Raw genomic sequence first — 57,274 nt, 5'->3', positions numbered from 1 at the left:
GCGGGCTCGCCTATGGTGCGCTGGCAAGCGCTTTCTGGCCTGCTCATGCCAATCCCACGTGCGCGCAGCCCCGCCGACGGCCCGGACGAGGAACCGACGCGGGTCTGACGCGGAAAGGCAGTGTCCCGTGCCGCACAACGAGCCCCACAGACCGTCACACCCGTCATGGACCCGCAAGTCGTTCTTACGGGGAATGGCAGCCGTCGGCGCCGCCCCCCTGCTCCCCGCCGCCGTACTCCCCACCGCCACCGCCGAGGCCGCCCCCTCGGCGCGAGGGGACTTCCCGCTGCTCCGGAACGGCACCCCCGCGGACGTGTTCGTGGACGCGGCGGACGACCCCGCCGTGATCCGCGCGGCCGGTGACCTCGTGGCGGACGTGGAGCGGGTCGGCGGCGTCAGACCACGGCTGCTGCACTCCGTGCCCCGGCAGGCCGAACTCCTGGTCGTGGTGGGGACGATCGGCGCGAGCCCGGTGATCGACCGGCTCGTCCGGAACAGGCGCCTGGACGTCTCCCGGGTCCAGGGCCGCTGGGAGGCGTCCGTCACCCAGGTCGTGGACCGTCCGCTGCCCGGCGTGGACCGCGCCCTGGTCATCGCGGGCAGCGACCGGCGCGGCACGGTCTACGGCATCTACGACACCTCGGAACGCATCGGCGTCTCGCCCTGGTACTGGTGGGCCGACGTCCCGGTGGTCCGCCGCGACACGGTGACGGTCCCGGCGGGCCCCTTCGTACGCCACGAGCCCGCCGTCCGCTACCGCGGCATCTTCATCAACGACGAGCAGAACCTCACCACCTGGTCCCACCGCACCCAGGAGCCGGACAAGAACATCGGCCCCCGCACCTACGAGCGGGTCTTCGAGCTGCTGCTCCGCCTCAAGGCCAACTACCTCTGGCCCGCGATGCACCCGTACTCCGACTTCTTCAACAAGCACCGCGAGAACCCGGAACTGGCCGACCGCTACGGCATCGTGGTCGGCTCCAGCCACCCCGAGGCCATGCTGCGCAACGGCGTGCACGAGTGGGAGCCGTGGGCCGCGGACCACCGGAACCCCGACGGCACCCTGCCGCTCTACGACTACACGGTGAACCCGGCCGTCATCTCCGACTACTGGCGGGCGCGGGCCCGGCAGAACGCCGGCTACGAGAGCAGCTGGACGATCGGCATGCGCGGCCTGCACGACTCCGCGCTGGAGACGAAGTACGCCACCACGATCCCGGAGAAGGTCGCGGTGATGAACGACATCATCACCGACCAGCGCCGCATCCTGGCCGAGGAGGTGGGCGAGGCGGCCGAGCCGCAGATCTTCATCCCGTACAAGGAGGTCCTGGAGCTGTACAACGCGGGCGTCCAGGTCCCCGAGGACGTCACGCTGATCTGGCCGGACGACAACCACGGCAACATGCGCCAGCTCCCGAACGAGGCGGAGCGCCACCGCTCCGGCGGCAACGGCATCTACTACCACCTCTCCTACTGGGGCCGCCCCAGGAGCTATCTGTGGCTGGACACCACGCAGTTGAGCAAGGTGTGGCAGGAGCTGCGCCGGGTCCACGACCACCAGGCCGACCGGATGTGGATCTTCAACGTCGGTGACATCAAGTCGATCGAGACGGGGCTGTCCTTCTGCCTGGACATGGCGTGGGACGTGGACCGCTGGGGCCCGGACGACGTCGAGGACTTCCTGGTGGAATGGGCCGGGCGCCAGTTCGGCCGGCGCCACGGATCGGAGATCGCCGCCATCCGCACGGAGTACTACCGCCTGGCGGCGGAGCGGCGCCCGGAGTTCATCGACAAGGCGATCTTCTCGACGGTGCACCACGGCGACGAGGCGGGCCGCCGGCTGGCCGCCTACGAGCGGTTGCTGGACCGGGTGCGGAAGCTGGGCGCGAAGCTGCCCGAGCCCTACCGCGACGCCTTCTACGAGCTGGTCGAATACCCGGTGCACGGCGCTTACTTGATGAACCTGAAGTACTACTGGGCGGACCGCAACGCGCTCGCCGTCCGTCAGGGGCACGGCGCGGGCGCCAACCGCTTCGCGGACCTGGCCGAGGCCGCGCACGCCGAGGAGCAGGCGATCACCCGCCGCTACAACTCGGAGATCGCGGGCGGCAAATGGGACGGCATCGTCAACCCCTACCCCTCCCAGATCCCGAAGGCCCCGGGCCGTCCGGCCGTCACGCGGGTGCCCCGCCGGGAGACCTCGGGCCTGGGGCTGGCCGCGGAGGGCAACGAAACGGGAGCGGGCCGGCCGCTCTCCTTCTCCTCCTACACCCGCGACCGCCGCTTCGTGGACGTCTTCAACACCGGTTTCCTGCCACTGGAGTGGCAGGCCGAGCCGAGTCACCCGTGGATCCGGCTGAGCACGGCGGGCGGCGGACTCACCGACCAGACACGGGTATGGGTGGAGATCGACTGGCCGCGGACACCGGAGGGCACCCACCACCCCACGCTGACCTTCACCGGCGCCGGCGCGACCGCCGAGGTACCCCTGCGGGTGGTCAATGACGGCGAACGGGCCCGGCAACGCGCCCGCGGTTTCGTCGAGGCCCACGGCTACGTGTCGATCGACGCCGCGCACTTCGACCGTCAGGTGGCGCGGGGCGGGGCCCGGTGGCGGGTCGTACGCGGCCTGGGACGCCGTACGGCCGCCGTCGAGGCGGTCCCGACGACCGCACCGCCGATCACCGAGGACCTCCCCACCCGGTCACCGGAGCTGCGCTACCGGGTGCGCTTCACCAGCACCGGCACCTTCCCGGTGACCGTCTTCCGGCTGCCCTCCCTCGACGAGCGGGGCAAGCGCCGACTGGCGATCGCCCTCGACGACCAGCCGCCGACACTCCTGTCCGGCCAGGCGATCGCCACCGGCAACCGGGGGGACGCCTGGGCCCGCAACGTCGAGGAGGGCATCGAGAAGCTGACGGCCCGGGTGACCGTCGCGGAGCCCGGGGAGCATGTGCTGCGGGTGTTCATGACCGACGCCGCGATCGCCGTGGACCAGATCGTCATCGACACGGGCGGCCTGCCCGCGAGCTATCTCGCGCCGCCGGAGAGCTACCACCGCGTCTTCAATCCCGGCCCCGCCGTCGCACCGGGCGCGGAGGCACCGGACCAATAGGCCAGTCACCGGCAGGCGCTTGGCACGGCCATCATGTCCATGTCAGGCGTGTCATGACTGCCGCGTCCTTCAGAAGTGCTGACGGGAACACGGATTTCTGCGCGCACAGAAAATCAATAAGGGGGCACATGTAGCAACCGTGATTCGCTCGACGCCCCTCCGTGCATCCGTGCGCCCCTACGGAGAAAGGATTCGGCGAGCCGTCGGCAGATTCCACTGGGCAGGACATGAGGCGAGCATCAAGTCGGTGCGACCGCACCGAGATCCCGTGTGCCAACTGAGGCAGGTGGTATTCGATGAGCGGCTCCGTCCCCGGACCAGCCCGAGATTGGACAGTGGGCACTGCTCCAGGCATATTCCCATTCATCGGCCACGGTATCGACTTGGTCCGTCGGCCGCTGGCTTTTCTGAATTCTTTGCCCGGACACGGGGATCTGGTCGAGTTACGCCTGGGTCCGCAGCGTGCCTGGATGGCGTGTCACCCGGACTTGGTCTCACAGGTGCTCAGGGACCCGCGCACGTTCGACAAGGGCGGCCCCCTCTACGACAGATTGCGGATGCTGCTGGGGGACGGCGTCGGCACCTGCCGGCATCAGGATCACCGGCGCCAGCGCAGGCTGCTCCAGCCCGAGTTCCGCAAGGCCCGCGTCGCCGACCAGGTGCGCCTGATGGGCGACGAAGTCGAGTCGGTGTGCCGCGCATGGCGGGCCGGGCAACTGGTCGACATCAGCGCGGCCATGCTTGACCTGTCCACACGCGTGGTCAGCCGCGTCCTCTTCTCCGACTCGCTCGACACCGCGACGGCCGCCGAGATGCGCGGGTGCCTGGCCATCGTGGTCCGCGGCATGTTCGTCCGGACGGTGATGCCGGTCGACGCCCTGTTCCGCGTTCCCACGCCGGCGAACCGGCGTTACCGGCATGCTTCCGAGCGCCTGCGCGCGATCGTCGACGCGGCCATCGCCCAGCGCCGGCAAGGCACTCCCCGCGACGACCTGCTGGGGACCCTGCTGGCGGCCACGCGGGCCGACGGCGGGGGGACGGCGATCACCGATCAGGAAGTCCACGGCCAGGTGATGACGCTGATGTTCGCCGGCGCCGAGAGCACCGCCCTGTGCCTCTCCTCCGCCCTGGAGCTACTGGGGCGGCATCCCGAGGAGGAACGCCGCCTGCACTCCGAAGTCGACGCCGTGCTCGCTTCAGGCCAGCCGCCCGGCCCCGACGAGCTGCCACGCCTCGTCCACACCCGGTGCGTCCTCACCGAGACCCTCCGCCACCGCCCGCCCGGCTGGCTCTTCACCCGCGTCACCACGCGGGAGACGGAGCTCGCCGGGCACCGTCTCCCGCAGGGCGCCACCGTCATGTTCAGCCCGTACCTCCTGCACCACGACCCCGCCCTGTTCCCCGACCCCGATCGCTTCCTCCCCGACCGCTGGCTACCCGGGCAGGCCGTCGCGGTCCCGCCCGGAGCGATGATTCCCTTCGGTGCGGGCAGCCGGAAATGCATCGGAGAGACACTCGCGCTGACGGAGGCCACGGTGGCCGTCGCGTTCATCGCCCGTCACTGGCGGCTGCGTCATCTGCCCGGCTACACCGAACGACTGCGCCCCGCGGCCTCGTTGGGGCCGAGGGGACTGGTGATGATCAGCCAACCGCGAGCGAGGCGGCCGGTGGGCACACCGCCTCGGGCGGATTCCCGCGCACCCGGGCCAACTGTCGTGCCCGTCGTCCCCGACTCCGGAACGGCAGGTGGCAATGATGTCCGCGACGCATGAGGAAATCACGCTTGCCGCGCAAAGCGGAATTCCGGTCGTCGATCTGAGGGAACTGATCGACGCAAACCTCTACATGCCCTTCCCTTTCCAGCAAAATCCCCACGCGTCCGAAGCGGCGGCAGGCGTCGAGGAATGGCTGAGCACCTGGGGGCTGACCGATGACCCGGCGGTGGCGGCCATGATCTCCTATACGCGCCCCGCCGAACTCGCGGCCTACAACAGTCCGACCATGGATTCCGGGCTCCTCCAGATCATGGCCAACCAGATCGCCTACCAGTTCATCTTCGACGACCGCGCGGAGGACATCGGCCGGCACACGCCGGGCCGGCTGCTGCCCATGCTGTGCGAGAGCATCGCGATCCTGCGGGACGACGGGCCGCCCACCACCCCGCTCGGGGCCGCCCTGGCCGACCTCCATCGACAGGTGCAGCGGCGGTGCACACCCGCTCAGGCCGCACGATGGGCCTGGAACAGCCGTGAGTACGTGCACGGCCTGCTGTACGAAGCGGTGGCCCAGACCCACCCCGTCCCGGTGGGAAGCGGGCTGTGCCGGTCCGTACGCTCCCTCATCGCGGGCGTCGAGCCGTTCTACCCGCTGTGCGAGGCCGCGCAGCCGTGCGAACTGACCCCGGAGGAGATCCATCACCCCGTCATGCGACGCCTGAGCCGGCTGTCGGCCGACGCTGCGGTGTGGATTCCCGACCTCTTCTCCGCGGTGAAGGAACAGCGGGCGGGCGGCGTGATCAACCTGGCCCTCGCCTACCAGCGGACACACCGGTGCTCCCTGCCGGTGGCCGTCACGCTCGCCACACGGCACATCAACAACACGATCCGCGAGTTCGAGGAGCTCTACGGTGAGCTCAGGCCGGAGTTGACCCCGTCCGGCATCGGCTACGTGGAGGGCATGGCCGGCTGGATCCGCGGTTGCTACTTCTGGTCCCGGACCGTGCCGCGGTACGCGGACACGATGGCGGCACCCGCGGTGCTCTGATCCGCTGCCCGACCGGTCGTTTCCCCCAGAGAGGTCCCGAGAAGGGCGGAAACGCAGCAGATTACCCGAACGACTGAGACCCGAACCGCTTCCGCGGAAAGTTCACCCTCTCTGTCGACCTCCTGTTCCTACCCGGCCAAGGGGCGTGCACGAGGGCGTACGCTCGCCCCGTCCGGCGGGGAGCAACGACAGGAAGCGGTAGACCACATGGCCCATGGGCTGCGGCAACCGAGCATCGAAGACCGGCCTCTACTCGAACGCGACGAGGAACTCCAGGCCGTCGACCACGCGTTGGAGGGGCTCCGTGACACCGTCGACGGCCTGCCCCAGGTACCGCGCGGCGGGCTCCTCGCCTTCACCGGCGAGGCCGGGCTGGGCAAGACGACACTCATCGCGGCGGTGCGCGCCCGCGCCGCCGCCCTGGGGTTCACGGTGTTCTCCGGCAAGGGCGGCGAGAGCGAGCGGGGGATGGCGTTCCGCGTCGTGCGCCAGGCCATGCAGCCCATCCTGGCCAGGATGAGCGAGACGGAGCGTCGGGATTTCCTGGGCAGCTGGTACGACATCGTCGGCGCCGCGCTCGGTCTCGAGGCGACCGACCCCGCCCGGATGCCGGACCCGACCGGAGTGCGCGACGGCCTCGACTGGGTCATGACGCGCCTGACGATGCTGAACTCGCCTGTCGTTCTGCTCCTGGACGACCTGCACTGGGCCGATGCCGAATCCCTGGACTGGCTCGCCTCCTTCGCGCCCCGGGTCGCGAACCTCCCGCTGCTGATCGTCGTCGGCTACCGACCCGACGAACTTCCGTCCGACGCGACCTCTTTCCGTACGCTCGTCGAACACCACGAGCAGCGCCCGCACGTGCTGGCCCCGCTCGGCGAGGCCGGTGTGGCGCGGATCATCAGGGACGAAGTGGGTGAGGAAGCCGAGGACGAGTTCTGCGGCGCGTGCTGGACTGCCACCGGCGGAAGCCCCTTCGAGGCCGTCGAACTGGCCATCAGGCTCCGTGAACGGAAGGTGAAAGGCACCCAGGACGAAGTGCCCGAGATGCAGGACCTCGCCGCGGCGGTCAAGGGCCCCGGCCTGGTCGAGCGCCTCAAACGGCTCGGTCCGGGCACCATCCGCTTCGCGTGGGCCGGCGCTGTCCTGGGTGGGACCTTCTCACCGGAGGTCGCCGCCGACCTCGCGGTGCTCGGCAGCGAGGAGGCCGTCGAGGCGGCCGAGAAGCTGCGCGCCCGCCGCATCCTCGCGGACGCCGACGAGCCCCCGGGCAGCCTGGAGTTCGTCCACCCACAGATCGCCACGACCATCTACCGCGACATCCCTCCGGGCCTGCGGGTCGGCATGCACAACGCGGCCGCCCATGCCGCCCAGACGGTCGGGTCCGACCCCACCGTCGCCGCCCGGCACCTGCTGGAGGTTCCCTGCGACGGCCGGCCCGAGGCGGTCGCGTGCCTGCGCGCCGCCGCGCGTGAGTACCTCCGCGCCGGGGCCCCGGAGGCCGCCCGGCGCGTGCTGACCCGGGCGCTGCGGGAACCACCCCCTGCCGAGGACCGCGCCGCCCTTCTCCACGAGCTGGCCTGCTCGACCTTCCTGATCGAGCCCACGGCCACAGTCAGCCACCTCCGGCAGGCGCTGAGGGAGCCGGGACTCGACCCCGACCTGCGCGCCTCCATCGCCTACCGGCTGACCCAGGCGCTGGCCCACACCGACCGGCTGACCGAGGCCGCGACCGTGGCCGCCGACGAGGCGCGGCGCGCCACCAATGCGCGCGTCAAACTGCGCATGCAGGCCGATCACTTCGTATGGAGCGCGTTCCGCGCCGACGAGCCCGACTCCGCCGCCCGCTCACGCCGACTGGCGCGGCTGGCGGACAAGCTGCCCGGCCGGGGCCTGGAGGAGCGCTACATCCTCGGTCTGCGGGCATGGGACGCCCTCGTGCGCGGCGAGCCGCGGCGGACCGCCCTCGGGTATGCCGAGGAGGCCCTCCGCGGCGGGATGAGCTGGACCGACGAGAACCGCGGCTTCGAGGTGCCCGTCGCGGTCGCCCTGCTGTTCATGTACTGCGACCAGCCACGGCGGGCCGAGGAGCTCTTCGCCGAGGGAATGGCCGAGTGCGAGCACATGGGGTGGCGCGGCTCCCATCTGGCGCAGGGCCAGACGCTCCTGGGCTATATCCGCTACCGCCGGGGCTGCCTGCCCGAGGCGGAAGAACTCGTCCGGGCGGGGCTGCACACCGCCGAGCGCGTGGAAGGAGCGGTGCCCGCCCAGTGGTTCGCCATCGGCATTCTCATCCAGACCCTGCTGGCCCGGGGGCGGACCGGCGACGCGCGCCGGCTCGCCGACAGCTACCACTACGGCGACGTGGTGCCCAACGCCGTCATCTTCCCGGATCCCCGCACGGTGTACGCCGACCTGCTCCTGGCGGAGGGGCGACTCCCTCAGGCGGCGCGGCTGTTGTCCAAGGTCGGGGACTGGCTGGAGGCGCGGGACTGGCGCAACCCCGCGTGGTGCCCCTGGCAGCTCGGACTGGCCTCGGCACTCGCCCGCACCGCCCCTGACGAGGCGGTCGGCCATGCCGAGGACGCCGTCAAGCGGGCCCGGGACTTCGGCGCGGCGTCCGCGATCGGCCGGGCACTGCATGTCCAGGCGGAGGTGACGGGCGGGCAGGCGGCACTCGATCTGCACACGCAGGCCGTCGACCATCTGGAGCAGTCGCCCGCCGCGTACGAACTGGCCCGTGCCCTGGTGGGCCACGGCGCCGCGCTGGCCCGTAACGGCCATCTGCACGACGCCGCCGACCGGCTCTACCAGGGCCTGGAGGGCGCGGTGCACTGCGGTGCCGAGGGTCTGGCCGCCCGGGCCAGGCGGGAGCTCTCCGCCGCGGGACTACGCCCGCTGCCCCTGCGCTACCCGCAGACGGACATGCTGACGGCCCAGGAGTGCAAGGCCGCCGAGATGACGGCCCTGGGCCACCCGGCATCGGTGGTCGCGAAGGACCTGCGGCTCACCGAGCAGGGCGTACGGCAACTGCTGTCCTCCGTGTACCGAAAACTCGGCACGGACGCATCCGGCCTCCCCGACGCCCTGTCGAACCGCTCCCGACACGGGCGGTAGCGCCAGTTCCCCCACCGCTGCCTCGAGTTGTGCTGCGCCCGATGCCCCATCGACTCCCACAACCTCCGCAGCTGCTCGGTGAACAACGCCTCCATGCCGCGCAGCGAGTCGTGCGGCCGGGAAGTGATGATCAGCGGCAGGCCCTCCTCGCTGGCCCGGCGGAAGGCCAGCCGGATGATGGTGTCGCGTTCCTCCGTCAGGTCCTCGGCAGAAGCGTTCGAAGGCCGGCTCGCGGAAGTCGAGGTTCGCGTCGGCGGCGCGCAGCCGCAGCGGCACGGGCACCGCCCCGCGCTCCGCGAGCCGCTGCGTCAGCAGCACGGAGCAGAGCTGTCCCGCAGGTCCTCCATGAGCACGGCGCAGAGCTGGTCGCGGCCCACGACCCGGCCGAAGATGCCGCCCGCGCTCTCCACGAGTTCGTGGGGTTCCTGGCGAGCCTTGCGCAGGTAGGACCGCCGCCAGGTCCTGGTCCGGTCGTAGCCCTGCCGCATCAGCCGGCGTCGGTGCAGCGCGCGGCGCACGCCGAGCCCGTCGCGGAGCGTCCGCCCGAGCAGTCGCGGAAGTCCCCCTCCTTCGGGTCGCGGAGCGGCAGGACCCTGGGAAGCCTTCGGGGATCCGCCACCCGGCCGTACACCGTCGCACCGGATCACGCGGGACCGCACGCTCAACTTCCGTCCATGCCCAATCACTTGACGCTGAACCGTTTCACTGGTTCCCTCGAAAGGCTGCTCATGGGAGCGCTCCCAACCGCCCCACGTGAAAGGGAACCCCGTGCAGACCTCCCCCCACCCCTCCCCCAGACGCACCCTGCCCGCTCTCCTCACCGCCGTGCTGCTCGCCTGCCTGCTGTCCCTGGCGGGCGGCTCTCCCGCGCAGGCCGCGGCGGGGGACGGCTCGGTGTCCGATCCCAACATCACGTATGTCGGACGCTGGGACACCTCTTCCGGGACCGCGGCCGTGCCCAACTGGACCGGCGCCTACCTTCAGACCGGCTTCACCGGCACCACGGTGAAGGTCAAGGCCAGGAACGCGGTCAACTTCTACGCCAGCATCGACGGCGGCCCGGACGTCTTCCACGCCGGGGTGCGCGGCACGGTGAACCTCACTCCCCGGCCGCTCTCCCCCGGCACCCACACGCTGCGCCTGTCCTACCGCTCCGGTGACACCGTCTTCCAGGGTCTGGTCCTGGACTCCGGTGCGCGGACCGTCGCCGCCGGCGCCCCGCCCGGGCTGGTCGAGTTCGTCGGCGACTCCATCACCGCGGGAGCCCTCACCGACCGGCTGGCGCTGGACTCGTACGCCTGGAAGACCGGGGAGCGGCTGGGCATGCGGCACACCCAGATCGCCCGGTCCGGGTACTGCCTGGTCGCGCAGTCGGGGTGCACCGGTCTGAGCGGGCAGTTCTTCAAGACGGCCAGCACCGGCGGTGCGGACTGGGACTTCTCCCGGTACCGGGCCGACGCGGTCGTCATCAACCTCGGCACCAACGACATCGGGCGCGGCGTGTCCGGCGCCGCCTTCCAGTCGGCTTACACCACGTTCCTGCGGGACGTGCGCGCCAAGTACCCCACGGCGCACCTCTTCGCGGTGCAGACGCTGAAGAAGCGCTACGTCACCGAGACCAGGGCCGCCGTGAGCGCCCGCAACGGCGCCGGTGACGCCCGTGTCCACTATGTCGACACCTCGGGCTGGCTCACCGACGGCACCCACTACGAGGACGGCAACGGGCATCCGAACGAGGCGGGTCACACCAAGTTCGCCGAGCGGCTGGCCCCGGTCATCACCGCCCGGCTCGGCAGCGGCGCCACGGTGAAGGCAGCGGCTCCGGGGCAGCCCGGCGACCCGAACATCAAGTTCGTCGGCCGCTGGGACACCAGCAGCTCCACCACCGCCTACACCCCGTACTGGGCGGGCGCCTACTACCGGGTCGGCTTCACCGGCAGGACGGTCAAGCTGAAGCAGCGGGGCACGATCGACCTGTGGGCGCGGATCGACAACGGGCCGGTGAAGTTCTACGACGACGTCAAGGGGACGGTGAACCTGACCCCGACGGCCCTCGCCGCCGGCAACCACACGCTCCAGGTCAACTACCAGGTGGTCGCCGGTTCCTACCGGGGTGACGCGGTGTTCCAGGGGCTGGTCCTCGACAGCGGCGCGACGACCTTCGCACCACCGGCCCCGGCCAAACTGGTCGAGTTCGTCGGCGACTCGATCACCGTGGGCACGACGACCTCGCAGAACGCCCGTACCGCGTACGGCTGGCTGATCGGGGAGCGGCTGGGCGTCGAGCACACGCAGATCGCGCAGGGCGGGGCGTGCCTGGTGGCCGCGGCGGACGGATGTGTGGGTCTTGAGCGGCAGTTCACCAAGCTCAACCCGAACGCCGCGACGCCCGACTGGAACTTCTCCCGCTACCGGGCCGACGCGGTCGTCATCAACCTCGGCACCAACGACGTCGGGCACGGGGTGAGTTCCACGCAGTTCCAGTCGGCGTACAGCAGTCTGCTGCGCAAGGTCCGTGCGGCGTATCCGCAGGCGTGGATCTTCGCGCTGGAGACGTTCCGCGGGCGGTACGTCCCGCAGACCGAGGCCGCCGTGAAGGCCGCCGTGAACGGCGGGGACACGCGGGTCTCCTTCGTCGACACGACCGGCTGGCTGGGCTCGGGCGATCTGACGGACTCGGTGCATCCCAACGACCGGGGGCACCGGGTCATCGCCGACCGGCTGGCGCCGGTCATCGCCGCGAGGATCGGGGGGTAGCGGGCTCGGGGGCGGGCCTCACATCGGGCCGGGGCCCGCCCCACCCTTGAGGCGTTCCAGGTCGGATGGGCGGACCTGGATGACGATCAGGGCGATCAGCGCGGCGACGGCGGTGAAGATCGCCGCCATGATGAAGGCGGCCGAGACGCCGGAGGTGAGGATCTCGTCGGACCAGGGTTTCGGCAGTTGCCCGGTGCGTTCGAAGCGCAGGCGCTCGGCAGGGGTCGCCTGTTGAAGGAAGAGCGGGATCTGCTTCTCGGCCTCGTTGGTGCTGGCCGTGCCGTACATGGTGACCAGGATGGACAGGCCGAGGGAGCCGCCGACCTGCTGGGTGGCGTTGAGCAGCCCGGAGGCCGCGCCGGTCTCCCGGGTGGAGACGTTGGAGAGCGCCATGAGGGTGAGCGAGACGAACTCCATGCCCATGCCCAGGCTGAAGACGAGCATCGGCCCGAGGACGCTGCCCGCGTAGGTGGAGTGGACGTCGGTCAGGGTGAGCCACGCCAGTCCGGCCGCGGCCAGAAGCGCGCCCACCACCATGAACGGCTTGGGGCCGTACGTGGGCAGGAACCGCGAGGCCAGCCCGGCGCCGATCGCGATGACCGCGCTGACCGGCAGGAAGGCGAGCCCGGCCCGCAACGGGCTGAAGTCCAGCACGTTCTGCACGAAGAGCGTCAGGAAGAAGAACATGCCGAAGATCGCGGCGGCCAGGCACAGCATGATGCCGTACGTGCCCGCGCGGTTGCGGTCGGCGAACATGTGCAGCGGCGTGATGGGCTGTCTGGAGCGCCGCTCGATCAGGATGAAGCCCGCCAGGACGACGACCGCCGCGGCGAACGAGGCGAGGGTGAGGGCGTCGCGCCAGCCGTCCTGCGCGGCTCTGATGAACCCGTAGACGAGCAGCACCATGCCCACGGTGGAGGTCAGCGCGCCGGTGATGTCGAAGTGCCCCGGGTGCCGTTCGGACTCCCTGATCCAGCGGGGAGTGGCGAGGGCGATGAGCAGCCCGATCGGGACGTTGACGAAGAGCACCCACCGCCAGTTCAGCCATTCGACGAGCACCCCGCCCGCCAGCAGCCCGATCGCGCCGCCGCCCGCGGAGACCGCGGCGAACACCCCGAAGGCCCGGTTGCGTTCAGGTCCTTCACGGAAGGTCGTGCTGACCAGCGAGAGGGCGGTCGGGGACGCGATGGCGCCGCCGACGCCCTGCAGGGCGCGTGCGGCGAGGAGTTGGCCGGCGTTCTGGGCGAGCCCGCCGAGCAGGGAGGCGAGCACGAAGAGCAGCACGCCGAAGATGAAGACGCGCCGCCTGCCCAGGATGTCGCCGACCCGGCCGCCGAGCAGCAGCAGTCCGCCGAAGGTGAGGGTGTAGGCGTTCACCACCCAGGACAGGCTGGTGGTGGAGAAGTCCAGGGAGCGCTGGATCTGCGGCAGCGCGATGTTCACGATCGTGATGTCGAGGACCACCATCAGCTGGCACGAGGCGATGACCAGAAGCGCCATCGCATTTCCGCCACCACCGGATTCGCTGGTGGTGGTCGCCTGTGGTGAAGCCGGCTGCGGGCTGCTGCCTGCGGTGTCCACCGTTCGACGGTACGCCCGCGTCCTGGGCCTCACCACTCGATCACGAGTTCGCATTGGACGCGGTCGTCGCCGAGGCCGACGGCAACGGTGACGTGGTGGCACGTGCCGTGGCGTGCCGCCCTGCCGTGGCCGTGATCGGCGTGGACTCCCAAGGAGGGCGAGGAGGTCGCCGTCCGGGGCGAGCTGCGGGCGCGGCTGCCGGAGTGCCGGCTGCTGCTGATGGCCTCGACGACACCTGGACGCGGGGGCGAACCCGCTGCCCCCGCGCGAGGTGGGAGTGCTGCGGCTGACCGCCGACGGCACTCGCACCCGGGAGATCGCCGAGCGGCTGCGCCTGTCCGTGGCGACGGTCCGCGACCATCTGTCGGCGATCGCCAGGAAGACGGGCGGACGCAATCGGAGTCGCCCTGTCCCGAGATCTCTGAGGAGGTTCCGGGTTCTCTGACGAGCATTCCAGAGCGGTCCGCCGCGCAACGGCGCCGTTCGTCACGCGTGCGGCGTGAGACCGTCACCCCCGGACCGGGAGGAACGGCGATACGGCATGGGCGTTCCGACTCGGCCTCCCGGTCACCGGCCGCCGCGGATCAGGCCCGTCAGATAGCGCCACAGCGAGGAGCGCTGCCGGGCGGACGGGTCCGGCAGGACCTCCTCGGCCACCGGCGCGGGACCGTCGGCCGGTGGCCGTGCGGGCGCCGCGGAGAGTTCGTACCGCACGGGCAGCGAGCGCAGGCCGCGCATGAACGGGGAGGAACGCCAGGGCAGTTGGTCGGCGGGCAGGGCGAGGTCGAGGTGGTCGAACCGCTCGAACAGGCGCCCCACACCGGCCGCCGCGACCGTCGAGGCGAGCTCCCGCGCCGGGCACTGGCGCGGTCCGGCTCCCCAGGAAAGGTGCGCCCGGGTGCTGATGGTGGTGCCGGAGGCGACGTGGTCGGCGAAGAGCGGGTCGGCGTGCGCGGCGGCCGAGGAGACCCACACCGGGTCGCCGGCCCGGATCGTGTAGTTGCCGAGCGGGGTGTCCTGGGCCGCGAAGCGCGGGACGAAGTTCACCAGGGGTGGCTTGCGCATGACCACCCGGTTCATGGTCTCCCGGACCATCCCGGCGGACAGGCTGGCGCGCACGCTGCTCTCGCCGGAGATGACCTCCACGACGGTGTTGGAGATGAGGATGCCGACGTGGTCGGAGGTCATGCCGAGCAGCATGAACAGCTCGCGGGCCAGATGGTCGAGCGACAGGTCCGGGTGCGCGGCCAGCAGGTAGGAGGGGAAGTCGTCAGCCGGCTTCTCCACCTTCGTCGCGGCCAGTTCCGCCAGCGTCGCGAGCAGGCGCTCCAGCGCGGCCTCGGCGTCCGGGCCCGCGTCGAGCACGCGCCACATGTCCATCAGTGCGTCGTCGCCCTGGGAGCCGGGGAAGCCGAGCAGATGGCTGGCCACCATCAGCGGCAGCGGCCGGGAGAACTGTGCGGACAGGTCCGCCACGCCCGTCTTTCCGCCCTGCCCGACCAGGGTGATCAGCTCGTCGGCGTAGGCGGTGACGGCGGCCTTGAGGCGCTTGGCCTGGGGGTGGCGCGGGTCCTGGAACGGCTTGAGGGCCACGTCCCACGCCGTCCGCAGCGGCCGGTATCCGGGGCCGCCCTGGATCAGGATGTGGTTGACCTCCAGGGACGGGCCGAGCGGCCAGTCGGCCGGTACCCGGCCCTCGGAGCGGGCGCGCCAGTTCTCCAGCCCCTTCGGGAAGCCGTCGTTGTCCTGGAGCACCTGGAGCGCCTCGCGGTAGCCCAGGACCAGCCAGGCGGGGACGCCGAGCAGATCGACCGGCGCGACCGGGCCGTGCTGCTGCCTCAGCCGCTCGTACACGAGCGCGGGGCGCGTCTCGTAGTCCCGGGTCAGCAGCGGTTGGGGACTCAGTGCCTCCAACCGTGTGTCGTCCAGGTCCACGGATCCACCGTCACCCCACTGGGATTCCATCGTCTTGCCACCCTCCGACACGCCCCGTACCGGCACACCACCAGCCGGTAACCGGAAACGGTGGGGACCCTACCCCAGGGGCAACCTGCGGGTAACGACGGGGGTGGTTCCGGTTGCGTATCAGGCGGCCGTGTAACCGAGTTGGCGCCGTATGTAAGGCGTCATGAGGGTCTTCGCCTTGGCCAGTGTGGTGGTGCGGCTACCGAGGACCGCGGACTCGCCGCCCGGTACGGGCAGCACGGTGAGTCCGGCGGCGGGGCCGAACGGCACGATGAGCGGGATGCGCTGGATCGGCCGGTAGAAGCGCGGCTCCTTGCGGTGTTTGCCCGAACTCTGGAGGTAGGCACGGATGTTGTGGGCGGCGATGTCCGCCTGGGCGAGGGCGGCGGGGGTGATCTTGAGTTCGCTGACGTCGTTGACGTCGCCGACGGCGAACACGTCCAGCCTGCCCTCGACCCGGAGCGTCCGGTCGACCTTGACGTGTCCGTCCCTGTTCAGCCAGTCGCCGTGTCCGGCCAGGCGGAGCCAGAGCGTGTTGGGTGTGGTGCCCGTCGCCCAGAAGGACAGGTCGGCCTCGATGACGGCGCCGCGGCCGTCACGGTAGGTGCCGAAGTCGTTGCCGGGCGACATGAACGAGTCGAGCCGTACCTCGATGTCGTGGGACTCCAGCCACTCGAGGGCCTTGCGTCCCGGCCGCGCGCTGCCCGTGGAGTCGAGCAGGGCCGGTCCGGAGTGGGCGAGGGTGACCCGGGCGTCCGGCCGGGCGAGGCGGATCTCGGCGCTGAGTTCGACGCCCCCGGGGCCGCCGCCGACGACGAGGACGTGCTCGGCCGTGGCGACGTTGCGCTGGTGTTCGGCGAACGACTTGGCCGCCTCATCGACGGTGGTGCCCACGAAGCGGGCCGGCTCGGGGTAGTCGGCGCCGGTGGCGATCACGACGACGTCGTAGGGCAGCCGCTCGCCCGTGGCGAGGACGACCTGCCGCTCGGCGGTGTCGATACGGACGGCCTTGCCCGCGACCACCCGGCCGTGGTGCAGCAGCCGGTCGTACGGGATGAAGGGGGTGTGCGTCCAGTCGGAACGCACCCCCGCGCGCAGGGAGGCGATGCGATGGAAGAAGACCTCCTTGCGGTCCACCAGCGTGACCCGGGCCGTCCCGTCCAGCCGCTTCGCCAGCCGGACACCGCCATAGCCGCCGCCGATCACCACTACGTCGCCGTCGTGCACGCCCAGTCTCCTGTGCCTGGTGGGGGGTGCGAGTGCCGCCGTGGAACGGGCCCCGCTCGGATCGACCCCCGGCGGCCACTCGACTGACGATGAGATTAGACCTTGAAACTTAAAGGGATTCCGAGGTTTCGTGCATGTTCCGTGAAGAGATCGGCACCTTGACCGGACGTCACTTCCCCCAGATCTTCCGGTACGCCTCCTGGTAGTCCGACGGGTCCCAGCTCGTGGCGCCGTCGCTGTTGCCGGCCGTGGCGATGTGGACGGGGGCCGTGTACCCGCTGGCCGGCCGGCCGGAGAAGGCGCGGTTGAACTCGTCGACGATCTGCCAGCCCTGGAGGGACAGCGGTTCGGGCACGGTGGCGGCCTGGTACTGCCTGCTGTTGATGCGCTGGAAGGCCGACGGGTCGCCGTCGCCCGCGCCGATGTTGTAGGGCGGCCCCGAGCCCTTCTCGCCGGCCGCGCGGAAGGCGGGGGCGGCGTCGGCGAAGTACAGGTCGTTGATGGCGACGGAGTGGGTCCACCGGTCCTGGAACCGGGAGAGCAGCGAGGAGATCTCCCGCGGGGTGCGGCTGCTCGCGTCCGGGATCGGGATGTTCTCGACGGAGAGCAGCCGCACCCCGCGGCAACTGGTGAGTTCCTTCCCGATCAGGTCGGACTTGTTCCTGGCGAAGGGGATCGACGCGTCGGTGATGAGCACGACGCCGGCACGGCCGTCCGAGTCGGAGATGATCCACTGCGCGCTGATGCGGGCCACGTCCTGGACGCGGGTGGTGACGTTGGTGAAGAGGTCGGGCTGCCGGCTGGGGCCGGGCTCGGGGACCGCGTGCCAGCCGATGAGCGGGATGCCCTGCGCGTTGGCCCGGGCGGCCTGCTGTGCCGTCGAGTCGGGGTCGAAGCCGCCGATGACGATGCCCGAGGGCCTGAGGGCCACGGCCTCGCTCATGGCCGCCTGGATGCCGGCCGGGGTGCCTCCGCCGTCGATGACCCGGACGTTCCACCCGATGACCCGCGCGGCTTCCCGCACCCCCCTCGCGGCGCCCGCGACGCCGGGATTGGTCATCGTCTGCGCGACGTAGACGATGGTCTTGCCGGACACCGCCTGCGGGCCGGTGGTGGGTCCGCCCCAGGGGATGTCGGTCCGCTCCGCCCGGGTGACGGCGGCCTGGGCCCTGGCCTGGACGTCGGGGCAGCCGCTCCGGCCCGTGGTGGTCTCGTCGGCGCCGTCGGACGAACCGCGTTCGCAGCCGACGAGGGCGGTCGCCGTCACCAGCAGGGCGCAGCAGGCGAGCCGCGCGGTGCGGACTGCGGGGGCGGCCTTGCGGTTGCGGTGCACGGGGGCTCCTGTGAGGGGATCGGCGCGGCGGGGCGTGACGAGGGGGTCAGGTCGGTGTGCCTGCCGTGCCGCCCTCCGGCGTCGGGGAGGACGGTGGCGGGGAGGACAGTGAGGGGAGGGACGGTGGCGGGGGTGGCGCGGCGGGTGTGTCGCGGGCCGCGGCGCCGCCGCGCAACCGGCGGCGGGCGGCGTATCCGGCCAGGCCCACGGCGATGAGCAGGGTGCCGCCGTGGAACAGCGGCACCGTCCAGAAGTCGGCGCCCAGCTGGGCGATGCCGGTCAGGCCGACGGCCAGGACGGCGACGGCGACGACGGTGCCGAGGGCGTTGGGCCGGCCGGGTTTGATCGCCGTGGAGCCGAGCAGGGCGCCGACGAAGGCGGGCAGCAGGTAGTCGAGGCCGACGCTCGGGTTGCCGATCTGCTGCTGGGCCGCGAGCAGCACACCGGCGAAGCCGACGATCAGCCCCGAGGCGGCGAACGCGTAGACGGTGTAGGTGCGCGTCGGAATGCCTACGAGGTCGGCCGCGCGTGGGTTCGACCCGACGACGTACAGGTACCGGCCGAGCGGGAGCCGCTCCAGCACCAGCCAGAGCAGGCCCGCGAGGGCGAGCACGTAGAAGGCGGGGACCGGAAGGCCGAGGAACGTGGAGTCGTAGAGGTCGGTGAACGCGGGCGGGAGGCCCTGCGGGCCGGGGACGATCCGGCTGCCGTCGGTGATCCAGCCGGTCACGGCGTACATCATGCTGCCGGTGCCGAGGGTGGCGATGAAGGAGTCGATCCGGCCGAACTCGACGATGACGCCGTTGAGGACGCCCACGACCAGCCCTCCGGCGAGCACGGTGAGGCAGGCGAGCGGCCAGGGCCAGTTCTCGTCGACGACGAGCTGCATCACCATGACGTGGGCCAGTCCGAGGCCGTAGCCGATGGAGAGGTCGAACGCGCCGGTGACGATGGGGACCATGGCGGCCAGCGCGAGGACGGCCGGGATCGACTGGGCGGACAGGATCGAGTCGACGGTGTCCAGCGTGGGGAAGGTGCGCGGCAGGACGAGGGAGAAGACCAGGTAGAGCAGGGCGGTGAGGGCGAGCAGGCCGTAGGCGCCGATGTGGTGCCCGCCGGGGGCGCGCAGGCGCCCGGGACGGGGCGAGGAGGGGGAGGGCGGTTCGGTCATGGGTTCGTCGCGGCCGTGGACGGGGGCAGGGCCGAGGCCGCCCGGGTGAGCCCGGTGACGGTGAGGGCGCTACCGCTCAGCTCGGCCGTCACGGCACCCCGGACGAAGACCAGGGTGCGCCCGCACACGCTCGCGACCTCCTCGAAGTCGGTCGACAGGAGCAGGACCGCGAGGCCCGCCGACAGCGCCTCGTCGAGCAGCCGGTGGATCGCGGCCTTGGCACCGATGTCCACGCTCGCGGTCGGCTCCTCGAGGATCAGCAGCCGCAGCTCCGCGCGCAGCCAGCGGCCGATCATGACTTTCTGCTGGTTCCCGCCGGAGAGCGTGGCGATGGGGGCCTCGCTGTCGCGGGGTCGGACCGAGAACCGGTCGATCAGGGCGGCGGCCTGGGCACGTTCGCGGCGGGGACCGATCCAGCGGGGCGCCGCCCGGCCTCCCGCGCGGGGATTGGCCAGGAGGTTCTCCCGTACGGTCAGTTCGGCGAGACAGCCCTCGCGCAGCCGGTCGCCCGGCACGAAGCCGACACCGAGGGCTACGGCCTCCGCGACCGTGCGGGGGTGGTAGGGCCGCCCGTGGAGCACGACCCGCCCCCTGAGAAGCGGCCGCGCCCCGGCGAGGGCACGTCCCAGCTCCGTGTGCCCGGCATCCGAGAGCCCGACCAGTCCGAGGACCTCTCCGGCGGCTAGTTCCAGGCTGACGGGTCCGGCCAGGGGGGTGCGTACGGAGTCGAGGATCAGGACGGGTGGTGTGCCTGGTGGGGTCTTGGCTGGGCGGGCGGGAGCCGGAGGGCCGGCGGGGTGGTCGGTGGCCGGAGGCCCGGTGGGACCGGCGGCAGCCGGAGACCCGCCAGGGCGATCAGAAGCCGGAACACCGGCCGAGCGGTCGACGGCCGCAGGCCCGACGGGGCGATCGACGGCCGGAGTCCCGGCAGCGCGGGCGGCAGCCGCCGGGTGGGGCGTAGGTGGTTGTTCCTCCTCGCCGACGATGTCGTGGACCAGGCGGGCGGGGCTGTGGCCCGCGAGCCGGCCATGGCTGACGAGACGGCCGTCGCGCAGTACGGCGAAGGTGTCGGCGACCTGGTACACCTCGTCCAGGCGGTGGCTGACGTAGAGGATGGCGTGGCCGCGGTCGCGCAGGTCGTGCAGGACGCCGAAGAGCCGGGCACTGTCCGCGGCGGGCAGGCGGGCGGTCGGCTCGTCGAGGACGATGAGCTTCGCGCGGGCCGCCAGGGCCCTGGCGATCGCGACGAGCGAGCGCTCGGCCGGTGCGAGCCCGGAGACCGGCGCGTCGGGGTCGAGGTGCCCGGCGACGATCCGCAGCGCCTCGACGCAGCGCTCGCGGGTGTGCCGCCAGGAGATCAGGCCGCTCCGGCGCGCGTATCCGTTGGTCAGGGCGATGTTCTCGGCGACCGTCATCCACTCCACCAGACCGAGGTCCTGGTGGATGAAGGACATGCTCCGGGACGCGGCGGGGCTCCCGAGGGGCTGTCCGTCCACGGTGATCTGTCCCGCGTCGGCGGGGTGGACGCCGGCGAGGACCTTGATGAGCGTGGACTTGCCGGCCCCGTTGGGCCCGAGGAGGGCGAGCACGCTGCCGGCGTGGACGTCGAGGTCGACCCCGGCCAGCGCGATGGTCCCGCCGAACCGCTTGCCGAGCCCGCGGATACGGACCAGCGGCTCCGGCCCGAAGGGTGAAGCCGCCTTCACCGGCGTGTCAGGAGCGTCGCACACTCGATCAAATTACAGCATTTCGGTCATTTTTCGGCCGCTGTGACTCCCACGCGGGTCGGCGGACACGTCACGCGGCGTCTAGCCCGCATTCGGCCCAGATGACCTTGCCCTCCGGCAGGTAGCGCGTGCCCCAGCTCTGCGAGAGCTGCGCGACGAGAAACAGGCCGCGTCCGCCCTCGTCGGTGCTGGCCGCCCGGCGCAGATGGGGGGCGGTGTTGCTGGCGTCGGAGACCTCGCAGATCAGGGTGCGCCCGTACAGCAGCCGGACCCGGATGGGCCCCGTGCCGTGCCGGATGGCGTTGGTGATCAGCTCGCTGATGATCAGCTCCGCGGCGAACGCGGTCTCGTCGAGTCCCCAGTCGGACAGGCGTCGCAGGGCGGAGGCCCGGACCTCGCCGACGAGCGCCGGGTCGGCGGGCAGCTCCCAGCCGGCGATCCGGCCGGGGTCCAGTGCGTGGACGCGGGCGACGAGCAGGGCGATGTCGTCGTGCGGGTGCGCGGGCGCCACGGTGTCCAGGACGGCCTGGCAGGTCTCCTCCGGCGCGCGCTCCGGATGGGCCAGGGCCAAGCGCAACTGCTCCAGCACCACGTCCACGTCGCGGTGCCGGTCCTCGATGAGTCCGTCGGTGTAGAGCACCAGCTGACTGCCCTCGGGGACGTCGATCTCGACGGCGTCGAAGGGCAGGCCCCCGAGACCGAGCGGGGGCCCGGCCGGGAGGTCGGGATAGGACACGGTGCCGTCGGGGCGGACGAGTGCGGGCGGCGGGTGACCGGCACGCGCCATGAGGCACCGCTGCACGGTCGGGTCGTAGATGGCGTACAGACAGGTCGCGCCGATGACGCCGGCGCCCTTGCCGTCGGGGTCCTCCCGGTCCAGGCGGCCCACCAGGTTGTCCAGGTGGGTGAGGACCTCGTCCGGGGTGAAGTCGAGCTCGGCGAAGCTGCGGGCGGCGGTGCGCAGCCGGCCCATGGTGGCCGCGGAGAGCATGCCGTGGCCGACGACGTCGCCGACGAGGAGCCCGATGCGGGCCCCGGAGAGCGGGATGACGTCGTACCAGTCCCCGCCCACGTCGGACTCGGCGGGCAGATAGCGGTGGGCCACCTCGACGGCGTCCTGGTCGGGCAGACCGTGCGGGAGGAGCCTGCGCTGGAGGGCCAGGACCATGGTGCGTTCGTGGGTGTAGCGCCGGGCGTTGTCGATGGACAGGGCGGCGCGGCTGGCGAGTTCCCGGGCCAGCGAGCGGTCGTCGTCCCCGTAGGGGCTCCCGGCGCGGTAGAAGCTGGCGATGCCCAGGACGACGCCGCGGGCGAGCAGGGGCACCGCGATGAGGGAGTGGACGTGGGCGAGCAGGCGTGCGGTGTGCTCGGGGTCCTGGGCGAGCCAGCCCGCGGCGGCCTTCAGATCCGGTTCCAGCACCGCCTCGCCCTTGGTCAGGCAGCGCAGCTGGGGCGCGGTCGGGCCGAAGTCGATGCGTTTGCCGGGGGGCGTGAAGGGCAGGCCCTCGCGGACGCCGTGCAGCACCGTTCGGCGCAGGTCGGCGAGGGGGTCGGCGGACTCCTCACCGCGCAGGACGGCATCGGGCAGGTCGATGGTGACGAAGTCGGCCAGGCGCGGGACCGCCGTCTCGGCCAGTTCCTCGGCGGTGCGGCGCACGTCCAGGGTGGTGCCGATGCGGGCGCTGGCCTCGGACAGCAGCTCCAGGCGCCGGCGCGCGGCCAGGGCGTAGGCCCCGACGTGCGGCTCCCCCACCATCACGAGTCCCCGGGCCGGGAACGGCGAGCCGGAGCGGTCGTCCGCCGCGCCCCTGCCGCCGTCAGCCGGTCCCCGGCCGCCGTACAGCGCGTCCCTTCCGCCGTCCGACGCGCCCCTGCCGCCCTCGGTCGTGACGGTGCCGCCGTCGGCCGTGAGGGTAGCGCCGGGCCCTGCCGGTCCCCGGTCACCGTCGGGCGCGACGACCGGGACGGGCGCGGCCGCGACGTGCCCGGACGGCAGGGTGAGCGACGGCCGTGCGGGCCGTGGGGCGGCCGAGAGGGCGGCGAGGTCCGGCAGCTCGTCCCCCTGGTGCGGCAGGACGAGGGACTCGCCCGCCGCGGCGCCGGGCAGCACGGCCTCGATGGCGAAGCCCCGCACCCCGGAGGTGCTCGTCATCGGGCGGCTCACGAGCGTCACCCGCCGGCCGCCCGGCAGGGTCACGTCGACGGCGGCCCGCTGCCCGCGGGAGATCAGTTCGGCGGCCATCTCCCTCAGGATTGCCTGGTCACGGTGGTGGAATTCGTCAGCCAGCGCGTCCATGGCCACGCCGCCGTGCGGGCCGGCCCCGACCCCGATGGCCAGGTACGTCCGCAGCAGGGCGCGCTCGTGCGCGGAGCTCTGCCCCAGCAGCCGTCGCTCGATGTTCTCGGCCGCCCGGCGGATCGCCGCCCCCAGCGCGGGGTGTTCGAAACTGCGCGGATAGCCGAAGCACAGAACGCCCTCGATGCGTCCGCTGAGCGGATCACGGACGGGCATCGCGACGCAGGCGCTGCCCTGGGAGCGTTCCGCGAAGTGCTCGGCGCCGTAGACGCGGATGAGCTGCCGCTCCGCCAGGGCGAGGCCGATGCCGTTCGTGCCGGCGACCTGCTCGGCGAACACGAACCCCGGGATCCGTTGGATCGCCGTCAGGCTCCTGGCCATCGACGGGTCCCCGAATCGGCGCAGCAGGACCGTCCCGTTCGCGTCGGCGACCGAGATGTTGATCTGACTGCCGGAGAACGCGTCCTGGAGCCGGTCGAGCACCGGCACGGCCGCGCGGACGATACGACCCCCCGGGTCGAAGTCCTCCCGGTAGGGGAGGTCGGTCTGGTCCGGCGAAAGGCCCAGGGACCGGGAGCGCTGCCACGAGTTCAGGATGGGCGTCCGTACACCCGCCTCGACCGGCTCGCCCTGGAGAAACCGCTCGCGAAGCCGGGCGGGCCCCGTGCCGTCAGTCGCACGCCCCGCCGGCTTGGGTTCCTCGCCGGACCGAACCACGCTTCGCCTCGCTTGCGCCCGCGATCATCCGCTGCTCGGAAGAGAATCTGGCATTGACGAGGATACGGGCATTACAGGCAGGCGTCACGGTGCGCCAGAGCCGTTCGGGCGTCACGCCGGGGCGGCTCCGGCTGGGCGGAGGCACGCTCACCCCAGGAAACTCAGCCGCACCTTCCGCTCCGGATTGTCCTTGTTCGTGTCCACGAGGCACACCGACTGCCACGTCCCGAGCTCCAGCCGGCCGCCCAGCACCGGCAGGGTCGCGTGCGGCGGGACGAGGGCCGGCAGGACGTGGTCGCGGCCGTGGCCGGGACTGCCGTGCCGGTGCTGCCAGCGGTCGTCGGCGGGCAGCAGGGTGTGCAGTGCGGCCAGGAGGTCGTCGTCGCTGCCGGCGCCGGTCTCGAGAACGGCGATTCCGGCCGTCGCGTGCGGGACGAAGACATTGAGGAGGCCGTCACGCCCGGCCGCCGCCTCCCGCAGGAAGGACTCGCAGTCGCCGGTGATGTCGACGACCCTCTCCGTGGATCCGGTGCTGACGTTCAGAACTCGGGTGGTGAAGACATCTGACATGCCCCCATCCTGACGCACGCGCCGGGTTCCGCCCGGCCACCCCCGCCCGGGTGGCGGTACAGGCGTCCACTGGACGAGACGCCCGTTGACCGTGCGCATGCCATCTGGCTAGGTTCGGCGGCATGTTGCGTTCAGCCCTGCTCACCACGCGCGGTCACATCGACCTGCTGCGGGTGGCCTCCGCCGCGTGTCGCCGCGGCTGCTGACGCCCTTCCCCTCCTCACTTTCCGGCTCCCTCGCCTTGGTTCCGCCTGCCCGCTGAGCGCGCCTGCTCTCATCGGTGCGGCGGCGGCGAGGCGTGCCTCCTTCCGCCCCCGCCCTCCCCCGTGGAGCCTTCATGAGCATCAGTCATGCCCCGCCCACGTCATCGAAACCCGATATTTCGCCCATATCAGCTTCCGACCTCGATCTCCAGCCTCTCGTCCCCACCTCCTCCCGCCGCACTCGCGTCCCCCGCTGGCTGCGCCGCACCACCGGCCCGGTCCTGTTGCTGGCCTTGTGGCAACTCCTCAGCAGCACGGGCGCGTTGCAGCCGGACGTGCTCGCCTCGCCCGGTCGTATCGCCCAGGTCGCCGGGGACATGGTGGCCGACGGCTCGCTGCCCGCGGCCATGGGCACCTCGCTCCAGCGGGTCGCGGCCGGGCTGCTGCTCGGACTGGTCGTCGGCACCGGACTCGCCCTGCTCTCGGGCCTGTTCCGGATCGGCGAGGACCTGGTGGACGCGCCCGTGCAGATGCTGCGGACCGTGCCCTTCGTGGGTCTCATCCCGCTGTTCATCATCTGGTTCGGCATCGGCGAGGCCCCCAAGGTCGCCATCATCACGCTCGGCGTGACCTTCCCGCTCTACCTCAACGTGTACGCCGGGATCCGCGGCGTGGACGCCCAGTTGATCGAGGCCGGGGAGTCCCTCGGGCTGTCGCGGTGGGGGCTCGTGCGGCACGTCGTCCTCCCGGGCGCGCTGCCGAACGCCATGACCGGTCTGCGCTACTCGCTCGGCATCGCCTGGCTCGCGCTGGTCTTCGCCGAGCAGGTCAACGCCGACTCCGGCATCGGGTTCCTCATGGTGCAGGCGCGGGACTTCCTGCGGACCGACGTGATCGTGGTCTGCCTGGTCGTCTACGCCTTCCTCGGCCTGCTCGCCGACTTCATCGTCCGCTCCCTCGAAAGGCTGCTGCTGCAATGGCGACCGACGTTCACCGGCCGGTGACCCCCCAGGCGGTCCATGTCGAAGGGCTCACCCGGTCCTTCGACGGCCGTGCCGTCATCGACGACCTGCGACTGGACGTCCGGCCGGGCGAGTTCGTGGCCCTGCTCGGCCGCAGCGGCTGCGGCAAGTCGACGCTGCTGCGCATCCTCGCCGGGCTCGACCGCGACATCGAGGGCACCGTGCTGGTGCCGCGCCGCAATGCCGTCGCCTTCCAGGCGCCCCGGCTGATGCCGTGGAAGAAGGTGTGGCGCAACGTCGTGCTCGGGCTGCCCGGCAAGCCCGAACGCGCCGTCGCCGAGCAGGCCATCGACGAGGTAGGCCTCGGCCACCGCTCGGACGCCTGGCCCAAGACCCTCTCCGGCGGTGAGGCCCAACGCGCCTCGCTCGCACGGGCGTTGGTACGCGAGCCCGATCTGCTGCTGCTCGACGAGCCTCCCCCACTGCCCTGAACGGGCGTGGGAGGTGCCCCCAGGCGCGCTCGACGCGCTCACCCGGATCAAGGCCCAGCGGCTCGTGGGCGAGTTGTGGCAGCGCCGGGGCTGCGCCGTGCTCCTGGTCACCCACGACGTGGAGGAGGCCGTCCTGCTCGCCGACCGCGTCCTGGTGATGGACGGCGGCGTCATCGCCCACGAGCAGCGCATCGACCTCGACCGTCCCCGTGACATCACGGACCCGCGTTTCGCCGCACTGCGCGCCGGCCTCCTCGAACGCCTCGGCGTCGAGGCGACGGCCGCCGAAACCGCCTGACCTTTCCACGTACGACCCCACGTACGCGACTCTCACGAACGACCCACACGAACGGAACCGCCATGCGACGACGTCTCGCCCCCGCCGCCCTGTTCCTCCCCCTCGCCCTGCTGCTCACCGCCTGCGGCGGGAACTCGTCCGCCAGCACCTCGGACGGCGGCACCGACAGCCATGGCTCCGTCACGATCGACGTCGGTGACCAGAAGGGCGGATCGGAGGCCATCCTGCGGGCCGCCGGGGAACTGAAGAACCTCGACTACAAGATCAAATGGTCCACTTTCGCCTCCGGACCACCCCTGCTGGAGGCCGTCAACGCGGGAGCCGTCGACATCGGCGGCGTCGGCAACACCCCGCCGGTCTTCGCGGCCGGGGCCGGCTCGAAGATCAAGGTCGTGGCCGCCTGGCACGGCACGTCCAAGGGCGACACCATCCTCGTCCCGAACGACTCGTCCCTGAAGAGTCCCGAGCAGCTCAAGGGCAGGTCCGTGGCCGTCGCGCAGGGTTCGTCCGCGCACTACCAGCTGGTCGCGTCCCTGAAGAAGGCCGGGCTGAATCTGAGCGACATCAAGGTCAAGTACCTCCAGCCGGCCGACGCGCTCGCCGCGTTCACCGCCGGCAAGGTCGACGCCTGGGCGGTGTGGGACCCGTACACCTCGCAGGTGCTGAAGGCCAGGCAGGGCCGGGTCCTGACCGACGGCGACGGCGTGACCAACGGGCTCACCTTCCAGGTCGCGGCACCGGAGGCGCTGAAGGACAAGAAGAAGGCCGCCGCGGTCAAGGACTACCTGGAGCGGCTGCGGCGCGCCTACCGGTGGGTGTACGACCACGAGGAGGAGTGGGCGAAGGTCTGGTCGAAGGACGCCGGGCTCCCCGAGGACGTGGCGCTGGCCGCGGTGAAGCGCACCTACACGACCCGGATCGCGGTCGCCGTCGACAAGCCGCTGATCGCCTCCGAGCAGGAGATCGCCGACACGTTCACGGCGTTGAAGCTCATCCCGCGCAAGGTCGACTTCGCCGGCTTCACCGACCCCAGGTTCAACGGCGACCTGCCGCCGTCGACAGCGGAGCCCCGGCCCTCGGAAGGCTAGGGGGCCGCAAAGTGCCGCCATCCCGATCAGCCGGGAAGATCCACGACCCCGGCACGGTTGGTAGAAGCGTGAACAACACACGCGAGGTCGAGGTGGTCGTCACAGGCGCCGGTCAGGCCGGTCTGGCCGGCGCCTATCACCTGCGGCGGTCCGGTTTCGAGCCGGACCGCGACTTCGTCGTGCTGGACCACTCCCCCGGTCCTGGCGGCGCCTGGCAGTTCCGCTGGCCGTCGCTGACGTACGGCAAGGTGCACGGGATGCACGCGCTGCCGGGGATGGAGCTCACGGACGTGGATCCGGCCCGCCCGTCCGCCGAGGTGATCAGCGACTACTTCGACCGGTACGAGCGGGCCTTCGACCTGCGGGTGCGCCGCCCCGTCGACGTGCGGGCCGCGCGCCAGGGGCCCGGCGGGCGGCTGCTCGTGGAGACCTCGGAGGGCGTGTGGTCGACGCGGGCGCTGATCAACGCGACCGGCACCTGGGACCGGCCCTTCTGGCCGCGCTATCCGGGCCAGGAGACCTTCCGGGGGCGGCAGTTGCACACCGCGCAGTACCCCGGGCCACAGGAGTTCGCCGGGCAGCGGGTCGTCGTGGTGGGCGGTGGCGCCTCGGGCACGCAGCATCTGCTGGAGATCGCCTCGTACGCGGCTGCCACCACCTGGGTGACCCGGCGTCCGCCCGTCTTCCGTGAGGGCCCCTTCGACGAGAACGCGGGCCGGGCGGCCGTCGCGCTCGTCGAGGAACGGGTACGGCAGGGGCTGCCGCCCAGAAGCGTCGTCTCGGTCACCGGACTGCCGCTCAACGACGCGATCCGGCAGGGCATCGACGACGGGGTGCTCGACCGGCAGCCGATGTTCGACCGCATCACGGCGGACGGTGTGGAGTGGAACGACGGCCGTCATGTCGACGCCGACGTCATCCTCTGGGCCACCGGCTTCCGCGCCGCCGTCGACCACCTCACCCCTCTGCGCCTGCGCGAGCCGGGCGGCGGCATCCGCCTCGAGGGCACCCGCGCGGCCGCCGACCCGCGCATCCACCTCGTCGGCTACGGCCCGTCGGCCAGCACCATCGGCGCCAACCGCGCCGGCCGCGCGGCCGTACGTGACATCAGGCGACTGCTGGAACGGGAACCGGCCGCCGCGTGACGCCCGGCCGGTCACCCGGATGCCGGCACGGGCACCGGTAGCCGTCCGGCGCCCAAGCCGGGGCACCCGGTTGCCGGCCCGACCCGGGACACCCGGCCGCCGGCAGGCGCACCGATAGCCCCGCAACGCCCACCCGGCACACCGGCCGCTGGAGCAGGAGCCGGTAGCCGCGTGGCGCCCGGCGGATCGCTCCGTCCCGCATGCCGACCGACTCGCGCGGCCCTTGCGTGCCGCCGCTCGCGCCATCCGGCCCGTACGCATCGCCAGCCGGGCCCCCGCCCGGCTCCGGCGCGCCACCAAAACCAAGCCCCTCGGGCGCGCGCCACGGCCGTTCACCGCCATGAGGCCGACCGACGCCTACGGCCGATCCGATCCCCCGGCCCACCCGCCGCCGACCCCGCCACTCTCCCCTCCACGCCACCGACCGGCCCGCCACCCTGCTCCGGCGCGCCACCAAACCGAGCAACCTCGGCCCCGCACCGCGGCAGGCTTGTCAGGTCGTGCCGGCTGACGCGCGCGGCCAACGAGTCCCCCCGGCCCACGCTCCCCCGCCCCGGTCACCCCTCCCCTCCGCCCGCCACTCTCCGGATCACCCGGCCGCCTGCGCCCCGGCGGTCTTCCGCTGGGCGTTGAACTCGGCGACGTTGCGCTGGTGTTCGCCGTAGTCGGCGGTGAAGCGGGTGTCGCCCGGGCGGACCGTGACGAAGTACAGCCAGTCGCCCGGGGGTGGGTTGATGGCGGCGTGCATCGCCTGTCCGCCGGGGTTGTCGATCGGCGTGGGGGGCAGGCCCATGCGCTGGTACGAGTTGTAGGGGCTGTCGATGCGCGTGTCGTTCGCCGTCGTGCGGAGGGCGGCGCGGTTCAGCGCGTAGTTGATGGTGGAGTCCATCTGCAGCGGCATGCCGCGTTCGAGGCGGTTGAAGATCACCCGGGCCACCTTGCCCATGTCGGCCCTGGTGGCCGCCTCCGCCTGGACGATGCTCGCGATGGTGACGGCCTGATAGACGTTCATGGCGTTGCGCTGCGCCCCCGCGGCGATGGGCGCGCCGTTGAACTTCTCGTTCGCGGTGTCGACCATCAGTGCCAGGAGCTTCTCCGGAGTCGTCTTCTCCTGGAGCTGATAGGTCGCCGGGAAGAGATAGCCCTCCGGGTTGCCCTCGGCGTCGTTCGGCAGTTTGAGGGCGGCCTTCGCCAGGGACTTCCTCGTGCTGCCCGCGGGCAGGGCGAGGGCCTTGTCGACGGCGGCGTAGACCTGGCTCGCCCGCCAGCCCTCCGGGACCACCAGGGTCGTGGGCCGGCCGTCCTCTTCGGGCCCCAGGGTCAGCAGCGGCACCGCCACGGCGGTACCGACCACGACGGCTCCGGTCGCGACGAGGGCGATCCGGCCCCGGCGCGTCAGTCGAATCGTGCTCCGTGGCGGAGTGTTCTTCTGCATGCGGGCACGGTAACCCGCATATCGTCATAAACCTGGCATATTTTCATCTTGTCGGTTCCAGTTGAGCGTCCCGGCGTACGAGCGCCGCGTACCGGCCGTGCCGCTCCAGCAGTTCCTCATGCGTACCGAGTTCGACCGCGCGCCCCGAGTCGAGGACCACGATCTGGTCGGCGCCTCGGACGGTGGACAGCCGGTGGGCGATGGTCAGCGTGGTGCGGTCGGCCGACAGCGCGTCGATGGCGTCCTGGACCGCGGCCTCCGTACGGGTGTCCAGCGCGCTGGTGGCCTCGTCGAGGATGAGGACCGGCGGGTCGCGCAGGATCGTGCGGGCGATGGCCAGGCGCTGCTTCTCACCGCCGGAGAAACGGTGGCCGCGCTCGCCGACGACGGTGTCGTAGCCGTCGGGCAGGGCGGCGATGTGGTCGTGGATCTGCGCCGCCTTCGCCGCCTGGTGCAGCTCCTCGTCGGTGGCGTCGGGCTTGGCGAAGCGCAGGTTGTCGGCGACCGAGGCGTGGAAGAGGTACGTCTCCTGCGAGACGACGCCGACCGCGCGCGCCAGGGTGTCGAAGTCGAGGTCGCGGACGTCGACGCCGTCGAGGGTGACGCGGCCGCCGGTCACGTCGTAGAGGCGGGGCACCAGGTAGCCGAGCGTGGACTTGCCGGCGCCGGTGGGGCCGACGATCGCGAGGCTGCCGCCGGCCGGGACGGTGAGGTCGATGCCGTCGAGGACCGGGCCGCCCTTGTCGTCGTAGCCGAAGGAGATGTTCTCGAAGCGGACCTCGCCCTTGACCCGGTCGAGGCGGACCGGGTCCGCGCGCTCTGTGATGTCGATCGGCAGGTCGAGGTACTCGAAGATGCGCTGGAAGAGGGCGAGCGAGGTCTGGATCTGCACTCCGGTCGACAGCAGGCTCACGGCCGGGCGGAACAGGCCCTGCTGGAGCGAGACGAAGGCGACGATCGTGCCGATGGAGACCTCGGGGCCGCCCAGCTGGAGGGCCATGCCGGCGGTCCAGTAGATGACGGCGGGCAGGGCGGCCATGACGATCGTGATGACGGCCATGCGCCAGCGGCCGGCCATGTTCGACCGCACCTCCAGGTCGACGAGTTCCTCGGACTCCCCGGCGAAGGACTTCGTCAGCGAGTCGGAACGGCCCATCGTGCGGCCGAGCAGGATGCCGCTGACGGAGAGCGACTCGGTGACCGTGGCGGCCATGGCGGCCATCTGCTTCTGGCGCTGGGTGGTGATCTTCCGGCGTTCATTGCCGACGCGGCGGCTGATCCACACGAACACCGGCAGCAACAACAGCGAGACGACGGTCAGGCGCCAGTCGAGGACGACCATCGCGACGATCGTGGCGACCACGCTGGTGAGGTTGGAGACCAGGGAGGTCGCGGTGGAGGTGACGGTGGCCTGCATGCCGCCGATGTCGTTGGCGATGCGGGACTGCACCTCGCCCGTGCGCGTGCGCGTGAAGAACGCGAGCGACATGCGCTGGAGGCGGCCGTAGACGGCGGTGCGCAGGTCGTGCATGACGCGCTGGCCGACCGTCGTGGAGATCAGCGTCTGGAGGACACCGAAGACGCTGGTGAGGACGGCGCTGAGGATCATGCCGAGGGCGAGCAGGCTGAGCAGGCCCGTACGCCCCTGGGGGATCGCGACGTCGAGGATCTCTTTGAGCAGGAAGGGTGTGGCGACCGAGACCAGCGACGCGGCGCCGACCAGCAGGCCGACGATCGCCAGGCGGCCCCGGTAGGGGCGGAAAAGCCTGAGGATGCGGCGGACCTGCCGGGGCTCTTCCTTCGAGTCGGCGGGTGCGGTCCAGGGGGCTTCGTGGTCGGGGTGCATGGGCTCCTTCGAAAGAGCGATACGGCCGGGGCGAGGGCGGCGGATCGGATCGTAGCTCATTGTTACCTATACTCACAATGAACACCATCCTGATATTGTTCCCGCATGACCTCCCCCGACTCCGACGGCCTGCTCGCCGAGCAGTTGCTGCGGCTCACCCGCCGGGTGCACCGCATCCAGAAGCGCCATCTGGAGCATCGCGACCTCGGCATCACACCGGCCCAGTCCCGGCTGCTGCGCACCCTCGCGCACTGGGGTTCGCCGCCACGCATGGCCGACCTGGCCGAGCGCCTGGAGGTGGTGCCGCGGGCCGTGACGACACTGGTCGACGGGCTGGAGGCGAGCGGCAAGGTGCGGCGGGTCCCGGACCCGGCGAACCGGCGGGTGATCCGCATCGAGCTCACGGACGACGGCCGGGGCGCGTTGCGTGAGCTGCGGGCGGCACGCAGGTCGGCCGCGGAGGAGATCCTCGCGCCGCTGACGGAGGAACAGCGCGAGGCGCTCGGGGGGTTGCTGAACACGCTGATCGACGGAGCGCCGGTGCCGCGGTGCTGAGGATCTGAAGCGCGCTCACGCCTCCGGCGCGCGAAACGGGCCGTGGCCGCCGCTCTCCTGCTGGAGCGGTGGCCGCGGCCCGTTCGATGTCGGTCGGTTTTGGTCAACCGGCCTCGGGGGTGCGTTCCTTGGACTTCTGGGTGGGGATGCCCGGGGCCAGGGGTTCGGCACCGACGCTTTCGCCGCCGTCGTCCTCGACACCGTCGTCCGGTGCGGCCAGATCCTCCCCGTCGAGCGTCTTCTTCGCCCGCTCGATGTCCAGCGCACCCTCCCAGCGGGACACCGCGAACACGGCGACGCAGTTGCCGAGCAGGTTCGTGACGACGCGCATCGAGTCCATGATGCGGTCCACGCCGAGCAGCAGGGCGACGGCTCCGGCCGGAATGGCACCCAGGGACGAGGCGGTCGCGGCCAGGGCGAGGAACGCCGAACCGGGGATGCCCGCCATGCCCTTGCTGGTCAGCATCAGCACCAGGACCACGGTGATCTGCTGGCTCAGGCTCAGATCCACGCCGACGGCCTGGGCGATGAACAGCGTGCCGATGGACAGGTAGAGCGAGGCGCCGTCGAGGTTGAAGGAGTAGCCCGTGGGCAGCACCAGGCCCACGGCGTCGTCGCGGGCACCGGCCCGGCGCAGCTTCTGCATCACGCGCGGCATGACCGACTCGGTGGAGGCGGTGCCGAGAGCGAGCAGCATCTCCTCGCGGATGTAGCGCAGGAACTTCCAGAGGCTGAGCCCGGTCACCATCCGCAACGCGACGGCGAGCAGCGCGATGAACAGCGCGGCAGCCACGTAGCAGAGCACGATGAGCTTGGCGTACGTCTTCATCACGCCCAGCCCGTAGTTGCCGACCAGGTGGGCCATCGCGCCGAACACCGCGAGCGGGGCCAGCCGCATGATGAAGCCGACGACCGTGAAGATCACTTCCTGGGCCTGGTCGATGGCGGGCAGGACCTTGGGCACCTTGGTGTGTCCGAGGTGCAGCAGGGCGGCGCCCACCAGGCAGGCCAGGATGAGGACTTGGAGCAGTTCGTTCTCGGCGAAGGCGCCGACGAAGCTCTCGGGCAGCGCGTTGAGGACGAACTCGGTCGTCGAGGGCAGCTGACCACCGCCCGTCGTCTGCTCCACCGCGGCGGCGTCCAGCGAGGACGGGTCGATGTTCATGCCCTTGCCGGGCCCGACGACGTTGGCGGCGACGAGACCGATGACCAGGGCGGCCGTGGAGGCGACCTCGAACCAGATGAGGGCCTTGACCCCGATCCGGCCGAACGCCTTCAGGTCGCCGGCCTTGGCGATGCCGACGACGACCACGCAGAACACCAGAGGCGAGATCACCGTCTTGATGAGCCGGGTGAAACCGTCGCCGAGCGGCTGGAAAGCTGTGGCCGTATCCGGCCACAGCTTCCCGACGACGATTCCGAGGACGAGCGCGCAGAGGACCTGCGCGAACAGTGAGGTACGCAGGGTGCGTGCGACGCGCCGCGGTAGGGACGGTACGGACGGTGGCATGGGGGCCTCCTAGGGGGACGGGGCGCACAGAGGCCGGAGGGGACTTCTGCAATACGGAAAGCGGTTTCCGTAGCCGTACACTCTGGAGGTTGTCTTGATCGCGCACAAGACCGCAACGTTTCGGCCATGTAAAAGTGCCCTAAGTGAGGCATGTCACACAGGCCACACCGGTCCCCTCAGCAACGGTGACGGTCCTCCGTGAGCACCCCCTGCATTGTGGTCAGCGTGCGGTCGTAGCAGCCGTGCGAGCCGTGGAGCCGGTAGCGCTCGCTCGTCGTGCCGACCGCGTGCCGCTGGTCGCGGGGCACGTTCGCCGTGTAGGTGGCGTCGCCCGTGTAGGAGTCGTCGAGCCGTGACCACGCCGTGCGGCGGCCGCCGCGCGTCTCGACGGCCGTGGCGCGGTCGCCGAGGGTCAGCACGGTGCGCAGCCGGTCGCCCGCGCCGAGGGTGGTCGTGCCGTCCATCGTGTAGGTCCGGTGCGTACGCGTGGTGCGGGCCGGTCCGCGTCCGTCGACGGTCACCGACTCGTCGTCGGTCCAGGTGGCATCGAGGGCGTCGGTCGTCTCGCCGTCCACCCAGCGGTGCTCGGAGGTGTGGGCGAGCGAGCGGCCGACGGTGGTCGTGACGCGGCCGTGCGAGGTGTCGACGTATCCGGCGACGGTCAGCCGGTGGGCACCCTCGGTGTCGACCCGGTGCTCCGAACCGGGCGTATACGAAGAGGAGTTGGCGAGGTCCCCCGTCTTGTGCACGGTGAGCTTCCCGGGGACGTGGGCGCGCTGCTCGTCCTGCCAGACGAGGACGTTCACGGGGGTGCTCCAGCCGGTCTGACCCTCGGGCACGCCGACGACCGAGACCTCGACGCGGTGCGGGCGGCCGTCGTTGAGGAGCCCGGCGAAGGGGGTGAGGTCGTAGGTGATCGGCTTGATGTCGAAGGCCCGCGGGCCCGGGATCACGTACCAGAGGAACGGGTTGGACCAGCCGCCGGTCCACACGGTCGGGAACGGCGCGGCGATGCCCGCGAGCCGGCCGTCCACGCGGATCTGCACCTCGCGGTAGGGGCCTTGGCCCGCCTTGCAGGAGTACGGCGCCGGGTCGGGCACCGTCAGGTACCAGTACTCCTCGCAGCCGCCGCCGGAACCGGTGGCGTACACCTCGGCGACGACGCGTTCACTGTTGCGCGGCGTCGTGAGGGTGGTCGCGCCGTCGGTCCCCTGGTCGAGGGTGAGGACCCGGTCGGGGCTCCTGCCGTCGGGGCGGCCCTGGTAGAACGTCAACGTGACCTTGACGTCGAGGACGCCCGTGTAGGTGTCGTCGACGACGTTCCCGATGAGCATCTCGACGTCCTGACGGCCGCGGAAGGTGTCGCTGTAGCGGGTGACGTCCTTCTCCACCGACCACTCGATGCCGTCGGGCGAGGGCTGCGGTGTCGACGTACGGAAGATCTCGACCCCGCCGACGTGCAGATAGCCGAGCCGGTCGTACTGGCGCCCCTTGACCTTGCCGTCGAGCCTCAGCACCACCTTGCTCCAGCGGTCGCCGCAGTCGCCGGGCGGGGTGTACGCGCCCCGGTACGGGGTGAAGTCGCGGAACTGCGCCTGGGCGACGGTGACTTGGCAGGACCTGCCGCCGGGCTTCGTGACGGGCGGGGCGGCCGTGACCGGGTCGTGCCAGTCGGTGCCGAACTCGGCGGGGACGTCGGCCGCACGGGCGGGACCGGTCCCGAGGAGGGTACTCGCCAGGAGGGTCGCTCCGGCAAGCATGGACATGGCGATCCGTCTCTTCATGGGCGGTGTTCTACGGGGAGTCCGCCGCCTCCGCAATGAGCACCCACCCGCCGGGGCAGCCCGGTTCCCACCCCTGTCGGCCGGTTCCGTTCGGTGGGTCGAAAACCGGTTGCCTCCGACCACGTGGCGACGCGAACCTGTCACGGTTTGTTGCCGTCGGCCGAACCCCCCATCCCCCTGACACGAGCCACTGGGACGTCATGCAGATTCAAGACCTTCCGTACCCCGACCCGGGCGTGCCGGACGCGCGTTCGGGTCCCCGATTCCTGTGGTGGCTCTTCCGGAATCAGCTGGACGGGCAGCTCAAGTCGCTGGCCTGGGGGCTGCTGCACTTCGCCTCCGTCGCCGCGCTGCCGTTCTGCGTCGGTGTCGCCGTACAGGCCGTCGTCGACCGCTCCGGCGGCCAACTCGCCCTGGCGGGCGGCCTGCTGGCGCTGGCCTGCGTCGGCAACGCGGTCGGTGACACCTTCCTGCACCGCACCGCCATCACCAACTGGATCACGGCGGCCGCCCGCGTCCAGCAACTGCTCGCCCGCAAGGCCGCCCAGTTGGGCTCGGCGCTGACCCGGCGCGTCGCGGCCGGTGAGGTCGTGGCGGTGTCCACGGGTGACGTCGAGAAGATCGGCTGGTTCGTGGAGGCCTGGTCGCGGTTCACCGCGGCTCTGGTCACCATCGTGCTGGTCTGCGTCGCTCTGCTCGTCTACCAGCCCGCGCTCGGCGTGGTCGTCGCCGTGGGTCTGCCCGTGCTGGCCCTTGCCGTGCTGCCCCTGCTGCCCCGCGCCACCCGGCGTGCCGACGTGCAGCGCGAGAAGGCCGGACGCGCCACCGAACTCGCCTCGGACACCGTCGCCGGTCTGCGCGTGCTGCGCGGCATCGGCGGTGAGGAACTGTTCCTCGACCGCTACCGCCGCGCCTCCCAGGAGGTCCGGCACGCGGCGGTGCGCAGCGCCCGGATGTGGTCCCTGATCTCCGCGATCCAGGTCCTGCTGCCGGGGCTGCTGCTCATCGCCGTCGTCTGGTACGGCGTGCACCTGGCGCGCCAGGGCCGGATCACCGTCGGCGAACTGGTCACCGTCTACAGCTCGGTGATGGTCCTCACCTATCCGCTGCGGCACTTCGAGGAGATCGCCATGGCGTACTCCTTCTCCCGGCCCTCCGCCAAACGGGCCGCGGGCGTGCTGGCGCTGAGGCGGGCCACGGACACCGCCGGTACGCGCGGGGCCGACCTCCCCTGCGGGGACCTGTACGACCCGGACACCGGGCTGCTCGCGAACGCCGGCCTGCTCACCGCCGTGGTGTGCGGCGACCCGGACGCGGCGGGCCGGCTGGCGGAACGGCTGGGCGGACACCCGGCGCAGGAGGGCACCTCGGTGCTGCTGGGCGGCGTGCCGCTCGACGAACTCCCGCTTGACTGTGCCCGTACGGCCGTCCTCGTCCAGGACAAGGACCCGGTGCTGCTGTCCGGCTCGCTGCGCGAACTGCTCGACGTACCCGCGTCGGGGGCCGTCGAACCGCGGGCGGCGCTGGCCGCCGCACAGTGCGACGACGTGCTGGCGGCGCTGGTGCAGGGCTCGGTGGACGCCGCCGACCCCATGGACGCCCGGATCACCGAACGCGGCCGGTCCCTGTCCGGCGGTCAGCGCCAGCGGCTCGCGCTCGCCCGGTCGCTGATCACGGACCCGGAGGTGCTCGTCCTGGACGAGCCGACCTCGGCCGTCGACTCGCACACCGAGGCACGGATCGCGCGGGGCGTGCGGGAGCTGCGCGCGGGGCGCACGACCGTGGTGTTCACCTCCTCGCCGCTGCTGCTGGACCGCGCCGACCGGGTCGTGTTCCTGCACGACGGCGAGGTCGCGGCGACCGGCACCCACCGCGAGCTGGTGCACACCGAGCCCCGCTACCGCGCGGTGGTCACCCGCGAGACGGACGACGAGGTCGCCCTGACCGGTTCCGTCTCCCTGAAGGACGTACTGCACGACCTGGAAGAGATCGAGGAGAAGGCATGATCGGCGTGGCGCCACCGGCGTACGACCCGGCGGCCCCGACGGCGGCGAACACGCTGCCGGTCGGCGCCCCCACGACCGTCCGCGCCTACGTGGCCGAACTGCTGCGCCGGCACCGCCGGGCGTTCCTGCTGCTCGTCGGCGTCAACACGGTCGCCGTCGTCGCCTCGATGGCCGGTCCGTGGCTGCTGGGCTCAGTCGTGGAGCGGGTGTCCGACGGAGCTCGGGACCTGCGGCTGGAACTCACCGCGGGGCTGTTCGTGACGGCGCTGGCCGTCCAGGCACTGTTCGTCCGGCAGGTGCGGCTGCGCGGCGCGATGCTCGGCGAGCGGATGCTGGCCGACCTGCGCGAGGACTTCCTCGTACGGTCGGTCGGGCTGCCGCCCGGCGTGCTGGAGCGGGCCGGGACCGGCGATCTACTGTCCCGGATCACCACGGACATCGACCGGCTGGCCAACGCCATGCGCGAGGCCGTACCGCAGCTGTCGATCGGCGTGGTGTGGGTGGTGCTGCTGATGGGCGGGCTGGTCGTCACGGCGCCGCCGCTGGCGCTCGCCGTGCTGCTCGCCCTGCCGCTGCTGATCGTCGGCTGCCGCTGGTACTTCCGGCGGGCGCCGGCCGCCTACCGCTCGGAGGCCGCCGGGTACGCCGCCGTGGCCGCCGCGCTCGCCGAGACCGTGGACGCCGGGCGCACCATCGAGGCGCACCGCCTCGGCGACAGGCGCGTCGCGCTGTCGGAGCGCCGGATCCGGGAGTGGACGGCCTGGGAGCGCTACACGATGTGGCTGCGGTCGGTGCTCTTCCCGGTCGTCAACGTCACCCACGTCACGGTGCTCGCCTCGGTCCTCCTGGTGGGCGGCGTGTTCGCCCTGCACGGCTGGATCGACGTCGGCCAGCTCACGACGGGCGCGCTCATCGCCCAGATGCTCGTCGACCCGGTGGGCATGATCCTGCGCTGGTACGACGAGCTCCAGGTGGCCCAGGTGTCGCTGGCCCGGCTCGTCGGGGTCCGGGACATCGAGCCGGACGCCGGCGACTCCTCGGTGGTTCCCGACGGGCGCCGTGTACACGCCGACCGGGTGCACTTCGGCTACGTGGAGGGCGTGGACGTCCTGCGCGAGGTGTCCCTGGAGGTCTCCCCCGGCACCCGGCTGGCCCTGGTCGGCCCCTCGGGTGCGGGCAAGTCGACTCTGGGCCGGCTGCTCGCCGGGATCTACGCGCCCCGGGACGGCCGGATCACCCTGGGCAGTGCCGAGCTGTCCCGGATGCCGGCGGAACGCGTCCGCGCCCACGTCGCCCTCGTCAACCAGGAGCACCACGTCTTCGTGGGCTCCCTGCGCGACAACCTCCGGCTCGCCCGGACCGGCGCCGGCGACGCCGACCTGTGGGCGGCGCTGGGCGCGGTCGACGCGGACGGGTGGGCCCGGGCGCTCGACGACGGCCTGGACACCGAGGTCGGCTCGGGCGGCCTGACGCTCACTCCCGCCCAGGCCCAGCAGATCGCCCTGGCCCGCCTGGTGCTGGCGGACCCGCACACCCTGGTCCTGGACGAGGCGACATCCCTGCTCGACCCGCGCGCCGCCCGCCACCTGGAACGATCCCTGGCCAAGGTCCTCGACGGCCGCACCGTCGTCGCCATCGCCCACCGCCTCCACACCGCCCACGACGCGGATGTCATCGCCGTCGTCGAGAACGGCCGCATCAGCGAACTGGGCAGCCACGAGGAACTGGTGGCTGCGGATGGGGCGTATGCGGCGTTGTGGAGGTCGTGGCACGGGTGACGAACCCCCGGGGCCCCCGTCTCCTGGTCGTGACCGCCGGAAGCGTTCCGTGGCGTTGCGCGGTTCCGAGGCGGGGTGGAAGGCTGGGAACAGGCACCGGCTCGGGGGATCGCCCGGGAACCGCCGCAGCGGTTCGGCGGCGGGCGGCGTCAGTGCTCCGTGTGGCGGCGGCCCGGCGCGGGCCCCGGTGTGAACGGGCCCGCCCCACCCCCTGGAGGTACCCGTGAAGAGCTCCGACGGCTGGGGAGACGACGTCTACCAGCCGGAACCATCCGAGCAGAGAGAGGACACGGGGCTGCTCGACGCCGAGGACACCCTGGAGTACGACGGCGTCGACGATCCCCTCGACCGGGGCTGGTCCCCTCCCGAGCGGCCCTGGGCCGTGGAGCACAGCGGCGTCACCGCGGCGGAGCGGCAGCGGGGCGAGACGCTGGACCAGCGGCTCGCCGAGGAGCTGCCGGAGCCCGTCGCCCCGGACGGTGACGGTCTCGGGGACTGCCAGGGCACCGACGGGGAACTCCTGGACAACGAGGTCGGCGCCACGCGCTCCGGCCGGCTCGTGGCCCCCGACGAGGGCGCGCACGAGGACGAGGAGAGCGCGCTGGTCGCCATGGACGTGGGCATCGACGGCGCGGCGGCGTCGGCCGAGGAGGCCGCCGTGCACATCGTCGACGAGGACACCCTGTCCGGCTGATCGCAGAACCGGCCGGAGCCGCACGAGGAGCATCCATGCAGCAGGAGAAGCACCCCGACTACCACCCCGTCGTCTTCCGCGACCGGGCCGCCGGCTACGCGTTCCTGACCCGGTCCACCGCGACCAGCGACCAGACCATCGAGTGGGACGACGGCGAGACCTACCCGGTCGTGGACGTGGAGATCTCCTCGGAGAGCCACCCCTTCTACACCGGCAAGGCCCGCACGGTGGACTCGGAGGGCCGGGTCGCCGCGTTCGAGCGGCGGTACGGCAGCCGCTGAGCCCTGTCCTCCGGCTCGGCAGGCGCTCAGATGACGTTGAGCGCCGCCGCGCAGCCCACCCCGCCGAGCAGCATGAACACCGGCATCAGCACCTTGAGCTCGACCCAGCTGCCCGCCCGGAACCGCATGAACTTCGGCGGCCCGACCGGGTACCAGCGCTTGCGGCCGACGGGGATGGGCCACAGGATCGGGCAGCCGGAGACGGTCAGCGCGTCCCCGATGTCGTGCACGATCGCGCCGAGCACGACCGGCAGCCCCAGCCACAGGTACTCCTGGCCCGGCGCCGTGAACAGCCAGTCCGCGCCGTTGCCCGGCTTGTCCAGGACGCCCGCGAGGATCCACGCGGTGGTCGCGGCCAGCAGCCACACCAGGACCTCGCTGCTGGAGCCGCGCGTCGCCCGCCACAGCAGGCCCTCGATGGCCAGGACCATGTGCACGAAGAGGACCGCCAGCACGCCCCAGCGGTCACTGGTGATCGCCACGACCGAGGTGCCCGCACCGATCAGTACCGCCCAGAGCCAGGTGTGCGTGAGCGTGCGGTGCCCGCCGGAGCGGCGCGGGTCGCCCTGCTTCTTGGTGGCCTTGTAGACGGCGTACGACAGCTTGTCGACGATCTCGCACAGCCAGCGGGACACCGGTCCGAAGGACCGTGAGATGGTCGCCGCCTTGTGGTCGAGGTCCGGGGCGAGGGCGGCACCGGCGCAGATCAGGGCACCGACGAGCAGGACCGGCCAGGGCATCGGGTGCCCGGCCGCGGCGGCAGCCGCACCGACGCCGAGCCAGGCGGTGGCGCCCGACAGTGAGTGTGCTGGTCCCATCATCGGCGTTGCCCGCCCCATTCCTCGTGTACCGCTGTCCAGTTGACCGGCGCCCTTGACATCCCGTCGGCGACACAGCGTAGCGTTCGCGATCTTCGTGCCCGCAGCCGATTCCCGCATCGGGCGAAAGGCCAGGCAAGATGGGGGGCGTGACCCTCATCGATCAGCTGCCGCGGACCGCCGACCCCGACGCCCTGTACGAAGCCTTCGAGTCGTGGGCCGGTGAGCGGGGTCTCACGCTCTATCCCCACCAGGAGGAGGCGCTGATCGAGGTGGTCTCCGGCGCGAACGTGATCGTGTCGACGCCCACCGGGTCCGGCAAGAGCATGATCGCGGCGGGCGCGCACTTCGCCGCGCTGGCCCGGGACGAGGTCACCTTCTACACCGCCCCGATCAAGGCGCTGGTGTCGGAGAAGTTCTTCGAACTGTGCAAGATCTTCGGCACGGAGAACGTCGGCATGCTGACCGGCGACGCGTCCGTCAACGCCGACGCCCCGGTGATCTGCTGCACCGCCGAGGTGCTCGCGTCGATCGCACTGCGCGACGGCAAGGCCGCGGATGTCGGCCAGGTCGTGATGGACGAGTTCCACTTCTACGCGGAGGGCGACCGCGGCTGGGCCTGGCAGATCCCGATCCTGGAACTGCCGCAGGCGCAGTTCGTGCTGATGTCGGCGACGCTCGGCGACGTCTCCTTCTTCGAGAAGGACCTCACCCGCCGCACCGGCCGCCCGACCGCGGTGGTCCGCTCGGCGACCCGCCCGGTGCCCCTGTCGTACGAGTACCGCTACACCCCGCTCACCGAGACGCTCACCGACCTGCTGGCAGCCCGGCAAGCACCCGTCTACATCGTGCACTTCACGCAGGCGCAGGCCGTGGAGCGGGCGCAGGCGCTGATGAGCATCAACATGTGCTCGCGCGAGGAGAAGGAGCAGATCGCCGAGCTCATCGGCAACTTCCGCTTCACCACCAAGTTCGGCCGCAATCTCTCCCGCTACGTCCGGCACGGCATCGGCGTCCATCACGCCGGCATGCTGCCCAAGTACCGCCGCCTGGTGGAGAAGCTCGCGCAGGCCGGCCTGCTGAAGGTCATCTGCGGCACGGACACGCTCGGCGTGGGCGTCAACGTCCCCATCCGCACGGTGTTGTTCACGGCCCTCACGAAGTACGACGGCACCCGCGTCCGCACCCTGCGTGCCCGGGAGTTCCACCAGATCGCGGGCCGTGCCGGACGGGCCGGCTACGACACGGAGGGCTTCGTCGTCGCGCAGGCGCCCGAGCACGTCGTCGAGAACGAGAAGGCACTCGCCAAGGCGGGCGACGATCCGAAGAAGCGCCGCAAGGTCGTCCGCAAGAAGGCCCCGGAGGGCTTCGTCGCGTGGTCGGAGCAGACCTTCGAGAAGCTCATCACCTCCGAGCCGGAGCCGCTGACCTCCCGGTTCCGGGTGACGCACACGATGCTGCTGTCGGTGATCGCCCGCCCCGGCAACGCCTTCGAGGCGATGCGCCACCTGCTGGAGGACAACCACGAGCCACGCAAGCAGCAGTTGCGGCACATCCGCCGGGCCATCGCGATCTACCGCTCGCTGCTGGACGGCGGCATCGTCGAGAAGCTCGACGAGCCGGACGCGAGCGGCCGCATCGTCCGCCTCACCGTCGACCTCCAGCAGGACTTCGCGCTCAACCAGCCGCTGTCCACGTTCGCGCTGGCCGCGTTCGAGCTGCTGGACCCCGAATCGCCGTCGTACGCGCTCGACATGGTGTCCGTGGTGGAGTCCACCCTGGACGACCCGCGGCAGATCCTCGCCGCCCAGCAGAACAAGGCGCGCGGCGAGGCCGTGGCCGCGATGAAGGCGGACGGCGTCGAGTACGAGGAGCGCATGGAGCGTCTCCAGGACATCACGTACCCGAAGCCCCTGGAGGAGCTGCTCTTCCACGCGTACAACACCTACCGCAAGAGCCACCCCTGGGTGGGCGACCATCCGCTGTCGCCGAAGTCGGTCATCCGCGACATGTACGAACGGGCCTTGTCCTTCACGGAGTTGGTGTCCCACTACGAGCTGGCGCGCACCGAGGGCATCGTGCTGCGCTACCTGGCCAGTGCCTACAAGGCCCTCGACCACACCGTCCCGGACGACCTCAAGTCCGAGGACCTCCAGGACCTGATCGAGTGGCTGGGCGAGATGGTGCGCCAGGTCGACTCCAGCCTGCTGGACGAGTGGGAGCAGCTCGCCAACCCGGAGGAGATGACCGCCGAGGAGGCCCAGGAGAAGGCCGACGAGGTCAAGCCGGTCACCGCCAACGCGCGTGCCTTCCGCGTCCTGGTCCGCAACGCCATGTTCCGCCGGGTCGAGCTGGCCGCCCTCGACCATGTCGAGGAGCTGGGCGAGATGGACGCGGAGTCCGGCTGGGACGCCGACGCCTGGGGCGAGGCGATGGACAAGTACTGGGACGAGTACGACGACCTCGGCACCGGCCCCGACGCCCGCGGCCCCAAGCTACTGCTCATCGAGGAGGAGCCGGAGAACGCCCTGTGGCGGGTCCGGCAGATCTTCCACGACCCGAACGGCGACCACGACTGGGGCATCAGCGCGGAGGTCGACCTCACCGCCTCCGACGCGGAGGGCCGCGCGGTCGTCCGGGTCACCGACGTCGGCCAGCTGTGAACGGCCCGGCAGCAGCGAGCACAGGAGAATCCCACTCATGACGACGAACCCGGCCGAGAGACTGGTCGACCTGCTCGATCTGGAGCAGATCGAGGTCAACATCTTTCGTGGCCGCAGCCCGCAGGAGTCCCTTCAGCGAGTCTTCGGCGGCCAGGTGGCGGGCCAGGCCATGGTCGCCGCCGGCCGCACCACGGACGGCGAACGTCCCGTGCACTCGCTGCACGCGTACTTCCTGCGGCCGGGCATCCCGGGCGTGCCGATCGTCTACCAGGTCGAGCGGGTGCGCGACGGGCGGTCGTTCACGACCCGCCGGGTCACAGCCGTGCAGCAGGGCCGTACGATCTTCAATCTCACCGCCTCCTTCCACAAGCCGGAGGAGGGCAGCTTCGAGCACCAGCTGCCGCCGGCCCGCACGGTCCCGGACCCGGAATCCCTGCCCACGGTGACGGACGAGATCCGGGAGCATCTGGGCGCGCTGCCCGAGCAGTTGGAGCGGATGGCCCGCCGCCAGCCCTTCGACATCCGCTACGTGGACAGGCTGCGCTGGACCACCGAGGAGGTCGCGGACGCCGAGCCGCGCAGCGCCGTGTGGATGCGTGCGGTCGGGCCCCTCGGCGACGACCCGCTCGTGCACACCTGCGCCCTCACCTACGCCAGCGACATGACCCTCCTGGACGCCGTCCGCATCCCGGTCGAGCCGCTGTGGGGCCCGCGGGGCTTCGACATGGCGTCACTGGACCACGCCATGTGGTTCCACCGCCCGTTCCGGGCCGACGACTGGCTGCTGTACGACCAGGAGTCGCCGATCGCGGTCGGCGGCCGCGGTCTGGCCCGGGGCCGGATCTACGACCGTGAGGGCCGGCTGGTCGTGTCGGTCGTGCAGGAGGGGCTCTTCCGCAAGCTGGACTGATCTGGCCCTTCGCCGATCGGGGGCCCGTGCCTTCCGGGTCTCCGATCGCGCCCGGGACCGGATCCGGCGACCATGGCAGGAGCAGGCACCGCCGGCGTCACGCGCCCGCCGATCCGGGAGGTGGCCACGCTGCCCACCGTGTTCCCCGTGGTCTTCGCGATCTGCGCGGCCCTCAGCAACGCCGTCGCGACGGTGTTGCAGCGCAAGGCGGCACTCACCGTGCCGCGCTCCCAGGGGTTCAGGGCCGGGCTGATCACCGACCTGCTGCGCCGGCCCGTCTGGCTGGCCGGCATCCTCGCGGTGATCGGCGCCGCCGTCTGCCAGGCGCTGGCGCTGGCGACCGGGCCGCTGACGATCGTGCAGCCGCTGTTCGTGCTGGAGCTGCCGCTGACCCTCGTCGTCGCGTCGCTGCTGATGCACCGGCACCTGCCGCGCACGGGCTGGCTTGCCGTGACGGTGGTGGTGGCCGGACTGGCGATCGCGCTCGCCGCCGCGTCCCCCGCCGGCAATCGCACCCAGGTGGAGCTGGACCGCTGGGTCCCCGCGCTCGCCGTGTGCGCGGGGGCGGTCGCCGGCCTCGCCGTCGCCGCCCTGCGGCGCCCGGAGGGCCGGGCCCGGGCGGCGTGTCTGGGTGCCGCGACAGCGATCAGCTACGCGGTGACCGCGGCGCTGATGAAGGCCGCCACCCACATCCTCGACGACCAGGGACTCGTGGGTTTCCTCACCGCCTGGCAGACCTACGCGTTCGCCGCGACCGGTGTGTGCGCGCTGTTCCTGCTGGAGAACGCGATGCAGGCCGGCCCGCTGGTCGCCTCGCAGCCCGCGCTCACCCTCGGCGACGCGCTGGTGAGCCTCGCCCTCGGCATCCTTCTGTACGAGGAGACCATCCGCACCGGGTGGTGGCTGCTGCCCCAGCTGTTCGGTGTCGCGCTGATCGCCGCGGGGGTGCTCGTCCTGTCGCGGATTCCGTTCACACAGTCGCTCGTGGCACCGGACGAGGAACGCCGGACGGCGGGAGTGCCCTGAGCGGGAGTGCCCTGAGCGGGAGTGCCTGAGACGAAGGAGGTCGCCATGGGACGTCTCAGCGACCTGACGGTGAGGGGGCACAGCTGGCGGCCGAGCTCGGTGGCCGGGCCCGTACGCACCTGGACGTCACCGGCGAGGACGACTGGCAGCGGGCCCTGACCGAGACGGGGCAGGCCCTGGGCCCCACCCCGGTGTGATCCGCACCCGGATGACGGCCGGCTTCAGCGACGCCTACACCGCGGCCCAGCCCATCCCCGGGTTCGGCGAGCCCGAGGAGGTCGCCCGCATGGTGCGCTTCATCGTCACCGACGCCACCTTCTCGACGGGCAGCGAGTTCGTCATGGACGGCGGCGTCCTTGCCGGCCCGCCGGCTGGCCTGACCCCCGCGACTGACCGGTCCGGCCCGGCCCGGCCCGGCGCGCCGACTGTCCTGCCCCCCCGGGTGAGTGACCGGCCCCGGCGGGATCACCCGTCCGGCTGGCACCGCGGGCACCACACCGTGCCACGGCCCGCCATCCGGGACCGGCGCAGACCGCTGCCGCAGCGCGGGCATCTGGGGTCGGGGTCGTCACGATGTCCGGTGAGCCAGGAGTCCCGCGGCGGTACGCAGCCGGCGTTGACGGCGGACCGCAGGGTCCTGCGCATCTCGCTGTACAGGCGACGGCGGTCGTCCTGGGTGAGCTCACGCGCCCGGTGGTCGGGGCGCAGCCGGGCGCGCCACAGGATCTCGTCGGCGAGCAGATTGCCGAGGCCGGCCAGGACGGACTGGTCGGTGAGGGCAGTCTTCAGGTGACCTCGGCGTGAAGAGAGCACGGCCTCGAACTCCGCGCGGTCCACCGCCATCGCGTCGGGGCCCTGCCGCCGAAGCAGCCGGTCGAGGTCGGAGTCGTCGTGGGCCAGCCACAGGCCCTGGAGTTTGCGCTGGTCACGGAAGCGCAGCTGACGGTTGCCGCTCAGGGTGAACAGCACGCGGTCGTGGGCCTCGACGGCATCGTCGGGACGACCGCAGACCAGCCGGCCGGTCATGCCGAAGTGCAGTACCAGGGTGGGGCCACCGGTGCGGGCGAGCAGCCACTTTCCGTGCCGCTCCGGTGTGCCGAACCGCCGGCCCTCCAGCGCGTCACGCAGGCCCCGCACCCCGACTCCGTGCAGGACGCCCGCGTCCCGCACCTCGACATGCCGCACGACCCGTCCCTTCGCGCAGGACTCGAGCACCTGCCGGAAGCCTTCGACATCGGGCAGCTCGGGCATGACCGACGGGTCAGGTTTCCTGGAGGACGGACAGCACGTTCCCCGCCGGGTCGGTGAACCACGCGATCAGCGGGCCGCCGTCGCGGAAGATGCCCTTGTCGTCCGCCTTGAGGTGGTCGTAGCGCGCGAAACGCACCCCCTTTCTGCTCAGCTCGTCGACCGCCGCCTCGATGTCGTCGACGGGGAAGTTGAGGATGGTGTAGGTCGCTGGGATGTGGTCCTCCTTCGGGTAGACCAGGATGTCCCGGCCCCCCGCGATGTGCAGGATCAGCATGCCGTGCTCTTCCGAGACGCGGATTCCCAGCGTGTCGCCGTAGAACTTCCTGGCCGCGTCGATGTCGTTCACGGAGAAACCGCTGTACGCCTTCGTTGTACCGAACATGATCGCCTCCCGGACATAGTCTCCTCATAGGTCGGACCGGGATGCATCCGGAAACTCATCGCTTGTCGTGCGGACGGCAGAGCGGCGTCCTCCGCCCCGGCCGGGGTCAGGGGCGGCCCGCAGGCCGTCGGCCTCTGCGGCGCAGCCGGCCCAGGAGGCCGTGGGAAGGGGTGTGGTCCGGGGGCGCGGGCGGGTTTTCCGCCGGAGTCGTGACGGGCTCTGGTGCCGAGGTGGGGGCCGGCACCTGCTGCAGGGCCGGTTCCGGGGCCGGGCGTGGTGCCGGCTGTTGCCTTCGGGCCGCTTCCATCGCGTGGGCGAGGTCCGCTCGGAACCAGGCCACTTCGTCCGGCTCGCTCGCCGTCATGAGTTCCTGGGCCCGGTCGGCGGCGGGGGAGCCGGGCGCCCCGTGTGCCGGGAGCCGGGGGCGGCAGCGGTTCAGGTGGGCGCGCTCGTACGGGTCCTCGACTACCTCCGCCACGTCGGCCGGATCGAGGAGACAGGCGACGGCCGCCGCGTGCGCCCACGGGTCGTCTCCCGCCTGCCGCAGCAGGAACCCGATGTGCCGTCCCCGCCAGTTGCGGGGCCGCCGGTCCAGTCCCGCCTTCAGCCCTTCCCGCACCTCGGCGGGCGTGCGGCCGGTCAGCAGCCGGGCGTTGCGCTCCTCAGTCGCGAACTGCCGTAGCTCCTCGGCCAGATAGAGCCAGACGACGGTGCGGTAGCGGTTCAGATAGAAGCGCACGGGCACGAGCAGGCCGAAGCGCGCGAGGCTCGTGAACCTGGTGGGCGTCACGTCCATGAGCTTGGCGCCCTCGTTGGTTCCTGCGGTCGCGACGCGCTCGCGCAGTGCGTCCGGGAAGCCGTCCTCGGCGCGCAGCCGGTCGATCTCGGCGCGGGCGACCCGTCGACCTCCGCCTCCTTCGTCGGGAAGGGTCCGGATGAGTCCGAGATTCACCGCCAGGTCGAACTCGCCCCGCCTGAGGTTCAGTTCGCGGGCGGCCCGGCTCGAGGCGCAGGTGAGGCGGTCGGGTTTCGCGATGGTGCCTGACATGGTCGGTCTCCCCCGTGGAGTCAGCGGCTCACGCCGTGTGCGGTCGCCGTGAAAAAACCGTAGCCGCTTCGGCGCATCTCGTGGCGAGCCTGTGGATAACTCCGCGGGGATGACGAACGTGCAGGTCAGACGTCTGTTTCCGGTTTCCGTTCGGGCTGGCGCGCATCGACGTCGAGGTGCTCGCCGACCCGGTTGACCAGAAGTGTCATCTCGTAGGCGATCTGGCCTATGTCGGCCTCCGCGCCGCTGAGGACGCACAGACAACTACCCGTGCCGGCCGCGGTGACGAAGAGCACCGCGTCGTCGAACTCGATCATCGTCTGGCGTACGCTGCCCGCGCCGAAGTGCCGTCCCGACCCCTTGGCCAGGCTGTGCAGTCCGGACGACACGGCCGCGAGATGCTCCGCGTCCTCCCGGCGCAGTCCCGTGCTCGCCCCCGTCACCAGGCCGTCGTTGGACAGGACCAGTGCGTGCCGCACTTGGTGGACGCGCTCGGTCAGGTCGTCCAGCAGCCAGTCCAGTCCCTGGTTCTGAGCCATGTTCCGATCTCCCCGTTTTCTCCCCGTGCGATTCTCCTCCTGGCCGGAGGATCTCCACGCCAGCCTTCCCCACGACCGCTGTCGGGGCAAGGAGGATGGGAGCCATGGCAGAGAAGATGACCGACGCGCAATGGCGGGAGTTCGTTTCCCACGGCACCCGCACCGGAAAGCTCTCCACGGTCCGGGCCGACGGAAGCCCGCACGTGACCCCGATCTGGTTCGTCCTGGACGGCGACGAGTTGGTGTTCAACACCGGCAAGGACAGCGTGAAGGGGCGCAATCTCACCCGTGACGGCCGGGTCGCACTGTGTGTGGACGACGACCGGCCGCCGTACTCCTTCGTGGTGCTGCGGGGCCGCGCCCGCGTCTCGGAGGACCTCGACGAGATACGGCACTGGGCCACCCGCATCGGCGCCCGGTACATGGGCGAGGAGCGCGCCGAGGAGTTCGGCGCCCGCAACGGCGTCCCGGGCGAACTCCTCGTCCGTGTCGCCATCGACAGGGTCCTGGCGGAGCGGGACGTCGCGGACTGACAAAGAGGCACCCCGGTCAGCCGACCGAGTCGAGAAGCCGGGCGGTGTGCATCCGCCCGGCGTACTCGACGAGCCGGATCAGCACCTCCTTCCCCGAGTCGCGGTCCCGGGCGTCGCACAGCACCACGGGTGTGCCCCGGTCGAGGTCGAGGGCGCGCGAGACGTCCGGGGCGCCGTGCCGCCGGGCGCCCGCGAAGCAGTTGACGGCCACCACGAACGGGATGCGCCGGTGCTCGAAGTAGTCGACTGCGGGAAAGCAGTCCTCCAGGCGGCGGGTGTCCGCGAGGACCACCGCGCCGAGCGCCCCTTGCGACAACTCGTCCCACAGGAACCAGAACCGGTCCTGGCCCGGCGTGCCGAACAGGTACAGGGAGAGGCCGGACCGGATCGTGATGCGTCCGAAGTCCATGGCGACGGTCGTGGTGGTCTTGTGGTCCACGCCGTCGGTGTCGTCCACCAACTGCCCGGCTTCGCTGAGCAGTTCCTCGGTGCGCAGCGGCCGGATCTCACTGACGGCGCCCACCAGGGTGGTCTTGCCCACGCCGAACCCGCCGGCGACCAGTATCTTCAACGCCAGTGCGGAGGTATCGCCGTCGGTGGCGTCGGAGTGCTCGGAGACCATTGATCACTTCTCTCGGGAGTGCCGGCAAGGGGTGCGGTGAGTACGTGAGTGTTGTGCGGGCATCTACAGCGCCCTCAGTCCTGCGATCACCTCGCGCAGAATGCGCTCGTCGGGCAGTTGTGCCGGCGGCACCGGGCGGCTGACGGTGACGCAGCCGAGTTCCAGGAGGTCGCCGAGGAGGACCCTGACGACACCCACGGGCAGGTCCGCGCCCGCGGCGAGTTCGGCGACCGACTGGGTCTCCGTGCGGCACAGGTCGAGGAGGGTCCGGTGTTCCGGGCCGAGCGGGACGTCGTCCACGCCGGGTGCGGCCGGGTCCAGTGTGACCAGGGCGATCAGGTCGAACCGCACGCCGGTGGGGCCGGGCCGGGTGCGTCCGCCCGTCATGGCGTAGGGGCGGACGAGAGGGCCGGCCTCGTGGTCGTACCACTGGCTGCCCTGGTCGGGCGGGGTGCCCGTCGTGTCCTCGGTCATCTGCGTGGACCGCCCTCTCGGTTCATCCGGCGGCGGGTGGCCGGGCACCGACACGGGGCGCCGTGCCGAGGTGCTCGCCGACGCGTTTGACCATGCGTGCCATCTCGTAGGCCACGAGGCCGATGTCGGCGGTCACGGCAGTGAGGAGGGCGAGGCAGGATCCGTCGCCGGCTGCGGCCACGAACAGGAAGCCCTCGTCCATCTCCACCATGGTCTGGCGGACACCACCGGCACCGAAGTGCCGTCCGGCGCCCTTGGCGAGGCTGTGGAAGCCCGAGGCGACCGCGGCGAGGTGTTCGGCGTCCTCGCGGCGGAGGTCGGTCGAGGCGCCCACGGCGAGGCCGTCGTTGGACAGCACCACGGCGTGCCGTATCTCGCTCACGCGGAGCACCAGATCGTCCAGCAGCCAGTCGAGTTCGCCGGAGCGCCGGGCGGAATGCGTGCTCGGGTCCTGGATCATGCGGGGTCTCCTTCGCTGCTGTCGCTGCCCGTCGGGCCGGGAGTGGTTCCGCGGCCGGGTCGCCTGCCGCCGCCGCGCGTCCAGCCGTCGCGGTACGCCGCCATGCGGTCCCGGACGAGCTCGGGGGTGCGTCCGTCGTCCCGGGGTGCGGGCGCGGGGGGCGGCTCCTCGGGGCGCCCGTTTCGCAGTTGGGGCGCCAGGCTGGCCTGTCGTACGCGGCGTGGGAGGTCGTCGGAGCCTTCGGGCTGCTCCTGGGGCCGGTGCAGTCGCAAGGTGGCGACTCCTGGGGGTGGCGTGTGGCTCGTGGTCTCCGCGAGGGCCGGTACGGGTGACACCAAAGCGCGCCGGTCGGCCGGTGCCGGGACGGCGTCGGGGACGGTGTCCCGGTGCGGGATGTCGTCGGGCACGCGCGCGTGGGCGCGTTCCGCGGGCTGCCGCGCGTGCACCGCTTCACCGTGGGAACGTTCCGCCGCCCCGGTGTGCAGCAGGGCGGTGGGCACCAGGACGACCGCGGTGGTGCCGCCGTACGGCGAGGTCCTCAGGTGGACCTTGATGCCGTGCCGGGCGGCGAGCCTGCTGACCACGAACAGGCCGAGCCGGTCGCTGTCGAACACGTCGAGCGCCTCGGACTGTTCGATGCGGCGGTTGGCCTCGGCGAGGGTCTCCTTGCCCATGCCGAGGCCGCGGTCCTCGACCTCGACGGCGTAGCCGTTGCCGACGGGTTCGCCGGTGACGCGCACGCGCGTGTGGGGCGGCGAGAACTGGGCGGCGTTCTCGATGATCTCGGCCAGGAGGTGCGTGAGGTCGGCCACGGCCGCGCCGACGACGGCCGCCTCGGGGAGTTGCCGCACCTCCACGCGCGCGTAGTCCTCCACTTCGGAGACGGCCGCGCGGACCACGTTGGTCAGGGAGACGGGCCTGCGCCAGGCCCGGCCGGGGGCCGCTCCGGAGAGGATGATCAGGCTCTCCGCGTGGCGCCGCATGCGGGTGGTGAGGTGGTCGAGGCGGAAGAGGTCGCTCAGTTCGTTCGGGTCGTCGGAGCGGCGTTCCATGCTGTCGAGGAGGCTCAGCTGCCGGTGGACGAGGATCTGGCTGCGGCGGGCGAGGTTGACGAAGACGCCGGAGATGCCGCTGGCGAGTTCGGCGCGCTCGACGGCGGCCCGTAGCGCGGCCCGGTGGACGGTGCCGAGGGCCTCGGCGACCTGCCCGGTCTCGTCCTCGGCGGCCGGTCCGGGTGGTGCCTCGGCGCGGATGTCGATCTCCTCGCCCGCGCGCAGTTTCCGCATGGCCTCGGGGAGTTTGCGCCGGGCGATCTCCAGGGCGCTGTTGCGCAGGCTCACGAGCTCCACCACGAGGCCGCGGCCGATGCGTACGGAGATGACGAGCGAGGCGGCGACGGCGGCGAGGCCGAGCAGGACGGCCGCACCGGCCGGGGTGAGCAGACCCCGGGTGAACGGGTCGGCCCGCTGCGCGACGCCTCGTGCGGCGTCGTCCTCGATCGCGCGCATGCCGTTCTGCACGCGCGCGTGGGCGGTGTTCCAGGTGCTCTCGGGTGCCGCCTCGATCGCCTTGGCGCCCGGCCCGTCGGCGAGGATCCCGTCCTCGGCGTCGCCCAGCCCCGCGTAGGCAATGCTGTCGGCGAGGGAGTTCCACGCGGAGCGCTCGGTGCCGCGCAGGTCGGCGACGGCCGACTCGGTCAGGGTGCGGCGCAGCTCGACGGCGCCGGTGAACAGCCGGAGCCGCTCCCCGGTCAGGGTGCCGGACAGGCGGGCACTCGCCACAAGCGCGTCCTCCCGGGCCAACGCCTCACCGGCCCGGGAGAATTCGAGCAGCACGCGCGCGTCGGAGCCGAGGTCGGCGTCCTGGATGCCGGTGAGGGCACCGCCGACGCCGAGAGCCTCCGAGATGGTCCGGGTGTAGCGGTTGTACGTCTCGGCCCAGCCCGCGCGCCGGTCGCGCACCTCGGTCCGCAGCGGACGCAGTTGCTCGGCACCGGTGACGAACGCTTCCAGCCGGCGGGCGACTCCGGCGGGCAGTTCTTCGCTGTCGGCGACGGTGCTGTTCTCGCCGAGCCGCAGTTTGGCGACGGCCCGGTCGGTGCGCCGGGCGAGTTCGTCCAGCTCGTCGGTCGCTGTGGCGGAGGGGTCGGTGGCGCGGCGTACGGCGGCCGTGCGTTCGGCCTGGAGGGCGGCGACCGCGGCGGAGACGGGGGCGCGGACCATGGCGTCCACGCGCTGGACCTGCCTCAGCCGGGAGACGTCCTGGGCCGTGGTGACGGTGGCGTGGGCCCACAGGGCCAGGAGGGAGACGACCGGCACCATGAGCAGGCAGACGATCTTGGCGCGCACCGTGCGGGGGCGTATGTGCCAGCGCTCCGCGCGCGTGGACGCTCCGTCCGGTGCGGCCCCCGAGGGCACCTCGGCGTCCTCGTCGGCCGGCGGTCCGGCGTGCGCGCGGCGACCGCGCACGGGCGGGGGCGGCGCCTCGGCGCCGACGGTGGGGGTCCTACGGGGTGTACGCATGGACTCCTCGCTCGGGGGTGGTTCGGGGCGGGCCACCCGGCTTCAGGGCGGGTCACCCCGGCTTCATGGCGTGCCGTCCGGGCTTCGGGACTGCCGTTCCGGACAGCGGGACGTGCCGTCCGGAGGGCCTGCCGCTCGCTCCGCCGGGCCAAGGTCACGGCTGACGGGCGACGCTCCCGACCGGCCGCTGGGCCGACGCGGACGCCTCACGTTCCCCTGCCGTCGGCGACAGCGCGACGAAGGCGGAGGTCAGGAAGAGGTAGGACCCGAGGCCGACGGCGAGGGGGAAGATGAACTGCATCGCCGTGGCCCCGGGCAGTGCCTCCCCGGAGGGCGTCACGCGCACGCTCACCGCGAACATCCCGGTGTAGTGCATGCTGCTGACGGCCGCGCCCATGATCAGGGAGGCGACGGTGACCGCGACGGGCGACTTGATGTTGAGCGCCGCCCACAGGGCCGCCGTCGCGGCGACGACGGCGATCAGGACGGAGAGCCCGACGAGCACCGGGTCATAGGTCACGTCGCCGTGCAGGCGGACGGCCGCCATGCCCAGGTAGTGCATGCTCGCGACGCCGAGGCCGGTGGTGAGCCCGCCGATCAGCAGGGCCCGGCCGCGGTCCCGGCTGTAGCCGACGGCGAAGACGCCGGCGCAGACGACGACCATGGCGACGAGCAGGCTCAGCAGGGTGAGCGGCACGTCGTAGCGGATATCGGTGCCGGCGACGCTGAAACCGAGCATGGCCACGAAGTGCATGGTCCAGATGCCGGTGCCGATCGCCGAGGCGGCGGTGACGAGCCAGTTGCGGCGCGAACGCCCGGTGGCGGCGAGCGCGCGGACGGTGCAGCGCAGCCCGAGGGCGGCGCCGATGCAGGCCATCACGTACGACAGCACGGGGGTCAGCCACCCCAGGGCGGCGTGGTCCAGGTGTCCCATGCCCCCGGGACGCTAGACCCGGCAGGGGCGCGCGAAGGGGGCGCATTTCGAAAGGTGTTGGAATATGACGCAAGGGTGCACCGGAACGATCGGGTCACGCTCGAACGTGTGCACTGAGGCGTCATACGTGCCGGTGAGGAATCATGCCGTACATGAGCGACGACCAGACGCGTGTCCAGGAGTTCTTCACCGCCCGCGCCGCCGACTGGGACAGCCGGTTCCCTGATGACGGTCCGGCCTACGCGACCGCGGTCGCCGAGCTCGGACTGCGCCCGGGCGACCGTGTGCTCGACGCGGGGTGCGGCACCGGACGCGCCCTGCCGCCGCTGCGTGCCGCCGTGGGGCCCTCGGGAGTGGTGCTCGGGGCCGATCTGACCCCGGCCATGCTGCGGGAGGCCGTGCGGGCCGGACGGGACCGTGACGGGGCGTTGCTGCTCACGGACGTCGCCGCGCTGCCGCTGCGCTCACACTCGCTGGACGCCGTGTTCGGGGCGGGCCTGATCTCGCATCTGCCGAGTCCGGCCGAGAACCTGCGGGAGCTGGCGCGTGTGGTGCGTCCCGGTGGCGTGTTGGCGCTGTTCCACCCGATCGGCAGGGCGGCCCTGGCCGCGCGCCACGGCCGCCCGCTCACCCCGGACGACCTGCGCGCCGAGCCCAACCTCCGTCCGCTGCTGGCCGGTTCGGGGTGGAGCATGACGTCGTACGTCGACGAGGACTCCCGCTTCCTGGCGCTCGCCGTCCGCGAGGACTGAGCTGCCGCGCCACCCGGCCGCGTCACCGTCCGGCCCCGTCACCCGGCCTCGGCGTCCGACGCCGCCACGTGCCGCACGGGACAGCCCCGGACGCCCGGGACCGGGCGCGTGCCCAGGTCGGCGAGCCGGTAGCCGTACGGGTAACCCTTGATCTCCCAGTTCTGCCGGGCGAAGTGCGGAGCGCGCCGGGGCGGCAGCAGACGGACGGCGCGGCCCCGCAGCCGTACCGCGCGACGCACCCACGCGCGCGTGGCGGCGCTCGGCGGGGTGTAACGGAAGGCACGCAGCAGCGAGTCGTCGAGCAGCGCGAGGGTCGTGGTGCGCAGCAGCGGGGCGAGCGGGCGCGGGTACCAGGAGGACATCAGGTCGAGCGTGGCGTCCGAGACCCGCCGGGCCGCCTCGTCCCAGGCGAAGTGGGCCGCCTCGTAGCCGTCGAGGCAGGTCTCGAACTCCTCGTAGGTCTCGGGGATGTCCTTGATGCCCATGTGCCGGCCCAGCGTGCGGTAGTGGACGACACTGGCGACGATCTCGTGGCGGGACATCCTGCGCCACCCGTAGGCGTCGATCCACCGTTTGGGCACCACGACGAACGTGCAGAGCACGTAGCGCATGTCGTCGTTGCTGATGTCGTAGCTGCGGTGCATCTGGTTGATGCGGCGGATCGCGGTCTTCCCCTGATCGCTGCCGAAGCCGTGCTCCACCACGGCGTCCAGGAGCAGCGACGTGTCGTCGTAGCGCTTCTGCGTCCGCTCCGTGAGCTCCGCCGTCTCGGCGAGCAACCGGCCGATGCTCGGGACTGCGTACGTGCGGTACAGGGCCAGCTCGAGGGCGCGGGTGAAGTCCCAGGGGAACTCGTACGCCGCGCTCAGCCGGTAGATCTCCGTGGCCTGCCGGTACGGGTCCATCCGCCGTATCTGTTCCAGGCGTGCGAAGCGCTTCACAGTACCCTCCCCCTTATGTCACCGGAGATCCAACTCTACGTTGGTGTCCGGGAGATGACCGGCAGGCGGGACATCCGCACAGGGGGAAGGTGGTCACCATGTGGGGCAAGGTCAGAAAGGCCGGAGGCAGAGTCGCTCATGCCATGCGCACGGAGACGAAGGCCGGCGGGGACAAACGTCCGCACAATCTTTTCGAGGCGGCCGCGGCCTACGTCACGGCGAGCGCGGAGGACGACCAGGAGCGGGCCGACGAGGCGGCCGGCTGGGTGTCGCCCGAGGCGCTGTCGTTCGGGGTGAACGAGCTGGCCTGCCGGGCCGTCATCGCGCTCGCGCGGGAACGCGGCGAATCGCCCCGGACCGTGGCCCGTGAGTTGCTGGGGCTGCCGGCGGAGTGACGCGCCCGGCCCGGACGGCCGATTCGCCCCGTCCGCCGGAAAACGGCAGCTCCTGGTGCGCGCGCAGGGCCGTGACAAGCGGCTTCCGCGCGCACTAGGGTGCGCGCCGGTGGACGAACCGATGGGGAGGCTGGGATGGCCGGGACGGATGAGGACACCGTCGCCGCCGCGGACGACGCGCTTTATGTGCTCACAGCGGTGTTGCTGACGCCGGCGCAGTTCCCGAGCGTGCTGGGCGACGACTATCCGGGGGCGTGCGCGGCGCTCGGCCTCGCGCCGCTCGCCGACGGGTACGGGCTGGTGCTCGGCCAGGACGGCGAGGGAGCCCGGTGGACCGTGATCATCGACGACGTCTCCCTGGTGGCCGTCGCGATCGCGTCCTGGGACTGCGGGATGGAGTACGAGCTGTCGCCCGACGAGCGCACGGTCGTGGCGGCCCTGCCCGGCTGGCCCCTCGCGGTCGCCGTCGCGGCGCCCGGAGTGCCCGCGCCGCACGATCCCGGTCCGGAGGCCGACGACCGGCCCCCGCTGGCTCCGCCGGACACCACCGTGTGGGGCCCGGCCCAACGGCGCCTGGGCGCGGACGAGA

Annotated in this window: 46 protein-coding genes and 2 pseudogenes (1 of these 48 cut by a window edge); 24 read left to right on the top strand and 24 right to left on the bottom strand. The window is 71.8% G+C overall.

Features of this window, described 5'->3' with window-relative positions; all coding sequences use genetic code 11:
* Nucleotides 1-193: 193 nt before the first annotated feature.
* The 4 genes from ACIBNA_RS30510 to ACIBNA_RS30495 all read left to right on the top strand — a co-directional run bounded on the left by ACIBNA_RS30510 (nucleotide 194) and on the right by ACIBNA_RS30495 (nucleotide 8,995).
* Entirely contained in the window at nucleotides 194-3,115 is a 2,922-nt protein-coding gene (locus ACIBNA_RS30510) for a glycosyl hydrolase 115 family protein (RefSeq protein ID WP_399168395.1), read from the top strand.
* A gap of 296 nt (nucleotides 3,116-3,411) precedes the next feature.
* Nucleotides 3,412-4,887 (top strand): cytochrome P450, encoded by a 1,476-nt coding sequence (locus ACIBNA_RS30505; RefSeq protein ID WP_399168394.1) that lies wholly within the window; start codon nucleotides 3,412-3,414, stop codon nucleotides 4,885-4,887.
* Complete coding sequence (locus tag ACIBNA_RS30500; RefSeq protein WP_399168393.1) at nucleotides 4,871-5,878, top strand: (-)-alpha-amorphene synthase; 1,008 nt, start codon at nucleotides 4,871-4,873, stop codon at nucleotides 5,876-5,878. Before ACIBNA_RS30505 ends, ACIBNA_RS30500 begins: the two co-directional genes overlap by 17 nt.
* A gap of 207 nt (nucleotides 5,879-6,085) precedes the next feature.
* Nucleotides 6,086-8,995, top strand: coding sequence for an ATP-binding protein (locus ACIBNA_RS30495; protein ID WP_399168392.1), 2,910 nt, complete (start codon nucleotides 6,086-6,088; stop codon nucleotides 8,993-8,995).
* Between the two features lie 308 nt (nucleotides 8,996-9,303).
* On the opposite strand, the gene ACIBNA_RS30490 is transcribed toward ACIBNA_RS30495, so the two are convergent.
* Nucleotides 9,304-9,513, bottom strand: coding sequence for a hypothetical protein (locus ACIBNA_RS30490; protein ID WP_399168391.1), 210 nt, complete (start codon nucleotides 9,511-9,513; stop codon nucleotides 9,304-9,306).
* 250 nt (nucleotides 9,514-9,763) lie between these two features.
* Here ACIBNA_RS30490 and ACIBNA_RS30485 point away from each other — a divergent pair, with 250 nt between their 5' ends.
* A complete protein-coding gene (locus tag ACIBNA_RS30485) occupies nucleotides 9,764-11,752 on the top strand; it encodes a GDSL-type esterase/lipase family protein (protein WP_399168390.1) in 1,989 nt (662 codons plus the stop codon).
* Between the two features lie 18 nt (nucleotides 11,753-11,770).
* Here ACIBNA_RS30485 and ACIBNA_RS30480 read toward each other — a convergent pair whose 3' ends face one another.
* Nucleotides 11,771-13,252 (bottom strand): MFS transporter, encoded by a 1,482-nt coding sequence (locus ACIBNA_RS30480; protein WP_399168409.1) that lies wholly within the window; start codon nucleotides 13,250-13,252, stop codon nucleotides 11,771-11,773.
* Between the two features lie 352 nt (nucleotides 13,253-13,604).
* Here ACIBNA_RS30480 and ACIBNA_RS30475 point away from each other — a divergent pair, with 352 nt between their 5' ends.
* Complete coding sequence (locus ACIBNA_RS30475) at nucleotides 13,605-13,778, top strand: LuxR C-terminal-related transcriptional regulator (protein WP_399168389.1); 174 nt, start codon at nucleotides 13,605-13,607, stop codon at nucleotides 13,776-13,778.
* 122 nt (nucleotides 13,779-13,900) lie between these two features.
* Here the strand turns inward: ACIBNA_RS30475 and ACIBNA_RS30470 are convergent, their stop codons facing one another.
* The 7 genes from ACIBNA_RS30470 to ACIBNA_RS30440 all read right to left on the bottom strand — a co-directional run bounded on the left by ACIBNA_RS30470 (nucleotide 13,901) and on the right by ACIBNA_RS30440 (nucleotide 24,339).
* Nucleotides 13,901-15,298, bottom strand: coding sequence for a cytochrome P450 (locus ACIBNA_RS30470; protein ID WP_399168388.1), 1,398 nt, complete (start codon nucleotides 15,296-15,298; stop codon nucleotides 13,901-13,903).
* A gap of 120 nt (nucleotides 15,299-15,418) precedes the next feature.
* A complete protein-coding gene (locus ACIBNA_RS30465; RefSeq protein WP_399168387.1) occupies nucleotides 15,419-16,525 on the bottom strand; it encodes an FAD-dependent oxidoreductase in 1,107 nt (368 codons plus the stop codon).
* 169 nt (nucleotides 16,526-16,694) lie between these two features.
* Complete coding sequence (locus tag ACIBNA_RS30460; protein WP_399168386.1) at nucleotides 16,695-17,858, bottom strand: substrate-binding domain-containing protein; 1,164 nt, start codon at nucleotides 17,856-17,858, stop codon at nucleotides 16,695-16,697.
* 46 nt (nucleotides 17,859-17,904) lie between these two features.
* A complete protein-coding gene (locus ACIBNA_RS30455; protein WP_399168385.1) occupies nucleotides 17,905-19,029 on the bottom strand; it encodes an ABC transporter permease in 1,125 nt (374 codons plus the stop codon).
* Nucleotides 19,026-20,759 carry a sugar ABC transporter ATP-binding protein gene (locus ACIBNA_RS30450; protein ID WP_399168384.1) on the bottom strand — a complete coding sequence of 578 codons (1,734 nt, stop codon included), beginning with the start codon at nucleotides 20,757-20,759 and terminating at the stop codon, nucleotides 19,026-19,028. Before ACIBNA_RS30450 ends, ACIBNA_RS30455 begins: the two co-directional genes overlap by 4 nt.
* 67 nt (nucleotides 20,760-20,826) lie before the next feature.
* Nucleotides 20,827-23,769: a SpoIIE family protein phosphatase gene (locus ACIBNA_RS30445; RefSeq protein WP_399168383.1), complete on the bottom strand. Its 2,943-nt coding sequence runs from the start codon at nucleotides 23,767-23,769 to the stop codon at nucleotides 20,827-20,829.
* Nucleotides 23,770-23,916: 147 nt separating this feature from the next.
* A complete protein-coding gene (locus ACIBNA_RS30440) occupies nucleotides 23,917-24,339 on the bottom strand; it encodes a secondary thiamine-phosphate synthase enzyme YjbQ (protein WP_184981134.1) in 423 nt (140 codons plus the stop codon).
* A gap of 122 nt (nucleotides 24,340-24,461) precedes the next feature.
* Here ACIBNA_RS30440 and ACIBNA_RS30435 point away from each other — a divergent pair, with 122 nt between their 5' ends.
* The 5 genes and pseudogenes from ACIBNA_RS30435 to ACIBNA_RS30415 all read left to right on the top strand — a co-directional run bounded on the left by ACIBNA_RS30435 (nucleotide 24,462) and on the right by ACIBNA_RS30415 (nucleotide 28,526).
* Entirely contained in the window at nucleotides 24,462-24,545 is an 84-nt protein-coding gene (locus ACIBNA_RS30435; protein WP_349817350.1) for a putative leader peptide, read from the top strand.
* Between the two features lie 131 nt (nucleotides 24,546-24,676).
* The gene (locus ACIBNA_RS30430; RefSeq protein WP_399168382.1) at nucleotides 24,677-25,546 is read left to right on the top strand and encodes an ABC transporter permease; all 870 of its coding nucleotides are present in this window, start codon (nucleotides 24,677-24,679) and stop codon (nucleotides 25,544-25,546) included.
* A pseudogene (locus tag ACIBNA_RS30425) lies at nucleotides 25,519-26,293 on the top strand (ABC transporter ATP-binding protein). The gene ACIBNA_RS30430 and the pseudogene ACIBNA_RS30425 overlap by 28 nt, the downstream one beginning before the upstream one ends.
* A gap of 62 nt (nucleotides 26,294-26,355) precedes the next feature.
* Complete coding sequence (locus ACIBNA_RS30420) at nucleotides 26,356-27,381, top strand: ABC transporter substrate-binding protein (protein WP_399168381.1); 1,026 nt, start codon at nucleotides 26,356-26,358, stop codon at nucleotides 27,379-27,381.
* 68 nt (nucleotides 27,382-27,449) lie between these two features.
* Nucleotides 27,450-28,526, top strand: a complete 1,077-nt coding sequence (locus ACIBNA_RS30415; RefSeq protein WP_399168380.1) for an NAD(P)-binding domain-containing protein — start codon at nucleotides 27,450-27,452, stop codon at nucleotides 28,524-28,526.
* 589 nt (nucleotides 28,527-29,115) lie between these two features.
* Here ACIBNA_RS30415 and mltG read toward each other — a convergent pair.
* On the bottom strand, nucleotides 29,116-29,961 hold the full coding sequence (mltG, locus tag ACIBNA_RS30410; protein WP_399168379.1) for an endolytic transglycosylase MltG: 846 nt from the start codon (nucleotides 29,959-29,961) through the stop codon (nucleotides 29,116-29,118).
* Nucleotides 29,962-30,004: 43 nt separating this feature from the next.
* Nucleotides 30,005-31,807 (bottom strand): ABC transporter ATP-binding protein, encoded by a 1,803-nt coding sequence (locus tag ACIBNA_RS30405; RefSeq protein ID WP_399168378.1) that lies wholly within the window; start codon nucleotides 31,805-31,807, stop codon nucleotides 30,005-30,007.
* Between the two features lie 105 nt (nucleotides 31,808-31,912).
* On the opposite strand from ACIBNA_RS30405, the gene ACIBNA_RS30400 reads away from it, so the two are divergent.
* Complete coding sequence (locus tag ACIBNA_RS30400) at nucleotides 31,913-32,362, top strand: MarR family winged helix-turn-helix transcriptional regulator (protein ID WP_274814594.1); 450 nt, start codon at nucleotides 31,913-31,915, stop codon at nucleotides 32,360-32,362.
* A 103-nt stretch (nucleotides 32,363-32,465) separates the two neighbouring features.
* On the opposite strand, the gene ACIBNA_RS30395 is transcribed toward ACIBNA_RS30400, so the two are convergent.
* Both ACIBNA_RS30395 and ACIBNA_RS30390 read right to left on the bottom strand, forming a co-directional pair.
* Nucleotides 32,466-33,872 (bottom strand): cation:dicarboxylate symporter family transporter, encoded by a 1,407-nt coding sequence (locus ACIBNA_RS30395; protein WP_399168377.1) that lies wholly within the window; start codon nucleotides 33,870-33,872, stop codon nucleotides 32,466-32,468.
* A gap of 176 nt (nucleotides 33,873-34,048) precedes the next feature.
* Nucleotides 34,049-35,656, bottom strand: a complete 1,608-nt coding sequence (locus ACIBNA_RS30390) for a peptide-N4-asparagine amidase (protein WP_399168376.1) — start codon at nucleotides 35,654-35,656, stop codon at nucleotides 34,049-34,051.
* A gap of 200 nt (nucleotides 35,657-35,856) precedes the next feature.
* On the opposite strand from ACIBNA_RS30390, the gene ACIBNA_RS30385 reads away from it, so the two are divergent.
* From ACIBNA_RS30385 to ACIBNA_RS30370, 4 genes are all read left to right on the top strand, one after another.
* Nucleotides 35,857-37,662 (top strand): ABC transporter ATP-binding protein, encoded by a 1,806-nt coding sequence (locus ACIBNA_RS30385; RefSeq protein WP_399168375.1) that lies wholly within the window; start codon nucleotides 35,857-35,859, stop codon nucleotides 37,660-37,662.
* Nucleotides 37,659-39,440, top strand: coding sequence for an ABC transporter ATP-binding protein (locus ACIBNA_RS30380; protein ID WP_399168374.1), 1,782 nt, complete (start codon nucleotides 37,659-37,661; stop codon nucleotides 39,438-39,440). Before ACIBNA_RS30385 ends, ACIBNA_RS30380 begins: the two co-directional genes overlap by 4 nt.
* Nucleotides 39,441-39,663: 223 nt before the next feature.
* Nucleotides 39,664-40,134, top strand: a complete 471-nt coding sequence (locus ACIBNA_RS30375; protein ID WP_399168373.1) for a DUF5709 domain-containing protein — start codon at nucleotides 39,664-39,666, stop codon at nucleotides 40,132-40,134.
* Nucleotides 40,135-40,169: 35 nt separating this feature from the next.
* The gene (locus ACIBNA_RS30370; protein WP_274814600.1) at nucleotides 40,170-40,415 is read left to right on the top strand and encodes a type B 50S ribosomal protein L31; all 246 of its coding nucleotides are present in this window, start codon (nucleotides 40,170-40,172) and stop codon (nucleotides 40,413-40,415) included.
* Nucleotides 40,416-40,441: 26 nt separating this feature from the next.
* Here ACIBNA_RS30370 and ACIBNA_RS30365 read toward each other — a convergent pair whose 3' ends face one another.
* Entirely contained in the window at nucleotides 40,442-41,236 is a 795-nt protein-coding gene (locus tag ACIBNA_RS30365) for a metal-dependent hydrolase (protein ID WP_399168372.1), read from the bottom strand.
* Nucleotides 41,237-41,382: 146 nt separating this feature from the next.
* Here ACIBNA_RS30365 and ACIBNA_RS30360 point away from each other — a divergent pair, with 146 nt between their 5' ends.
* The 4 genes and pseudogenes from ACIBNA_RS30360 to ACIBNA_RS30345 all read left to right on the top strand — a co-directional run.
* A complete protein-coding gene (locus tag ACIBNA_RS30360; RefSeq protein WP_399168371.1) occupies nucleotides 41,383-43,896 on the top strand; it encodes a DEAD/DEAH box helicase in 2,514 nt (837 codons plus the stop codon).
* A 37-nt stretch (nucleotides 43,897-43,933) separates the two neighbouring features.
* A complete protein-coding gene (locus ACIBNA_RS30355) occupies nucleotides 43,934-44,806 on the top strand; it encodes an acyl-CoA thioesterase II (RefSeq protein WP_274814604.1) in 873 nt (290 codons plus the stop codon).
* Nucleotides 44,807-44,878: 72 nt separating this feature from the next.
* Nucleotides 44,879-45,832, top strand: a complete 954-nt coding sequence (locus tag ACIBNA_RS30350) for a DMT family transporter (RefSeq protein ID WP_399168370.1) — start codon at nucleotides 44,879-44,881, stop codon at nucleotides 45,830-45,832.
* 208 nt (nucleotides 45,833-46,040) lie between these two features.
* Nucleotides 46,041-46,127: pseudogene (locus tag ACIBNA_RS30345) on the top strand (3-alpha-hydroxysteroid dehydrogenase); the annotation flags it as partial.
* A 170-nt stretch (nucleotides 46,128-46,297) separates the two neighbouring features.
* On the opposite strand, the gene ACIBNA_RS30340 reads toward ACIBNA_RS30345, so the two are convergent.
* From ACIBNA_RS30340 to ACIBNA_RS30325, 4 genes are all read right to left on the bottom strand, one after another.
* Complete coding sequence (locus tag ACIBNA_RS30340) at nucleotides 46,298-47,083, bottom strand: Fpg/Nei family DNA glycosylase (protein ID WP_399168369.1); 786 nt, start codon at nucleotides 47,081-47,083, stop codon at nucleotides 46,298-46,300.
* Between the two features lie 10 nt (nucleotides 47,084-47,093).
* Nucleotides 47,094-47,465, bottom strand: a complete 372-nt coding sequence (locus tag ACIBNA_RS30335; protein WP_399168368.1) for a VOC family protein — start codon at nucleotides 47,463-47,465, stop codon at nucleotides 47,094-47,096.
* 106 nt (nucleotides 47,466-47,571) lie between these two features.
* Complete coding sequence (locus ACIBNA_RS30330) at nucleotides 47,572-48,513, bottom strand: DUF6397 family protein (RefSeq protein WP_399168367.1); 942 nt, start codon at nucleotides 48,511-48,513, stop codon at nucleotides 47,572-47,574.
* Nucleotides 48,514-48,638: 125 nt separating this feature from the next.
* Complete coding sequence (locus ACIBNA_RS30325; RefSeq protein ID WP_020277333.1) at nucleotides 48,639-49,052, bottom strand: roadblock/LC7 domain-containing protein; 414 nt, start codon at nucleotides 49,050-49,052, stop codon at nucleotides 48,639-48,641.
* Between the two features lie 104 nt (nucleotides 49,053-49,156).
* Between ACIBNA_RS30325 and ACIBNA_RS30320 the strand changes: the two genes are divergently transcribed.
* Entirely contained in the window at nucleotides 49,157-49,585 is a 429-nt protein-coding gene (locus ACIBNA_RS30320) for a PPOX class F420-dependent oxidoreductase (RefSeq protein ID WP_351417234.1), read from the top strand.
* A 16-nt stretch (nucleotides 49,586-49,601) separates the two neighbouring features.
* On the opposite strand, the gene ACIBNA_RS30315 is transcribed toward ACIBNA_RS30320, so the two are convergent.
* From ACIBNA_RS30315 to ACIBNA_RS30295, 5 genes are all read right to left on the bottom strand, one after another.
* The gene (locus ACIBNA_RS30315) at nucleotides 49,602-50,207 is read right to left on the bottom strand and encodes a GTP-binding protein (protein ID WP_399168366.1); all 606 of its coding nucleotides are present in this window, start codon (nucleotides 50,205-50,207) and stop codon (nucleotides 49,602-49,604) included.
* Between the two features lie 63 nt (nucleotides 50,208-50,270).
* Nucleotides 50,271-50,681, bottom strand: coding sequence for a DUF742 domain-containing protein (locus ACIBNA_RS30310; protein ID WP_399168365.1), 411 nt, complete (start codon nucleotides 50,679-50,681; stop codon nucleotides 50,271-50,273).
* A 22-nt stretch (nucleotides 50,682-50,703) separates the two neighbouring features.
* On the bottom strand, nucleotides 50,704-51,141 hold the full coding sequence (locus tag ACIBNA_RS30305) for a roadblock/LC7 domain-containing protein (protein WP_399168364.1): 438 nt from the start codon (nucleotides 51,139-51,141) through the stop codon (nucleotides 50,704-50,706).
* Nucleotides 51,138-53,663 carry a nitrate- and nitrite sensing domain-containing protein gene (locus ACIBNA_RS30300; protein ID WP_399168363.1) on the bottom strand — a complete coding sequence of 842 codons (2,526 nt, stop codon included), beginning with the start codon at nucleotides 53,661-53,663 and terminating at the stop codon, nucleotides 51,138-51,140. Before ACIBNA_RS30300 ends, ACIBNA_RS30305 begins: the two co-directional genes overlap by 4 nt.
* Nucleotides 53,664-53,817: 154 nt before the next feature.
* The gene (locus ACIBNA_RS30295) at nucleotides 53,818-54,597 is read right to left on the bottom strand and encodes an MHYT domain-containing protein (protein WP_399168362.1); all 780 of its coding nucleotides are present in this window, start codon (nucleotides 54,595-54,597) and stop codon (nucleotides 53,818-53,820) included.
* Between the two features lie 152 nt (nucleotides 54,598-54,749).
* Between ACIBNA_RS30295 and ACIBNA_RS30290 the strand changes: the two genes are divergently transcribed.
* Entirely contained in the window at nucleotides 54,750-55,349 is a 600-nt protein-coding gene (locus tag ACIBNA_RS30290; protein WP_399168361.1) for a class I SAM-dependent methyltransferase, read from the top strand.
* 38 nt (nucleotides 55,350-55,387) lie between these two features.
* On the opposite strand, the gene ACIBNA_RS30285 is transcribed toward ACIBNA_RS30290, so the two are convergent.
* The gene (locus ACIBNA_RS30285) at nucleotides 55,388-56,290 is read right to left on the bottom strand and encodes an oxygenase MpaB family protein (protein WP_274814616.1); all 903 of its coding nucleotides are present in this window, start codon (nucleotides 56,288-56,290) and stop codon (nucleotides 55,388-55,390) included.
* Nucleotides 56,291-56,388: 98 nt separating this feature from the next.
* On the opposite strand from ACIBNA_RS30285, the gene ACIBNA_RS30280 reads away from it, so the two are divergent.
* Nucleotides 56,389-56,685, top strand: a complete 297-nt coding sequence (locus tag ACIBNA_RS30280) for a hypothetical protein (RefSeq protein ID WP_399168360.1) — start codon at nucleotides 56,389-56,391, stop codon at nucleotides 56,683-56,685.
* 135 nt (nucleotides 56,686-56,820) lie between these two features.
* Nucleotides 56,821-57,274: the 5' portion of a hypothetical protein gene (locus tag ACIBNA_RS30275; RefSeq protein WP_399168359.1), read on the top strand. It continues 404 nt past the right edge of the window; the window shows 454 of its 858 coding nt (coding positions 1-454); its start codon is at nucleotides 56,821-56,823; its stop codon lies off the right edge, out of view.

Origin of the sequence: Streptomyces sp. NPDC050164, assembly GCF_044459945.1 — a bacterium.
Classification (GTDB): Bacteria; Actinomycetota; Actinomycetes; order Streptomycetales; family Streptomycetaceae; genus Streptomyces; species Streptomyces coeruleorubidus_A.
This window is presented reverse-complemented; position numbering and strand designations above follow the sequence as displayed.

Bases quoted from the DNA above. Each gene is read 5' to 3' on its own strand.
- ACIBNA_RS30510 (WP_399168395.1), top strand. From the start codon at position 194: ATGGCAGCCGTCGGCGCCGCCCCCCTGCTCCCCGCCGCCGTACTCCCC.
- ACIBNA_RS30505 (WP_399168394.1), top strand. From the start codon at position 3,412: ATGAGCGGCTCCGTCCCCGGACCAGCCCGAGATTGGACAGTGGGCACT.
- ACIBNA_RS30500 (WP_399168393.1), top strand. From the start codon at position 4,871: ATGTCCGCGACGCATGAGGAAATCACGCTTGCCGCGCAAAGCGGAATT.
- ACIBNA_RS30495 (WP_399168392.1), top strand. From the start codon at position 6,086: ATGGCCCATGGGCTGCGGCAACCGAGCATCGAAGACCGGCCTCTACTC.
- ACIBNA_RS30480 (WP_399168409.1), bottom strand. From the start codon at position 13,252: ATGGCGCTTCTGGTCATCGCCTCGTGCCAGCTGATGGTGGTCCTCGAC.
- ACIBNA_RS30470 (WP_399168388.1), bottom strand. From the start codon at position 15,298: ATGGAATCCCAGTGGGGTGACGGTGGATCCGTGGACCTGGACGACACA.
- ACIBNA_RS30455 (WP_399168385.1), bottom strand. From the start codon at position 19,029: ATGACCGAACCGCCCTCCCCCTCCTCGCCCCGTCCCGGGCGCCTGCGC.
- ACIBNA_RS30440 (WP_184981134.1), bottom strand. From the start codon at position 24,339: ATGTCAGATGTCTTCACCACCCGAGTTCTGAACGTCAGCACCGGATCC.
- ACIBNA_RS30435 (WP_349817350.1), top strand. From the start codon at position 24,462: ATGTTGCGTTCAGCCCTGCTCACCACGCGCGGTCACATCGACCTGCTG.
- ACIBNA_RS30430 (WP_399168382.1), top strand. From the start codon at position 24,677: ATGAGCATCAGTCATGCCCCGCCCACGTCATCGAAACCCGATATTTCG.
- ACIBNA_RS30420 (WP_399168381.1), top strand. From the start codon at position 26,356: ATGCGACGACGTCTCGCCCCCGCCGCCCTGTTCCTCCCCCTCGCCCTG.
- mltG (WP_399168379.1), bottom strand. From the start codon at position 29,961: ATGCAGAAGAACACTCCGCCACGGAGCACGATTCGACTGACGCGCCGG.
- ACIBNA_RS30405 (WP_399168378.1), bottom strand. From the start codon at position 31,807: ATGCACCCCGACCACGAAGCCCCCTGGACCGCACCCGCCGACTCGAAG.
- ACIBNA_RS30400 (WP_274814594.1), top strand. From the start codon at position 31,913: ATGACCTCCCCCGACTCCGACGGCCTGCTCGCCGAGCAGTTGCTGCGG.
- ACIBNA_RS30395 (WP_399168377.1), bottom strand. From the start codon at position 33,872: ATGCCACCGTCCGTACCGTCCCTACCGCGGCGCGTCGCACGCACCCTG.
- ACIBNA_RS30390 (WP_399168376.1), bottom strand. From the start codon at position 35,656: ATGAAGAGACGGATCGCCATGTCCATGCTTGCCGGAGCGACCCTCCTG.
- ACIBNA_RS30385 (WP_399168375.1), top strand. From the start codon at position 35,857: ATGCAGATTCAAGACCTTCCGTACCCCGACCCGGGCGTGCCGGACGCG.
- ACIBNA_RS30380 (WP_399168374.1), top strand. From the start codon at position 37,659: ATGATCGGCGTGGCGCCACCGGCGTACGACCCGGCGGCCCCGACGGCG.
- ACIBNA_RS30370 (WP_274814600.1), top strand. From the start codon at position 40,170: ATGCAGCAGGAGAAGCACCCCGACTACCACCCCGTCGTCTTCCGCGAC.
- ACIBNA_RS30365 (WP_399168372.1), bottom strand. From the start codon at position 41,236: ATGATGGGACCAGCACACTCACTGTCGGGCGCCACCGCCTGGCTCGGC.
- ACIBNA_RS30355 (WP_274814604.1), top strand. From the start codon at position 43,934: ATGACGACGAACCCGGCCGAGAGACTGGTCGACCTGCTCGATCTGGAG.
- ACIBNA_RS30350 (WP_399168370.1), top strand. From the start codon at position 44,879: ATGGCAGGAGCAGGCACCGCCGGCGTCACGCGCCCGCCGATCCGGGAG.
- ACIBNA_RS30340 (WP_399168369.1), bottom strand. From the start codon at position 47,083: ATGCCCGAGCTGCCCGATGTCGAAGGCTTCCGGCAGGTGCTCGAGTCC.
- ACIBNA_RS30335 (WP_399168368.1), bottom strand. From the start codon at position 47,465: ATGTTCGGTACAACGAAGGCGTACAGCGGTTTCTCCGTGAACGACATC.
- ACIBNA_RS30330 (WP_399168367.1), bottom strand. From the start codon at position 48,513: ATGTCAGGCACCATCGCGAAACCCGACCGCCTCACCTGCGCCTCGAGC.
- ACIBNA_RS30325 (WP_020277333.1), bottom strand. From the start codon at position 49,052: ATGGCTCAGAACCAGGGACTGGACTGGCTGCTGGACGACCTGACCGAG.
- ACIBNA_RS30320 (WP_351417234.1), top strand. From the start codon at position 49,157: ATGGCAGAGAAGATGACCGACGCGCAATGGCGGGAGTTCGTTTCCCAC.
- ACIBNA_RS30315 (WP_399168366.1), bottom strand. From the start codon at position 50,207: ATGGTCTCCGAGCACTCCGACGCCACCGACGGCGATACCTCCGCACTG.
- ACIBNA_RS30310 (WP_399168365.1), bottom strand. From the start codon at position 50,681: ATGACCGAGGACACGACGGGCACCCCGCCCGACCAGGGCAGCCAGTGG.
- ACIBNA_RS30305 (WP_399168364.1), bottom strand. From the start codon at position 51,141: ATGATCCAGGACCCGAGCACGCATTCCGCCCGGCGCTCCGGCGAACTC.
- ACIBNA_RS30300 (WP_399168363.1), bottom strand. From the start codon at position 53,663: ATGCGTACACCCCGTAGGACCCCCACCGTCGGCGCCGAGGCGCCGCCC.
- ACIBNA_RS30295 (WP_399168362.1), bottom strand. From the start codon at position 54,597: ATGGGACACCTGGACCACGCCGCCCTGGGGTGGCTGACCCCCGTGCTG.
- ACIBNA_RS30290 (WP_399168361.1), top strand. From the start codon at position 54,750: ATGAGCGACGACCAGACGCGTGTCCAGGAGTTCTTCACCGCCCGCGCC.
- ACIBNA_RS30280 (WP_399168360.1), top strand. From the start codon at position 56,389: ATGTGGGGCAAGGTCAGAAAGGCCGGAGGCAGAGTCGCTCATGCCATG.